This is a genomic window from Acetobacter papayae (genome assembly GCF_047721125.1).
Taxonomy (GTDB): Bacteria; Pseudomonadota; Alphaproteobacteria; order Acetobacterales; family Acetobacteraceae; genus Acetobacter; species Acetobacter papayae.
Genome location: NZ_JBDNWF010000002.1, coordinates 1 through 52,086, shown reverse-complemented (window position 1 = coordinate 52,086; position 52,086 = coordinate 1). Strand labels below are relative to the sequence as shown.

The following is a 52,086-nucleotide window of genomic DNA, read 5'->3' as shown; positions in this document are numbered from 1 at the left end:
GGGCGCCCCCCCGTGCGGGGGCCCCGCCCCCCGCATATCGGGGGGGGGGGGTTTTGGGCGCTCCCGCTGGCCGGGGTGCGCCGCGTGCCCCCACGGCGGGCCGGCGCGCGCCGCCCCGGCTGGAGAGCGCCATACTGGAAGCGGCACGACAGACGGAACAATGTGGGCTGGATGATGTGGGCACGGCGTGTTTCCGCTCGGATCTGGCGGCCATGCACCACGAAACACAGGGAACGAGGCTTTTCAGAACATGACAAAAGCAAAATACGGCCCGCTACGGGTCGGCATTGGTGGGCCAGTAGGCACGGGCAAGACTGCGCTGATGGATGCGCTGTGCCGCCATTTCCGGGCAGACTACAATATCGCGGCCATAACCAATGACATCTATACCCGCGAAGATGCCGAATTCCTGACCCGTGCTGGCTCCCTGCCGTCAGAGCGCATTATGGGTATTGAAACCGGTGGCTGCCCCCATACGGCTATCCGGGAGGATGCGAGCATCAATCTGGCCGGTGTTGCCGAAATGACGGCGCGCTTTGAAGGGCTGGAGCTTATTCTGGTCGAAAGCGGGGGCGATAACCTAGCCGCTACCTTCAGCCCGGAACTGGCGGACCTGACCATTTACGTCATCGATGTTTCGGCTGGTGACAAAATTCCGCGCAAAGGCGGGCCGGGCATTACTCGCAGCGACCTACTGGTGATCAACAAGATCGATCTGGCCCCACACGTGGGGGCTGATCTGGCTGTTATGGACCGCGACAGCCGCCGCATGCGCGGCGAACGCCCCTTTGTGTTCACCAATATCCGCGCCGGTGAAGGCGTTGAGGCCATCGCCCGGTTTATTATCGAACAGGGTGGGCTGTAGCCACAGGACAGCCAGCTTTGCGACGGCCCTCTATGTACTCCGCGCAGAGCTGGCGGAAACGCACCGCCCCAAAACTGGGGAAATGCCCCCCATGCACGATACTCACTGGCATTGTCTCAAGCTTTTCCAGCGTCGAGACATAGTCGGGCACAGAAGAATGATAGGTATCATCCAGTAGGGGGCCATCATACACCACATCGCCCGAAAGCAGGGTGCCGGTTGCCTTCTCCCACAAGGCTATCCCACCCGGTGAGTGGCCGGGTGTGTGCAGAACTTCAAAAGCCCTGTTGCCCAGATCGATAACATCACCCTGTCCAAGCAGGCGCGAGGGCGTGACACCGGTAACCCTGTATTGCTGCGTGTTCCAACCCTGCGGGCAGGCGTCAAACATTTCCTCGTTTGCATAGAACGCTGCCAAGGTATGCTCGCCATCAGGATTTTGCAGAATAGACGCTTCTGCCCCATGGATTGCGCAATGTTCAAACTCGTGGTGGCAGCCGATATGATCAAAATGGGCGTGACTTGCGACACAGAGCACAGGCCGTTCCGCCAGTAGGCTGACATGCCTGCGCAAAGGCACCGCACCCAGCCCGCTATCGAACAGCAGATCATAATCCCGCCCGCGTACATGCCACATATTGCAGCGGAAAAAGGGCTTTATCCATGGCTCATGGATAAGCGTTATTCCATCGGCATAGGAAATGGTCTCATACCATCTGTCATGGGCAATGAAGCCTGCCATGGCATCCTCTTTCTGCGTTGCGGTTGAGCGGGAAGAACCTAGTCTTCCTGCGCGGGTACGATAGTAATATCTTCCATCAGGGCGTACGGGGTAATGATTTCGCCGCTGGCGGGCACCTGCCGTGCCGGGCTATGCAGGACAAAGCTCTGCCCAGTTTCAGAACGGGCGAAAACCCTGACATAATTACCCTGAAAAACGGTTTCGCATACAAGTGCCTGTCCCATGGCCTGTCCGTTTTGCGCAACAGTTCTGATGTTCTCAGGCCGGATAATCGCCACGGCCTTGTCGCCCGTGCGCCATATGCGCCCCTGTGTGTCGGCAGGGCTGTCGGTCAGGGCACCACTCATGGGGGCAGCCATGCCGCGCAGCAGGCCAATATCGGTTTCAAGCGTGATAACCTGACCATCCTGCGCGTGAATACGGCCTTCGATCTGGGTGCTTTCGCCCATGAACGTAGCCGCAAAGCGCGTTGCCGGGCGCATATACACGCGGCGTGGTGGCCCCATGTCCTCAATGCGACCATGGCTCATGACAACAATCAGGTCTGCCAGCGCCATGGCTTCTTCCTGATCATGGGTTACATGCACGAATGTACGGTTCATCTGGCGCTGGATACGGTGTAGTTCGTCCTGCATCTGGCGGCGCAGGGCCAGATCAAGCGCACCAAGTGGCTCATCCAGCAGCAGGATTTCGGGTTCCACCGCCAAAGCCCGTGCCAGAGCCACGCGCTGGCGTTGCCCGCCAGACAGGGCCTGAATGCTGCGCTCACCATGCTGGCCGAGCCCTACAAGCTCAAGCATTTCCGCCACGCGGGTTTTCCGCGCATCTGCTTTCAACCCGCGCAGTTTCAGGCCGAATTCGATATTGGCCGCAACCGTCATATGCGGAAACAGCGCGTAATCCTGAAAGACGGTTGTTGTAGGCCTTTTCGCAGGCGGCAGGTCTGTCACGTCCTGCCCACCAATGCGGATAATGCCCGAACTGGGCAGCGTAAAACCGCCAATAAGGGAAAGCAGAGTAGTTTTGCCGCTACCCGAAGGGCCAAGCAGCACAACATAACGGCCACGCTCCACATGCAGCGAGACGGTCTCCAGCGCGGTCTGCCCCGGATAATGCTTGGAAACAGCCTCCACCGCCAGATGGGCCGTGGAGGAGGGAGAGGAATGCGAAACCGTCATTCAGGAACTCTTTTTTCGGAACATGAGATATTCCGCGCCCAGTGCAAGGGCGGCGGCACCGAAGAAAACCATGGAACCAATGGCATTGGTCTGCGGGTTCAGCCCACCACGCAGCAGCCCCCAGATGGCAACCGGCAGAGTGATGTCAAAGCGGCTGAGCAGGAACGCCGTCAGAAACTCGTCCCAAGAAAGGGTAAAACAGAGGATGAAGGCGGCAATCAGGGCAGGGGCCATCATTGGCACGGTAATTTGCAACAACACACGCGGCAGGGATGCCCCAAGGTCGCCTGCTGCCATTTCCATACGCACCTGCGCGGGGTTGAACTGGGCCGAGCAGATGGCAAAAGCCAGCGGCATGTTGATGACAACATGCGAAATGCAAACCAGCCAGAGCGAGGGGGCAATATTCAGCCATGAGGCCATGACCAACAGCCCCATACCCACGATCAGGTAGGAAACCGCCATGGGTAGCACCAGAATGCCCCGCACCAATGCTTGCCCACGGAAGCGATAACGCGCCAGACCATAGGCCGCGAGAAACCCCAGCAGAACGGACAGAAAAGCAGAACCCGCGCCGACAAGAAAGGAATGCCCCATAGCGGAAAGCAGGCGGCCATTGGCCAAGGCCTGCCCATACCAATACAGCGTCGGCCCATGGAACGGAGGCACCGGCAGGCGGCCATCCTGAAAGGAAAACAGCACCAGAACCGCAACCGGTGCAAAAATAAAGCAGAAACAGGCCGCCATATAGGAAACCGTCAGTCCCTTGCAGGCCAGATTTTGCCACCCGCCAAAACTGCGTTTTTGCACAGCACTCATCGTCCGGGCTCCTCGGTTCTGAGAAAGCGGTACAATGCCAGATAAGCCAGCGCCATAACGACCGTCAGAACCAGAGACATGGCAGAGGCCATTGGCAGATCAAGGTGTTTTTGTATCTGCATCATTACGGTCTGGGGTAGGACAATAGCACGCATGCCGCCCAGTATCTGCGGGGTAACATAATCCCCAATACACAGAACAATAGTCAGAAAGGCCCCCACGGCAATACCGGGTATGCTCAGCGGGAGCGTGACACTCAGGAATGTGCGCAAGGCAGACGCCCCCAGATCACGCGCGGCCAGTGCCAGACGCGGATTGATCTGCACAAGAGAGGCATAAATCGTGAGCGTATCAAGCATAATGAAAAAATGCACAAACCCGATTTCGGTGGCGACAGTGCTATATGCGAGCCTGAGCGGCGTGTGGATAAGCCCTGTTGCCAGCAGCACAGCATTGAGTGGCCCGGTAGGCGCCAGCACCAGCAACCATGCGTAGGATCGCACGACATAGGATGTCCAGAACGGCAGCACCGCAAAAGTGAGTGCCAGGCGCTGCAAACGTGCCGAACGCAGCGAGGCAATGGAATACGCCAGCGGGTAGGCCAGCGCGAGACTGGCCAGCGTGACAATAGCTGTCAGGGTCAGGGAATTGAAAAGAGCATCGGTATAGGCTTTTTCAGTAAAAACCTGAACGAAATTGCCAATCCCGTATTGTCCTGTTGTACTATCTCGCAGGCTCACCGCGACCATGGCCAGCAGAGGAGCTGCAAAAAATGCCACCAGCCACAACAGGGCAGGGGAGGCAAACAGGAGGCCCGGAAGGCTCTCCCGTCGTGACAGGCTGCGCATTTTATTCATTCTGCATAACTTCGGTCCAGAGTTTCTGGAGCGTCTTGTCAAAGGCGGACGTAAGCTGCGGATATGTTGCCGTGCGCGCTATATAGGCGGGCTGCTGTGCCCATTGCAGAATGGTTTTATCCGCTTCACTCAGCACGGCTTTGCGGTTGGCTGGCATCCCCCAGTAGCAGCTTGACGTTGCCAGCTTGGCCTGCGCTTCAGGAGTGAGAATGTATTTGGCAAAAGCCGTTGCCAGATCCTTATGGCCAGAAGAGGCAAAAACGGCGATGCCCTGCTGCCAGCGAATGCCGCCCTGTTTGGGCACAAGATAGGCCAGATCGGGCCGGTCCTTATGCATGCCGGCTGTCACCCATTCGCCACCACCAACCAGAATATCAACCTGCCCGGTAGCAAGCGCCTGCTGGGTGGTGGTGATATCACCGACAAGGGCAGCATTATGCCGCAGAGCCGCCAATTTATCGCGCAGGGCAGGCAGGTCTGCATCGGTCAGATGTTCGGGGTCCTTGCCCAGTGCCTGTGCTGCATAGGCGATAATGGGCACGTAGTAGTCGTAAATGGCGATGCGGTCTTTATATTCGGCACTCCATGGCACCTGAATATCGGCAAGAGCCTGCGCCTTGATATGCGCAGAATCATAGGCCACCGCGTTGTAGCCGAATTTTTCCGGCACGGAATACATCTTGCCTTTGACAACATTCAACGCGGGGCTGCTGACCCCTTCAAACAGGTCCGCCATGGGGAAGTCAGCCGGATCCAGCGCTGACAGCAGCCCCATATCGGCCAATCGGCCGGTATCGGTTTCATCAAGCACCAGCACGTCCCAGTCTCCGGGGTGAGACTGCTGGATAACGGCCAGTGCTGCTCCGGTGCTGTCGATATCCTTGTAATGAACCTTGACGTTATGGGCTTTTTCAAACGGCTCAAGCAGGGCCGGGTCTTCATGGTCGCACCATGTCAGAACATTCAGGGCACCTGTTTCAGCCCGTGCGGAGGCTCCCCAGCCGGAGAGAAACGTACAGGCAACAAGAAGGGGCAGGCCGATACGGTAACGGGTCATGATGCAGGCTCTCCGTTCGGAATGATATCGATACAATGGCGGGCGTTTGACACGGTGTTTCAGCCTTGGCAGGAGGTGGCCCGGTCGAAGCTGATACAACGATAAGCGCGGAACGGCGTTTTTTTGAATGCTCTTCTTGCGATCTTTGCATCGAGCTTTATGAATGTTTTATCAGCACAGGGCATTACGGCAACATCAGCATTCCTGATCACGCCTGTTTTCGATGGAATAACAAGAAAAAATCCTGTGATACCATAGGTTTTGTTTCCACTCCTTCATCACTTTCTCACAGCAAGAACACCATGCTATAGGAGGGCATAGGCCAGATCGTTTCGGGGGTGCCAGATTATGCGGATATTTACATTGATTTCTATCAAAGCGGCCTGAACCATGCTCGGCACATTGAGTGACCTCGATCTGAGGCTGATCCGGGTTTTTCTGGCGATTGTGGATGCAGGGGGCATTTCCGTAGCGCAAGGCAGCCTGAATGTCGGGCAGTCTACCATCAGCACACAGCTTGCCACCCTCGAAACCCGGCTGGGGTTCCGGCTGTGTGATAGAGGCCGCGGTGGTTTCAGGCTCACAGCCAAGGGCCTACGTTTTGCGGAGCTTGCTCGCACCCTTGTCGGGGCGGTGGAAGATTTCAGCATGCAGGCCCGCAATATGGACCGCAAGCTGGTGGGCGCGCTCAGGATTGGCATGATCGGGCATACGCCATTCAGTGAAAACAGCCGGATAAGCCATGCCATTGCGCGCTTTCGCCAGCGTGATGAAGCGGTACGCCTGTTTATCAAAGTCTGTTCTCCCAGCGCCATGGAAGAGCAGCTCCTGAGCGGTGAGCTTGATATTGCCATCGGGTATTTCTGGCACAGAACCGCCAGCCTGCACTTTACCCCGCTGTTTCTGGAGCGGCAGGTAGCCTATTGCGGCCAGCAGCACCCCCTGTTCGCGCAGGCGGGAGAAATCTCAACACCGCAGGCCTGGGATTACGACTGGGCATGGCGTAGCTACCCCTTGCCAGAAACCGTTTTTCCCACCCAGCCACGCCATATCACGGCCGTTGCCGACAACATGGAGGCTCTGGCCATGCTGGTGCTGTCCGGGCACCATCTGGCCTTTCTGCCCCAGCATTTTGCCTTGCCTTATTGCCGACAGGGCCTGATGGCCGCCCTGAACATGCAGGCATTGCAATACGAAGTCACATTCCACGTGGTGACACGTCAACGCCAGCATGTCAGCGAAATCGCGCGGGCTTTTCTTGCTGATTTGGCGGCAGTCCATCTCGATATGCCCGAAGGCTACAGGGCTGAAGGTCTGGGCTGAAACGTATCGTGCCTGCCTGAGCGACAGGCCGATATGTCAATGAACATCAAACTGAACGTTCTGACTGACCGATTTTTCCAATCCGGCATCTATGGTCTATTCGGCCATCCCCTTCTGGAACGCGCCATGCTCCGGCCTGACAAGGAAAAATCCCATGAGCACCGAAAAACTTGATGCCCTACGTAAAAAATATGGTGGTGCCGCTGGCGAGACGGTGCATACGCCTGAATTCCGTGCTGTAGCGGAAGGTCAGTTTTCCGCCGGGGCCAGCCGTGCCAAACCCTACTCCGGCGTACCAACCTTTATGGGCCTGCCTTACCAGCCTACTGTAACCCCCGATACGCTGGCAGAACTGGATGTAGCCGTCGTGGGCGTACCCATGGATCTGGGGGTGACCAACCGCTCAGGCGCGCGCTTTGGCCCACGGGCGGTGCGCGAAATGGAGCGCATTGGCCCGTATAACCATGTACTGCACCGCCAGCCTGCGGCCTTGTGCCGGGCTGCGGATATCGGGGATGTGCCGTTCCGGAGCCGTTTCAGTCTTGAGCAGTCTCATGAAGACATTCAGGCCTTTTATCATGTGTTGGCCAAAGCCGGTGTGATCCCGCTTTCTGTCGGGGGCGATCACTCCATCAGCTACTCCATTCTGAAAGCGCTGGGAGCAGAGCGGCCCGTGGGCATGGTGCATTTTGATGCCCATTGCGATACCGGCGGCAATTACGAAGGGGCGAAATTCCATCATGGTGGGCCGTTCCGCCATGCGGTGCTTGAAGGCGTGCTGGACCCCACGCGCTGCGTGCAGATCGGTATCCGTGGAGCTTCGGAGTATCTTTGGGAGTTCTCCAAGGATTCAGGCATGACCGTTATCCATGGCGAGGAGGTGCCGCATCTGGGCGCGCCCGCCATTATCGAGACAGTCAGGCGCGTGGTGAGCGATGGGCCCGTTTACGTCACATTCGACGTGGATTGTCTGGACCCGGCATTTGCTCCGGGCACTGGCACACCCGAAATTGGCGGGCTGACCACGCGCGAGGCCCTCGAAATCCTGCGCGGGCTGGATGGGCTGAATGTAGTGGGTGGTGATGTTGTGGAGGTTGCTCCTCAATACGATTCAACCACCAACACCGCCCATGCCGCAGCCCAGATCCTGTTTGAGGTTTTCTGCCTGACCGCAGGGCGGATCGCCGCAGGGCAGACAGGCAAAGCATAACAGGAGCAGCCCAACCTGTTGGAGGCAAGACCACAAAACCATAATATTTTGTTGGAAATCATGGTGCCGCTACAAGCTTTTTGTTAGAATTTGCCCGGATTTGCATAAAACTGCGAAAAAAGGCCCGGCACCATGTCTCTCAAACGCCAGAACGCGATCATGCAGGCCGTACGGGCCAGAGGCAGTTGCAGCATTACCGATCTGGCAACCGAGCTTGATGTGTCCACAGAAACCATCCGGCGCAATATTCCCCCTTTGCTGGCCATGGGGGTGCTGACACGCTTTCATGGTGGGGTCATGGTGCCTGAAGGGCGGGAGGAGCCTCCTTTCCAGCGGCGCATGCATATCAACTATCTGGCCAAAAAAGCCGTAGCCGAAAGTGTGCGTGCCCATATTCGCGATGGTGACAGCCTCATTCTTGATAACGGCACAACATCAGCCTACGTGGCCGAGGCCCTTCTGAACCATTCCAGCCTGACTGTCATTACGCATTCCGTGCAGATCGCCTACCGGCTGGCGGCCCGCAATGGTAACCGCGTTTTCATGGCAGGGGGCGAATTATCGGGGGAAGACGGAACAGCCACAGGCCCGTCGGTTATCAGCTTTATCCAGCAGTTTCAGGTCCGCTACGCCATTCTATCCGTTGCAGGGATTAGCCTTGATGGAGAGTTTGGCAATTTCCACCTGTTTGAGGCGGATTTTGCTCAAGCAGCACTACAGCAGGCGCAGGAAACATGGATTATCGCGGATGAAAGCAAATTCCGGCGCGAGGCTCCAGTCAAAGTCTGCCAGCTTGGCGCGGTAGACGCCATTGTAACCAGCGCACCCCCGCCCGAACCCTTCACGGCGCGTTGCGCGGAGGAAGGGGTGAAGATCATCCTACCCGAAAAAGCAGGGGCTACAGCCCCCCGCTAAGAAAACTGACCCCTTTGGGACAGCCAAAGTTATTCAGGCGTTCAGAGCATCCAATGCGCGGGCATGCAGCGCAGGGGTTGCCGCAGCAACGACTTGCCCGGTCGAATGCAGCCCCAGAGGCTGCCCCTGCCAGTCTGTAATGATACCGCCCGCATTCTGCACCACAGGCACCAGAGCCAGATAATCATACGGCTGAAGAGAAGCCTCAACCACCAGATCACAAAAGCCAGAAGCCAGAAGACCGTAAATATAGCAGTCTCCGCCATAACGCCTGACCGCAGCTTGCCGGCTCAGGCTATTATAGCGCTCCAGATCGGCCCCGGAAAAACAGTCGGGAGAGGTCGTATAAACCCGCGCATCTTCAAGGGACTGACAGGCACTGACAGAAACCCTGTGTTCCTGTCCATCCTGAGCAAAGAACGTCTGCCCTGAATATGCGCTCCACCGCTCTCCCGTGGCGGGAATTTCTATCACGCCCAGAGTGGGAAGCCTGTCACGGGTAAACGCAATCAAAGCCCCGAAAAGCGGAAATCCGGTCATGAAACTCTTGGTGCCGTCAATAGGGTCGAGCGCCCACAGATTACGGCTATCCCCGCTCAGGCCTTCTTCCTCACCCAAAATGGCATGTTCAGGAAAACGCTCCAGCAGTATGGCGCGCAGTGCGGCTTCTATCGCCCTGTCCGCGACCGTAACCGGGCTATCATCCGCCTTGCGGTCATAGGCTGTGACCTGACGGAAATGCGTGCGCGCCAGCGCACGGGCAGTATTCGCCAGTTCCATGGCGCAGGATGCAATGCTGGCAATATCCGGCTGGGTCATGTCTGGGGTCCGCCTGCTGTTTTGTGTGCGATATCCGCCGAGTAAAGCCACATAAAAACAATAAATACAACAAAAAACGAGGCTATATGTTGTTTTGCGTGCATTGAGCTTTAAGCGCCATAATGGAGCAGGAAAAGAATTGCCGTTTTCTCCGCTTCCTGCCATGCAGACGCCATGACGACGCATACACCCACTACAGAAACAAAACCCGAGGACTTTGAAATCTTTCTGGCGACCGCGCCGGGTTTTGAAGACACACTCTGTGATGAGGTTCGGCTCAAGGGCTTCAAACGCCCCAGACCCGTGCCGGGGGGTGTTGTATTGCGCGGTGGCTGGCCGGAAGTCTGGCGGGCCAATCTGTGGGTGCGGGGCGCAAGCCGCGTTCTGGCGCGTATCGATACGTTCCGGGTTGTGCATCTTGCCCAGCTTGACCATCTGGCCCGGCGCACCCCATGGGCATCCCTGCTGCGGCCAGAGATACCCTTTCGTGTTGAGGCCCATTGCGCTGCATCACGCATCTACCATGCGGGCGCTGCCGCCGAGCGGATCAGTCGCGCCATAACCGACACACTGGGCGCCCCCTGCCAGCCAGATGCCACACTGGTTATCCGTGCCCGCATTGAGCGGGACGAATGCACCCTGAGCATCGACACATCGGGGGAGTTGCTCCACCGGCGCGGTTACAAGCAGGCCGTGAACCGCGCGCCCCTGCGCGAAACTATGGCAGCCCTTTTCCTGCGCCAGTGCGGTTATGATGGAACAGAACCGGTCGTCGATCCCATGTGCGGTTCAGGCACGTTTATCATTGAGGCCGCTGAAATCGCTGCCCGGCTTAATCCGGGCCGTGGGCGGCATTTCGCGTTTGAAGAGCTTGCCACGTTCGATGTACAGGCATGGGAACGCATGCGCAGCGTTAACAGCCAGCGCGTGCCGTCCGTCCGGTTTTATGGCAGCGACCGCGATGCCGGGGCCGCTGCCATGAGCATGGCCAATGCCACGCGGGCAGGGGTGGAGCCTTATGTCACGTTTGAAACCGCGCCAATCAGCGCACTCTCGCCCCCCGAAGGGCCCAAAGGGCTGGTGATCTGCAACCCACCCTATGGCACCAGACTGGGAGACCCACGCAGCCTTGTGCCACTTTATCGGGCTTTCGGACAGGTTTTGCGCGAACGGTTCAGCGGCTGGCGTGCAGCTTTTGTTACCGCAGCACCTGACCTTGCACGGGAAACCGGGCTGCCATTTCTGCCCATGCGTGCGCCAGTGCCCCATGGTGGACTGCGCGTATCGCTGTTTCAGACAGGGCCGCTGCCGTAACGTCTTGCTGGCGCGTTCAGTCTACCAGACAAGATCCGGCAAGGGGCTTTTGGCTCCGGCAAGATAGCAGTTATCCTGCCCCTGATTATCTGCCGCATACAAGCGCGCGGGGCGACCGGGACCAGAAAAATCCATCTGTTCGGTTTCTTCCAGCAATCCCTGCTGGAGAACCAGACGCCTGAAGTTCTGTTTGTGCATGGGGCGGCCTGCCAGCGCCTCCATGGCCTGTTGCAAATGCAGCAACGTAAAATACCGCGGCAGAAGATCAAACACGATCGATGTATAGCGGATTTTGGCGCGGATGCGTGAGAGGGCGGTTGCCAAAACATGCCGGTAGTCATGCTGCATGGAAAGCCCGGTATCCTGTGCTGGCTCAGCCTGCGTGCAGGATTCTGGTATCAGGCCAACCTCCCACAAGAGTTCGTAGCGAGAGAGGGCCAGTTCATCATTCCATGCGTAGCCCGCAAGCCCGAATGTTATGGCGCAGCGCTGCTGCCGGGCAGGGTCCTGAGCAGCCCAGCGCTTCAGCCCCTCCAGAAGGGGAGCAATCAGCGCGGCATGAGCTGGGTTTCTGCGGTCTTCCCACGGGAAATAGGTATAAAATGACACCAGTGGGTCCGCTGGTTGAGCCTCTATATCAAGCAGCACGGCTGTGTGTGGGAGGTGATCCCCCTCCAGCCTTTCAGCCGTAGGGGGCAGGCAGGTCATATAGGAAATCCGCACCCGGCGGCGCCCATCGCCCAAATGGGTGTCAGCAAAAGTGTATAGCTGCTCCGTATGACCGGGCTGGATACCGGTTTGCTGGCGTACCCATTCTCGCAAACTTTTCTGGAGCGATAACTGACCCGGCATGAGCGGGCCAGAGGGCAGAATAGCGCCATTATTGAGCGTAAAGACATGGGGGGCACCCCGTTCCAGACACACCAGAACGGCCACCAGTTCCGTCTCGCAAAGGGCCGGAGCCTGCATATGAATGCGTTTTCCCCTCACCGATACCGATCAAAGGTTCGTGTAGCAGCCAGCGGAGCATATGCAAGCGCAAAAACAGGAAAAGTTCAGTCTATATCCAGACCGATATCGAGCGCCTTCACACTATGCGTCAGCCACCCCAGAGACAGGATATCAACGCCTGTATCCGCAATTTCCGGCGCATTGGCGGGCGTAATTCCGCCCGAGGCTTCAGCAATGGCACGCCCCCCAATCATGCTGACAGCCGTGCGGAGTGTCTCTGGCGGCATATTGTCCAGTAGATAGGCATCGGCCACATTGCAAGTCAGTGCCGCTTCAAGCTGCTCCAGTGTATCCACTTCCAGCTCTATACTGACCAGATGCCCCGCATGCGCGCGAGCGGCCCGCAAGGCATGGACGACATCCCCACCGGCGAGCGCCAGATGATTGTCCTTGATAAGGATGGCGTCATCCAGCCTGAAACGGTGGTTGGAACCACCCCCAGCCCGCACGGCATATTTCTGCACGGCCCGTAACCCCGGCAGGGTTTTACGTGTGCAGCACACCCGTGCTTTCGTTGCGGCGATAGCGGTCACGACCTGACTGGTAATGCTGGCAATGCCACTCAGATGCGAAAGCAGGTTAAGGGCAGTACGCTCGCCAGCCAGCACGGTTTCGGCCCCGGCATTCACTGTCGCCAACACATCGCCCGGTTTTATGGCCGCGCCATCCTGCATGTGAGGAATAAAGCTGCTGTGCGGGTCCAGCAGGGCAAAAGCCAGCCTCGCTCCTTCCAGCCCTGCCAGCACACCATGCTCGCGCGCCCGGAATGTTGCTTTCAGCTTTTGACCCGGTTGCAGTAAGGCCTGCGTGGTGACATCACCCGCCGTGCCCAGATCTTCCAGCAAGGCCGTGCGGATCACACCCTCCCATAATGGCAAGGGAAGCGGAGGAAGAAACATGGCAGGTTATCCGTTTCAGTGAACGTGTCAGACTGCGAGCATCCGCTCCACAGCCCGCCGGGCATTCGCCGCGATGTCCTGTGGAATGTTCACCTGTGTCTGCATGGTTTCAAGGGCACGGCGGATGGTGGGCAGGGTGATGCGCTTCATGTGAGCGCATAGATTGCACGGCCGCACAAATTCGGTTTCAGGAAACTCGACCGAAAGATTGTCACTCATGGAGCATTCCGTCACCAGCAGGATTTTTTCGGGACTATGCTCCCTGATGTATTGTGACATCTGGGCGGTGGACCCTGCGCAATCCGCCTCAGCCAGCACCGGGGGCGGGCACTCCGGGTGCGCCATGACCGTAACACCGGGATGCAGCCTGCGGTACTGCCGGATTTCCTGCGGGGTAAAGCGCTCATGTACCTCGCAATGGGCTGGCCATGTAATCATCTCAATCCCTGTTTCAGCCTCGATATTCCGGGCCAGAAACTCGTCAGGGATCATGATCACGCGCGGCACACCGAGGCTTTCCACCACCTTACGGGCATTGCCGGATGTGCAGCAGACATCACTCTGCGCTTTAACGGCAGCGGAACTGTTTACATAGGTAACAACCGGCACACCGGGGTTTGCCTGTTTGAGTGCCAGCACATCGGCTTCCGTAATACCTTCCGCAAGAGAGCACCCGGCGGCGGCATCAGGAATCAGCACGGTTTTATCCGGGTTCAGCAGCTTGGCGGTTTCCGCCATGAAATGCACCCCGGCAATGACAATGATATCCGCCTGAACATCCTGCGCGGCACGAGCCAGCGCCAGACTGTCGCCACGAATATCAGCAACGCAATGGAAGATTTCCGGGGTCTGGTAATTATGCGCGAGAATGACGGCGTTATGCTGCTTTTTGAGGCGCTGAATGACCTCAATATCCTCAGCATAAAGCTGCTCCCACTGATCCCGTCGCATAATACGCGAAACCGGCCTGTACAGAGCATCGCGGCTGTCGGAAAGGAGTGTTGTCACCACGGTGATCCTTGTCTGACCATATTGCTCAGTTTGAGTATAACAGGGTCAGGCGTACCGCAACAGCTTTATGCACACATTCTCGTGCCTGCCGTATCCGCGGGGGCTTAGCTAAATCGTGACATCGTGCAGTTCATGGCGTTCGGAGGCGCGTTTGAGCATGGCTGGCAAGATCTGACGCAGTTTTCTGATACTGGGCTGGCGCTGGTATTTTTCATAAGCAGCTGCATCATGCCAGCGCCCCAGAAGAATGAAATTATCCGGTCGACCACCAACATGGAAAAGGTCGTACGCTTCGGTGTGCCGATCAGCCCGCACGATGGGAATGACATCATGGAAAGCGGCAATAAAAGCCGCGCGCTCCTGCGGGCGGACCTGAAACCTGACCACAAGGGTCTGGGCATCCTCGGTCGTTTCAAGCGGGCTGCCATTATACGCTGGGGTGTCAGGTACATCTGACAGGTGGAGGCTGAGCGCTTCGCCTGAGAGCGTGCTTTGCTCAAGGGTTGCCAGCGCCTGCTGGGTATCGGTTTTCATGAAATCAGCCAGGTCGGGCAGACTGTCCCAGCTTTCGAATAGATACAGCGTGGCGGGGCTTTCGGTATCCATAAAAACGCTGAAAGCCTGATTGCCGGGATGCGCGCGTGCAACACGTGCATTTTCCTTCATGACCGGCAGGAACTCCGTCAGCTCTGGCGGTTTAACAGGCAGAACAGTGACGATTCTGACAGGCGTTTCTCTAGCTGCGGCATGCCCGATGGCGGGTATTGCGGCGCATGCGGCCATGGTCGCCAAAGCCTGACGACGTGTCATTGCGGCAACAGGTCTGGGCATTAAGCGGCCTTTCAACAAACGGACATGAAAAATTAAGGCGCAGCATAGCCTGATGCCGGGATGCGGGGGAGAGGGTTCGGTCTGCTCTGGGCTGAATTTTGCTTGACCCCCGAATGTTTTAACACTTAAGTTAATTCCGTAAATTAACACTTACATTAGAAATGTAACTATGAATACCGCAGCAAACACACACGAGGGCAGGGGGCAGATAGCGACGCTGGCACGCACAGCGCGCGGCTGGCTGGCTTTGTCCGTGGCGTGTGGCGCTGTGTCGGCGGCCTGTCTGGTGGGGCAGTTTGTAGTGCTGGCCCATGTAGTGGATGATACGGTTTTCCACGCCCGGACTCTTTGGGCCGAGCGCGGCCTACTGGGGCTGTTCATCGCGTGTCTGTTCGGGTGTGTGAGCGCCCGGTTTGCATCCGACATGGCGGGTACTGAAGCCGGGTTGCAGGTTGTGGCGTCCATGCGCACCACATTACTGCAGCATCTGACCAAGGCCGGGCCTGTAGCCAGTTTGCGCTTGCCTGCGGGACAAATTCTAACCGTAATGGATGACGGCGTGGAGGCGCTTGAGCCCTTTTTTGCCCGTTATGTGCCCAGCGCCGCCATGATGGTCGTTCTGCCGCTGCTCATTCTGGCGGTCGTATGCGGTGTGGATGGCTGGAGCTTTGTCATTCTGGCCTGCACGGGGCCTCTGGTGCCGGTATGCATGGTCTTTGTCGGTTACAGCGCTCAAAAAGCCATGGATCGGCAGTGGGGCCACCTGAGCACGCTGGCAGGCAGTTTTCTTGATGCGCTGCGGGGCCTTAAAGCCCTACGACTGTTCGGGCGGACTGCGGGAAGCCTTGAGAGAATAGGCGAACTGGCGGATGCCCACCGGCGCGCCACGTTGTCGGTCATGAAAATCGCTTTTCTGACATCGGCCTCGCTGGAATTTTTTGCCTCTCTGTCCATTGCGCTGGTTGCGGTTGTGTTCGGTAGCCGCCTGCTGGCGGGCACGGTGGAGTTTCGCAGTGCCTTTCTTGTGCTGTTGCTGGCACCGGAATATTTCGCACCGCTGCGTAATTTCTCTGCCAGCTATCATGCCCGGCAGAACGCCATGGCAGCCCTTGAGCAGATTGCCCGTGTGCAGGCTTTGCCTGAACTGGCTCAAAGGGTGGAATGCCCCACAAACCATGAACCCGACAGTCAGGTTGCAACCCTTGTGTGTGCGCATGTCAGCGCCGCATATGACACGACCGACATCGTCCTGCGGGATGTAAGCTGCACGTTCAGCCATGGCCAGTTGAGTGTTCTGTCCGGTGCCAGCGGGGCCGGCAAAAGCACGCTGCTCTCCGTCATTCTCGGTCTGCTCCCACCCATGGCAGGGAATATGCGTGCGCTGGATGCTCATGGCCAGAGCATGCCACGCGGCAGCATACGCATGGCTTATGTGCCGCAAAGGCCGCAGCTTGTTTATGGTTCCGTGGCGGACAACCTACGGATAGGGCAGGCGGATGCCTCACCCGAGGCCCTGCGTGCTGCCGCACTTATGGCAGATGCTCTGGAGTTTATCGAAGCCATGCCACAAGGGTTTGCAACCCTTGTAGGCGAGCGCGGCTGCCGTTTGTCCAAGGGGCAGGCACGACGTCTGGCGCTGGCCCGCGCCCTGTTGTGCCAACCCGATGTGCTGGTGCTTGATGAGCCTACGGCCGATCTGGACCCGCTCAGTGCCCGGCGCATTACACGCGCCATACAGCAATGCGTGCCCGGGCGGATCGTGATTGCCGCCACCCATAAGGCAGAACTCGTGGCCTGTGCCAGTCAGGTGCTGGATATCGCACACGGACAGGTCACACAGCGCACCATGCCAGAACGCCACCATGTTCTGTCGTCCTGCGCACAGGAGGCCTGTCCGGTATGAAAAACGCCAACACTATCGGTAGAGTGTCCCGCGCCGGTTCGGGAATACTGGCACTGCTTATGCCCGGCGGCATGGGGTTGCCAGTGTTCAGGCCAGTACGGTGGCATATGCGGCTTGGTGTCGTGCTGGCCTGCACCGGAGCCGTGGCCAATTTCGGGCTACTGACCCTGTCTGGCTGGCTTCTGGCCGGTGCAGCCACTGCCGGGTTGGCTGGAGCTATTGCTGCGCAGAGTTTCAATATTCTGCTCCCAGCAACCGCTGTGCGGTTTTTTGCGACCATCCGCATTCTGGCCCGCTATCTGGAGAAAGTCAGCACACACGATACCGCCCTGCGGCTGACAGGCGGGCTGCGTAGCTGGCTTTATGCCCGTCTGGCACCTATGGCTCCAGCCGGGCTCGTCTCTGTGCGCGGTGGGGATGTGCTGAACCGCTTTGTCAGCGATACGGACAAAGTGGCAGGCTGGTATACGGATGTCGCAGTCCCCTGCTGGCGGGCGCTGTTATGTGGCATGTTTTTTACGGGTATTTTCCTGTGCCTCCTGCCCAAAGCCGCAACAGCCTTGGGTATTGGCCTCATTCTGGCAGCCATGGCCGTGTGGGCTTTGCTCGCCCGCCCCGTGTATGGGTTGATGCAGCGCTCGGTTGAAAGCAACAGCGCGTTGCAGGCCGAACTGGCCGATACCCTGCATGGGCTGGGCGAGTGGCTGGTGCTCGGCGCAATGCCTCGTCAGGTTGCAAAACTGACCACATGCCAGACAGCCCTGACACGCGCCCACCGGCATATTGCCGCGCGGGAAGGGATGGCGGGCAGTCTGGTAACGCTCGTGATGTTCTGCACGGTTGTAGCTGTTCTGGGTATTGCCGTGCAGGCTTTTCAGGCCGGGCAGCTTGCCGGGCCTGAAGTGCCCATGCTGGTTCTGGGAACACTGGCGGCCTTCGATGTTGTCTCGGCACTGCCGGGTGCCTGTGTGGCCTCTGCCCGCACCCAGTTGGGAGCAACCCGCCTCACAGCTTGCGGCGGGGAAAGCAATACCACACACAGCCTCTCTCCCGCAGTGCCAGCCGCTCCGTATGATCTGGAAATACGCGACCTATGCTTCAGTTATCCGCATACGGGCGCTTATGTTCTCGATCACGCTTCCCTTACGGTCAGACAGGGAGAAAAACTCGCAATTATCGGCCCGTCAGGGGCTGGCAAGAGCAGTCTTGTTTCCCTGTTGTTCAATTTCTGGCCGGTGCAGAGCGGCAGTATCGTGTTCGGTGGTGTGGATATCAGCACAACCGATGCAGAAACCCTGTCCGCACTGATAAGTGTCGCCTCGCAGGATTTCCACCTATTTACAGCCACACTGCGGGACAACCTGCTGCTGGCCGCACCGCAGGCAAGCGAAGCGGATATCAACGAGGCCCTGAACGTGGCGCAGCTTACGGCTTTTGTCGCCGCATTACCGCAGGGGCTGGACACGCTCGTGGGCAATGAAGGGCTGAGGCTGTCTGGCGGACAGGCGCGCAGGCTCTGTGTTGCGCAAGCCGTACTGCGCCGCACACCCTGGCTGGTTCTGGATGAACCGACCGAAGGGCTGGATGAAGCCACGGAGCAGGCCCTGATGCAGGCCCTACTGGCCGCGTGCCCCCGGACAACCATCCTGTGTATCAGCCACAGGGCTGGCGTACTGCCTTTCATGGACAGGGTCGTGCGCCTTGAAGGAGGGCGATTGTGGCCAGAAGGGGAAAAGACATGAAAAACTGAAAGAAAGAAAAACAGGTTTTCTCGTATTACAAGGTCTTGAAAAATGGATTTGATAAACCCCTCCGTGGTTGACCTTTCGCGCTTCCAGTTTGCGCTTACGGCTCTCTACCACTTCATGTTTGTACCTCTGACACTGGGGCTGACCTTCATGCTAGCCGCGATGGAGACGGTCTATGTCGTCACCGGCAAGCAGATTTACAAAGACATGGTCATGTTCTGGGGCAAACTATTTGGTATCAACTTTGCTCTGGGTGTGGCCACTGGCCTAACCATGGAGTTCGAGTTCGGCACCAACTGGTCTATGTATTCGCGCTTTTTTGGTGACATGTTCGGCACCCCTCTGGCAATCGAAGGCCTGATGGCTTTCTTCATGGAATCCACCTTCGTGGGGATCATGTTCTTCGGGTGGGACAGGCTGAGCCGTCAGGCGCATCTGGCTGTGACCTATCTTGTGGCACTGGGTTCCAACCTGTCGGCCTTGTGGATCCTGGTGGCCAATGCCAGCATGAATGTGCCAGACGGCGCGCATTTTGACCCCGAAACCATGCGGATGACTTTCGACAGTTTCGTGCGGGTCGTGTTCAACCCGGACTCTCAGGCCAAGTTCGTGCACACATCGGTTGCGGGCTATGTCACGGCGTCGCTTTTTGTCATGGGAATCAGCGCCTTTTACCTGCTGCGGCGTGAGCACAGGCAGTTTGCCGCGCGCTCTTTCCGCATGGCGGCCATTTTCGGCATTATCTCCACGGTAGCAGTCATTACCCTTGGCGATGTTCTGGGCCGGATGGATTATGAACATCAGCCCACGAAAATCGCGGCTATCGAAGGGCTATGGCACACTAGCAAGCCGCCATATGAGCCTTGGATACTTGCTGCCCTGCCGGATGACGCCAAGCAGGAAAGCTATTTCGAAATTGGGGTGCCTTACGTTCTTACTCCGCTGATCACCCATAGTTTCAACACGCCCATTACCGGCATGCGTGAACTGCAAGAGCAGGCAGGCCCCCGCATTGAATCCGGGATTACAGCCGTTGCTGCCCTCAAACGCTATGGTGAAAGCCATCTGGCCGAGGATCTGGCTGAATTTCAGGCGCATGAAAGCGACATGGGTTATGGTTTTCTGGCAACCCGCCATGCACCCAATCAGGATGTTTCGGGCATGTCAGCCGAAGAGCTGCACCGCGTGGTGGAACAGACTAAGCCCGATATCCTGCCCAACGTTTTCGTAACGTTCTGGGCCTTCCGGATCATGGTATTCCTGTCGCTGTATTTCTTTGTGATCTTTGCAGTGGCGGCCTATCTGAGCCTGAAGAAACAACTCGAACGCTACCCCCTGTTTCTCAAGCTGTGCCTGTGGTCCATTCCCCTACCGGTGCTTGCAACCGAATTCGGCTGGATTACGGCTGAAGCAGGCCGCCAGCCATGGACCGTGTTTGAAAAACTGCCGACCTTCATGTCCGCTTCGTCGCATGGCGTGGGCTACATGCTGTTCTCTCTGGCCGGTTTTACCGTGCTCTACAGCATTTTCATCGCGGCGGAACTTTACCTGATGTTCAAGTTCGCACGGCTTGGCCCGGAAAGTCATGGCGCGCATGACCCGGAAAGCAGCACACCCTCGCTCTCGGTTATCGCGCATTAAGCGGGAGCAGCAACACGCGCGGCGGAACCTTCAATCCGCCGCATGGTTGGGGAAAGAAGAAGTATCATGGATATTTATACAGTTCTCAAACTCATCTGGGCTGGCCTGCTGTGCATCCTGCTGATCGGGCTTGGGCTTATGGTCGGCATGGATATGGGGGTTGGAACGCTCCTGCGTTTTGTCGGGCGTAATGATGCCGAACGCCGCACCGCGCTCAACATCATCGGTCCGCATTGGGACGGCAATCAGGTGTGGTTCATTCTGGGTGGTGGCGCGATTTTTGCTGCCTTTCCAACGCTCTACGCCACATCCTTTTCCGTGTTTTATGTGGTAATGATCCTGCTGTTGTTCAGCATGATCCTGCGCCCTGTGGCTTTCGAATACCGCTCCAAGGTTGATGCGCGGCTATGGCGCGCGAGCTGGGACTGGGCTTTTCTGGTTTCCGGTTTTCTGCCCATGTTCGTATATGGCGCGGCGTTCGGTAACATCCTTCAAGGTGTCGGCTATCACTTTGCATGGAGCGGGCAGTATTTTCAGGACAGCTCCTTTTTCAGCTACCTGCTTAACCCCTTTGCCATTCTATGCGGCCTGATGGCGGTAAGCCTGAGCGTTTTTCAGGGCGGTGTCATGCTGATGATGCGCTCTGAAAACCCGATCTATGCCCGTGCCCGGCGTTATGCCCAGACAGGCGCATTAATAGCGGTGGCACTGTTTGTAGTCGGTGGCGTATGGGTGCGGAGCCTGCGGGGGTTTGTTCTGCTGGAAGGCCAGCCCGGCATGCCCTCCAACCCGATGCGTGGGCAGCATGTGAGTATGGAAGCCGGAGCGTGGTTGCATAACTATGCGGCCCACCCTGTGCTGTGGCTGCTGCCTGTGCTGGGGATTTTCTCCATGCTGGCGGGGGCTGCCTGCGTGCGGGCCAACCGGCCGTATCTGGCATGGTGGACGGGCCTTGGTTCATGGATTGGCACAATCGGCACCGTGGCTGGAGCCATGTTTCCGTTCTTTATGCCGTCCACCACCAACCCAGACCAGAGCCTGACAATCTGGAACAGTTCGGCCAGCCAGTACGGGCTTACCTGCATGCTGGTTGTAGCGCTGATCTTCGTGCCTCTTATCCTGTCCTATACCGCGTGGTGTTACTACATCATGGGGGGCAAGGTACGCACGGAAACCATTGTCAATGACACGCATAGTTACTGAAGGAGGAACCGCAATGACGACGCTTTTACGGATTGCAGGTCTGGGTCTGGTTCTTGTCGTGGCACTGCTGTTTGCGGTTTTCGTCGGAGATCAGGGGCCGTGGTATTTTGCGTGGGTTGTCGGAACGGTCATGATCGTTCTGATAGCCGGGGCAGGAGCCATCCTGTTTGATTCCCAGACTGACAATACTCCAGAAGGGGAGGTGTGACATGTTGGGAGATCTTGAAGGTATTATCCTTTTTATTCCATTTCTTTACCTGACATTCTACCTTACCGCATGGGCGGTTTGCAGGAAACTTTTTCCATAACGCTATGCCGGTAACTTTATACTGATAACCTTAAAGTTTTTATTTGAATAATATTTACTTTGTGGTATCAATTTTTTGTAGAAGGTTTCTGGCTGACATCAGACTTTTACATAGCTCATGCAAAATGCCCCGGCCGAAAGACCGGGGCATTTTGTCGTTGAACCGCTCAGAAATGGTTTGGGAAAAAGGTTATTCCTGAACCTGTAGCGCCACCTGAGTGACCGCGGTTGGGACACTGGGCCAGAAGGTATCAGCAATGGCGTTTTGCGTACTGGCCAGCCGGGTCTGAATCCAGCTCATGTAATCATGCAGGCCTCGCAGGATGATATCTCCGGCTGTCTGGTCGCTCAGCGTGGTGCGCAGTTCGTCCAAGCATTCCTGCAACGGAGCGCATAACCCATACAGTCCGGCATGATTAGCCAGCAAGCTCAACACATCATCAATCTGCCGCAGGTTGGAAGACAGGGACCGGGGAAAGCCCTCGTTCTTGAGCAGAAAGCCAACGATATTCGCCGGCGTAACCGTTACTGGCCGCAGGCGTCGGAAGGAGTGATGCGCTGCGGCAGAGCGCAACACGGATGTCCACTGCGTAATATCAATGGCTGAACCCGGCACTTCACCCTGTGGCAGCAGCATGTGGTAGCGGATGTCCACCAAACGTGTAATCTGGTCACAACCTTCCAGATGCTTACCAAGCCGGTAGAATAGCCACGCCTGATCGCGGTAAAGCGTGCCTTCCGCAATGCCGTAATGGGTCTGGCATTCCTGCCGTATGCGCCCACACAGACCCGAAAGGCTGCTGGTTTGCACGGATGTTTCGTCCAGTTCCAGCAGCCAGCGGGTAAAGACGTTGAGGTGCGTCCATAACTCAGTGGAAACCAGAGGGCGAACAGCGCGGGCATTTTCACGGATGGCATGTGCCATGGAACGGATTGAGCCGGGGTTTCCGATTTCCGTCACGTAAAAGGGCACGGCATCCGCACTGGTACCATCCGGGTGAAGACGGCTGAACAGGTTTTCATCCGAATTGATGCTGACGATGGAATCCCACGCTGTCTGCCCCTCGGCATCCCGCACGAAGGTTTCAGTCACCTCCAGCAGTCGGGCCAGATTTTCCATCCGCTCCATGTAGCGGGCGAGCCACATCATGCATTCCGCATAACGCGACAGAAGGGGAAAATGCGCCAGTTCCATCATGATGCCATGACCCATGTATCTTTTGACCCACCACCCTGAGAAGAGTTGACGACAAGCGAGCCCTTGCGCAGGGCCACGCGTGACAACCCACCGGGCAGAACCCAGACCGATCGCCCTGTCAGGGCGAAGGGTCGCAGGTCGACATGGCGGGCTTCCACACCATCAGGGCAGAGGGTGGGGGTTACGGACAGGCCGATAACCGGCTGGCTGATATAATTAGATGGGTCCTTCTGCAGTTTCTGGCGGAATTCATCCAGTTCTGCCTTGCTGGCCTGCGGGCCGATCAACAGACCATACCCACCTGATTCCCCAACCGGTTTGACAACCAGCTTGTCGAGATTGGTCAGCGTATAGGCCAGACCTTCCTCTTCCGCACAGATATGGGTTTCAACACTGTCCAAAATAGGCTCTTCGCCCAGATAATAACGGATGATGCGCGGCATGTAGGCATAAACCGCCTTGTCGTCCGCAACGCCGGTGCCAAGGGCATTAGCTAGTGTCACGTTGCCACGCCGGTAGGCATCGATCAGCCCCGGCACCCCCAGCAGGCTGTCCGGGTTAAAGGCAAGGGGATCAAGAAATTCATCATTGAGGCGACGGTAAATGGAATGAACCGGTTTGGGCCCCATAGTGGTTCGCATGTACACCCTGTGGTTTTCCACAAACAGGTCTCGCCCTTCAACAAGGGGCACGCCCATCTCGCGCGAAAGGAAAACATGTTCGAAATAGGCGGAATTGTAGATACCGGGGGAAAGCAGCACTACCTGCGGGTTCATCACCCCTTCGGGTGCGACTTCACACAGGGTCTGGTGCAGGCGGGGGCCGTATTCCTCAACCGAGCGGACAGGCAGGCCGGATGCCAGGTCCGGCATGAGCCGAAGCATCATGTGGCGGTTTTCAATAACATAGGAAACGCCGGAGGGCGTGCGGGCATTGTCTTCAAGAATAAGAAAGCGCCCGTCCATATCCCTAATGAGATCGGTTCCGTTGACATGAACATAAACACCGCCAGGTACCTTGAAGCCCACCATGGCCTCGCAGTAATTCGGGTTGTTCAGCACCAGTTCGGCGGGGATAATGCCATCCTGAATGACTTTCCGGTCATGATAGATGTCATGCAGGAAGAGATTAAGTGCCTGAATGCGCTGCTGGACGCCACGTTCGATATGTGACCATTCCTGCGCTGTCATGATACGCGGGATGGCATCAAACGGCAGGATACGGTCTATGGCCTCGCGGTTGGAATAAACGGTAAAGGTTATGCCCATGCTGTAAAGCTGAGCCTCGGCCGAGGCCGTACGTTTGCGCAGTTCCGCCACGTCCATGGCTGCAAGCCTGCTACGCACACGGTTAAGAGCCTCTGGCATGGGGCCTTTACGGTTCATGAGTTCGCAGAAGAACTCGGGAACCTGATATCCATCCAGCAGGCCGGCTGGGGTTGTTTCGGACAGAGTATGCGGCTTGGCACTACTCATGAGGCCTCCCGTGTGAACGGTCTGGCGTCGGGTGCCCGGATCAGGAAAAGGGCCACGCCAGATTGTTGCGATCTGTTACTGACGGGAGCAGGAATTCCCGCCTTTGCCAAGAGGAAAAAACAAAAGACTTTTTTTATTTGTCCGACGTTCAGTAACGCTTGCGCGCGCTTTTGATGCTGATATGGTTTTGTGCTTGAAATCAATGGTTCATGACCGGCGGGCCCTAGGGCCGGGCCGCCATACGAGGCGAAAGAATAGGCCGCTTTCTGATGAGTTCCCAGATTACGCTGGTACACCGGACGTGTTACCGTTACGACAGGCCGGTTACCATGGGGCCGCAGACCGTCCGCTTGCGCCCGATGAAGGACTGCCGCACCCCTGTGCTTTCTTATACGCTCAAGGTCGAGCCTGCCGGGGGGATACTCGGCTGGGGGCAGGATAACAACGGCAACGAAACAGCGAGTATCCACTTCAAAGAAAAAGTAACCCATTTCAATGTCGAGGTCAGCCTCGTGGCTGACATGACAGCCTATGACCCCTTACGCCTGACCAGCGAAGAAGTTCCCGCCCAACAGGGTGATGACCCGGCCTGCAGACACCAGCCAGAGCTGGGTGAGGAAGCGACAAGCTTCATCAACGGATTGCTCGCCGGGTTACCTGATGATCCTGCCCAGAAGTTTATCCGCCTCAATGAAGCGATTGCCCGGCGCGTGCGTTATGAACGCCGTATGGAGCCGGGCGTGCTTTCAGCAGAGGATGTTCTGGCCAGAAACTGCGGCTCCTGCCGCGATAGTGCGTGGCTTATGGTGCTGCTGGCGCGACATATGGGATACACGGCCCGCTTTGTTTCGGGGTATCTGGTGCAAAGCCTGTATGGGCCGGGAGAGGAGGAAGTCCTGAACGGAGACCTGCATGCCTGGGCACAAATTCTTTTACCGGGCCATGGATGGCTTGGGTTTGATACGACTTCCGGCAGGCTGGCAGGGGAAGGGCATATCCCCCTTGCCGTAGCCGCTGAGCCTGAAGGAGCCGCCCCTATTTCTGGCCTGCTGGATCGATGTGAATCCTGTTTTGATGTCTCCATGCAGGTGCAGCGTCTGTTTTCATGAAAAAATTTTCCTGCCAGTCCTGCGGGCAGTTGCTGTTTTTTGAAAATACAGCCTGCGAACGTTGTGGTGCCACACTTGGCTTTGTGCAGGAAACTGCCCGGCTCTCTGCACTGCAACCCGGCCCGAATGGTGGGTGGCTTCCGCTAGATAGGCAGGCCGCTGCCGTGGATGGCCAACCCATTGAGCGGCATTTCTGCATCAATCACGCCCCTAATGTCTGTAACTGGCTGTTACCCGCAAACGTATCCGATACGGTTTTCTGTTTTGCCTGCCAGTTCAACAGGATCATCCCCAATCTGGACAGACCGGGCAATCTGGAGCGCTGGCACAGGCTGGAAGTCGCAAAGCACAGGCTGTTTTACACAATCCTGCGCCTGAACCTACCTGTGCATACGCGCAAGGAAAGGCCAGAGACAGGACTTGCCTTCGATTTTCTGGATGACCCGCCGGATAATTCCACCTCAATCATGACCGGCCATGCAAACGGCGTCATTACCATTGCCACCAAGGAGGCGGATGACGCCTACCGCGAGGGCATGCGGGTTGAACTGGGCGAATATTACCGCACCCTGCTAGGGCATTTCAGGCACGAAATCGGGCATTACTACTGGGGGCTGCTGATCCGCGATGGGGACTGGCTGGAAGAATGCCGCGCGATATTCGGGGATGACCGTCAGGATTATCAGGCCGCGCTTGCCGCCTATTATCACCGGGTAGAGCCCGATAACTGGCGAAAATCCTTCGTCAGCCTGTACGCCACCTCGCATCCGTGGGAAGATTTCGCCGAGACATGGGCGCATTACTTCCACATTGTCTCAACACTGGAAACGGCGCTGTCTTACGATGTGTCGGTCAGTGCCGATATAGGCGGGGCAGCACTGTCAGTCCATGCGGGCGATCCTTACACACAGATGTCGTTTGACGAGATCATCAACGCATGGGTGCCACTGACTTCTGTGGTCAATGCACTCAACCGCTCCATGGGCCTGCCGGATTTTTATCCCTTCGTGCTGACACAGGGTGTCAGGGCAAAACTGGCCTTTATTCATACGGTTATCCGCGCCACACAGGAAAAGCAGGCTCATGGCGCTGTGTATTAAGCGCAGACTTTACCGCGTCGGAGTAGGTCGCTAACGACTTGGGCGGATACGCGGGTCAAGCACCATGTGCAGAATATCCACCAGCGCATTGGCAATAACCACGAAAGCTGCCGAATACATAACGGTCGCCATAATCAACGGCAGATCCATATTGCTGAGCGCCTGATAGGTCAGATGGCCGACACCCGGCAGGCCGAACACTACCTCGGTCATGAGCGCACCACCACCGACAAGCTGGGCAAAATCCATACCGAACAATGCCGTATAGCCAATCAGCGCCATACGCAGACTATGCCGCAGCATGATACGGGCGGGTGAGAGGCCCTTGGCCCGGGCGGTTCGGATAAAATCCTCATGCGAAAGGGTAATCAGGTCCGCCCGCAGAACGCGGCTATATATGCCCGTGAAGGCCAATGCCAGCACGCACCACGGAATGACAAGGGATAAAAACCACCCCGAAGGGCTCTGAACAAGAGGGACGTAGCCGGGTGGGGGCACCCACGCAAACCACCACCTGTCATGGTAGCGGCTTTGTGTGAGCATGTTCATGACTTCCCCCAACCAGAAAACCGGAATGGAAATCCCGACCATACCGAGTGCCATAATCACCCGATCAACCGCGCGCCCCTTCATGGCAGCAGCCAGCGTGCCAGCCAGAAGCGAGGTCAAAACCCAGATTAATGCAGCACCACAGACCAGAGAAGCCGTGACCGGAGCCGCCTGAAGAATTTCCGGCACCACCCGTTCCCCACGATTGGCATAGGAGGCCAAATCACGGGTGATGAAGAGCTTCTTCATCATGATCCCATACTGAACGGGCAGGGAGCGGTCGAAACCATATTCCTTGCGGATTGTCTCCATAACCTGAGGAGAAGCCCCCCGCCCGGCGATACGGGCCGTTGGGTCCATGCCCGGTGTGGCGAAAAAAACGCCAAACACCATGGCCGAAATACCGAACAGAACAAGCAGGGTCTGCGCCAGCCGGGAGATGAGTGCACGGAGCATGGTCTGGCTTATGGCTCCCCTCGCGTGCCACGGGGGTCAAGACAGTCCCGAAAGGAATCCCCCAGAATATTCAGGCACAACACCACAGAGGCTATAGCCACCCCCGGTGCCATAGCGACCATCGGGCGCGTATAGATCAAGCCCTCACCATCCTGAATCATGGTACCCCATGAGGAAGCCGGAGCCTGCACACCGATAGACAGAAACGACAAGGCACTTTCCGTCAAAAGGGCCATGGCCATCACAAGTGGGGCGAGCACCACCAGTGTGTCGCTGATATTGGGTAAGATATCCACCAGCACAATCCGCCAGCGCGGCACACCAAGGCAGCGTGCGGCGGTAACAAATTCAGCGGTTTTCAGGCTCATGACCCGCGCACGTACGGGGCGCGCGGCATACGGCACATAAACCAGCGCAATAATCATGACAGGCACAAGAAGGCTGTTCCCTTCAAGTGTAAACGGCCCCAGATGCAGCCCCGTGGTGATGGTGACGATGGAAAGGCATATGGCAAAAAGATAAACGGGCACAGCCCACATAATATCCATCAGCCGGGAGAGCACGGCATCTGTCACGCCCCCCAGAAACCCGGCAGCAATACCGATAACCGTAGCCAGCGCTAGACAGAGCACCGCAGAGGCCGAGGCAATCAGCAGAGAATTGCGCCCGCCATAGAGCAGGCGCGCTGCAATATCCCGGCCCTGACTATCCGCACCCAGCAGGTAACGCGCCTGCCATGTGGGGCCTATGGGACTGAGCCCCAGATGCAGCGGGTTGTCATTGGGTTGCATGAGATCAACCTCACGCCCATCCAGCATGATACTACCTGCGACATTGGCACGAAACGGGTCCGTATGTGCGATGTGCGATGCGTAAAGCGGCGCCATAAGGCAAGCCAGAATAATCAGGAATAGGCCAAGCCCTGCAAGCCGGGCCGCATGGTCACGGGCCAGCCCCTTCAGGGCCGTTTTCCATGGCCCTGTTGCAGCAAGGCGTTCGGACTGGGTGGAGGACGTATTCATCAATCCCGACGTTAAAGGCTGTCATTGCAAAGAGCAGGATGGAGGTAGCCGCCTGTTTTGACAACTCCGCAGACAAAAACGTTCCATAGGGCTTTTCATAAAACTATCACCCCGGATCGGGCTGGCAGTAGGTAAAGTGCGCTTGCTTGCAACAAGATAATAGAAAGGCAAGGCCATGAAAGCGCAGCAGGCTTCAGGACAGACCGTTTCAGTATCTCAGGAATGCTGGAGAGAAGCCGTGCGCGAGCGGTGGCGCTCCACCCTGCTGCGCGTATGGGACGGACAGGCGGAAAAACCCCTGATGGTAACAGGCCGCAGAAAAGCGCTGGCTCGGCCGGTCGTGATTCGTCATGCTGAGTGCCGCACGGTTCGGGTGGAGCTTTCCTGAGCCAGCTTCCGGACTGAAAACCCCTCAAAAATACTGGTCAGTCTGCCGATCTTCTTTATAAGAACAGGCTTTGACAGTTTTTTGGGTTGGTCATGTCTGTTCCTGCCATTGATCCGTTTCATGCCATTGCCATCAGCGCACTGGCGCATCAGCTCGAATCACAGGGGCGCAGCGTTATCCACCTTGAATTCGGCCAGCCTTCCACGCCTGCGCCGAAGGCCGCCATTGAGCGTGCGCATCATGTGCTAGACACCGACCCCATGGGGTATTGGGAAAGCGAGGCGCTCAGGCAGCGTATCGCCGCCCATTACGCCCAGCATTATCGCGTCACGGTTGCGCCAGAACGAATCATTCTGACCTGCGGAGCATCGGCCGCGCTGGTGCTGGCCATTTCCAGCAGTTTTGTGCCGGGTCAGTCCGTGGCTCTAGCGCGCCCCGGCTATGTGGCCTATCGCAACACCCTGCGCGCCCTGCATGTCGGGGTGCAGGAAATCCCCTGTGGGCCAGAAACACGCTTTGGGCTGACAGCGCAGGCCATCAAAGCGCTTGACCCTGCACCGGCCGGTGTAATCGTGGCCAGCCCTGCCAACCCTACGGGCACCATTCTGGAGCCTCACACGCTACGCGACATTGCTGAACTCTGTAACCAGCGCGGTATGGTGCTGATTTCCGATGAAATCTACCACGGACTCAGTTACGACAAACCAGCCAAGAGCATGCTGGAGTTTGCGCCAGAGGCTCTGGTGGTCAACAGTTTTTCAAAATATTTCTCTATGGCTCCGTGGCGTCTGGGCTGGCTGGTTGTGCCTGAGCATATGGTGGACGCAGCACGGGCCCGCATGGGCAACCTGTTTCTGCCGCCCTCAGCCCTGAGCCAGCATGCCGCGCTGGCCGCCTTTGACTGCGATGCCGAGCTACAGTCTCATGTCGCAACCTATCGGCGCAACCGTGACCTGTTTCTTGAAGCTTTACCCGCTCTGGGCCTCAACCGTATCGCTCCACCCGATGGCGCGTTTTATATTTACGCCGACATCCGACACCTGACGGATGACAGTCTGGCTTTCTGCCGCCAGCTTCTGCTTGATACCGGGGTAGCCTGTGCCCCCGGTATCGATTTCGATCCGGTAGAGGGCAGGCACTTCATCCGTTTCAGTTTCGCGGCCTCTACCGCACTGGTGCAGGAGGCGCTGGCCCGCATGATTCCGTGGTTTGCAGCCTGTTCTGCGGATACTGGTGTAAAAACCTGAGTTAATACTGCGCACAACGCTTGCGTTTATGCGGCCAAAGTCATAAGAGGAAGCGCCAATGGTCGGGTGACCTGCGGCGCTGTTTCGTCAGCGGGTTGGCCTGCCTCGTTGTTTTTCAGCAAGGGTGCCCGTTGCATGACTTCTTCCCCCTACAGCCGTGTTCTAGAAGCTCTGGCGTTTGACGATGTGCTCGTCGTACCCGACGCTTCCGATGTCGTGCCCGGACAGACCGAGGTGCGCACGCGCCTGACACGCTCCATCGAACTCAATATCCCCCTGATTTCCTCCGCCATGGACACCGTGACGGAAGACCAGATGGCCATCGCCATGGCCCAGCAGGGCGGCCTTGGGGTTATTCACAAAAACCTGACCTCTGAAGAACAGGCGGAGCAGGTTCGCCGGGTCAAGCGTTTTGAATCCGGCATGGTGGTCAACCCCGTGACTGTCGGCCCTGACCAGACACTGGCCGAAGTCCGTGCGATCATGCAGCACCATGGCATTAGCGGCCTGCCGGTTGTGGAACCGGGCTCGCAGCGACTGGTTGGCATTCTGACCAACCGTGACGTGCGTTTTGCGGTAGACCTCAACCAGCGCGTGTCTGAACTGATGACGCGCGATAATCTGGTAACCGTGCGCAACAGTGTCGATGCCGACACCGCCCGCCAGATCCTGCACAAACACAGAATTGAAAAACTGCTGGTTGTTGATGATGCAGGCCGCTGCATTGGCCTGATGACAGTCAAGGACATGGACAAGGCCGTAGCCCACCCGCTGGCCATCAAGGACGCCATGGGTCGCCTGCGCTGCGCTGCGGCAACGGGTGTTGGCGATGACGGGTTCAATCGTGCCCGCCTGCTGGTTGAGGCCGGGGTGGATGTGCTTGTTGTCGATACGGCGCATGGTCATTCGGCAGGTGTGCTCAAGGCTGTGGAACGCCTCAAGGCGTTCGATTCCTCTGTGCAGATCGTGGCCGGTAATGTCGCAACGCCAGAAGCCGCTCAGGCACTGATTGCAGCCGGCGCGGATTGTGTGAAAATCGGCATCGGACCGGGCTCCATCTGCACCACACGCATTGTGGCCGGTGTAGGTGTGCCGCAGTTCTCCGCCGTTCTGGAAACGTCTCAGGCCTGCCGCGAACTCGATGTGCCGTGCATTGCAGATGGCGGTGTCCGCACATCGGGCGATCTGGTCAAGGCCATTGGGGCCGGGGCCGATGTGGTGATGATCGGCTCTCTTCTGGCTGGCACGGATGAAGCGCCGGGCGAAGTGTTCCTGTATCAGGGCCGCTCCTACAAGTCTTACCGTGGCATGGGCAGTCTGGGCGCCATGGCCCGTGGTTCGGCGGACCGCTACTTCCAGCAGGAAGTCAAGGATGCCCTCAAGCTCGTGCCCGAAGGTATTGAAGGGCGCGTGCCTTACAAGGGCAGCATGGCGGCGGTCATTCACCAGCTCGTTGGCGGCCTCAAGGCAGGCATGGGCTATACGGGTTCGCGACAGATCACCGACCTGCAAACCCGTGCACGTTTCCGCCGCATTACCGGAGCGGGCCTGCGTGAAAGCCATGTGCACGACGTGTCCATCACGCGTGAAGCCCCCAACTACCGTCAGGACTGACAGCCTAACATGACACCTTCCGCCAGGCTCGCCGCCAGCATTGACCTGCTGGCGGCCATGGAAGCCGCCCCGCGTAAACCAGCGGATGCCGTAGCCAACAGTTTTTTTCGGGAACGACGCTATATTGGCGGAGGGGACAGGCGAGCCATATCCGGGCTTGTCTGGGATGTCATGCGCGGCTGGCGCAGGCTGGGCTGGTGGCTGCAAAAGCAGAACCTGCCGGTTTCGGCCCGTCTGCTGTGCGGGGCACGTCTGGTGCTCGACGGCATGGCCGTATCAGCCGTAGCCAACCTGTATGCCGAGGGCCGTTACGCCACCGGCGTGCTGGAACGGCACGAGTGGGATGGCTTTATTGCCATGCAGGACAAGCCACTGGACAACCCGGACATGGCACGCGCGGTGCGTCTGGAACTGCCTGACTGGCTGCTACCCCGGTTGGAGGAAACCTTTGGCCCGGCTCTTGAGACCGAAGTCAAAGCTCTTTCAGGGGAAGCACCGCTGGACCTGCGGGTGAACACATTGCTCGCAGATCGTGCCGAAGCCCGCAAGGCGCTCGCACGGGAAGGCCTGCATGCGGAACTGACACCGCATTCCCCCTGGGGACTGCGCCTTGAAGGGCGTCTGCCGGTTACGGCCAGTGCGCCGTTTCGTGATGGCCGGGTGGAAATACAGGACGAAGGCAGCCAGCTTGTTGCGGCCATGACAGCCGCCGGACCGGAAATGCGGGTGCTGGATTACTGTGCCGGAGCTGGTGGTAAAACACTAGCCATGGCGATGATGATGAATAATCGCGGGCATATCGTGGCGTGCGATGTGTCCGAGCCCCGGCTTGACGGAGCTGTGCGCCGCCTGCGCCGCGCAGGCGTGCATAATGTGGAACGGCACCTGCTGGGTGCGGGGGACAAATGGGCCAAGCGCCGAGCCAAGTCGTTTGACCGGGTTCTGGTTGATGCGCCGTGCAGCGGCACAGGCACATGGCGGCGTAACCCCGATGCACGTTTCCGCACCACGGAAACCGATCTGGCCGAGTTGCTGGTCAAGCAGGCTGGCATCATGGACAGGGCAGCAGCGCTTGTGCGGCCAGGCGGGCGCATGATTTACGCGACCTGCTCGCTGCTGAAAGCCGAAAATGCGGATCAGGTCAGTGCGTTTCTGGCCCGGCATCCTGATTTCAGGCTTGTGCCATCAGAGGCTCCAGACCTCCCCGAAGCCCTGCGGCATGAAAGCATGATCAGCCTGACACCCGCGCGCGATGAAACCGATGGTTTCTTTGGGGCTGTTATGGAACGCATTCCCGAGCAGGACACAGCGGCCACCCCGCAGGCTTAAACGCCTCGGGGGTGAATGGTGATAGCCTGCGCTTTTGCCGCCAGAACAATGCGCAGGTCACTTTCACTCAGCGCCACGCAGCCTTCCGTCGGTGCCCGGTCAGGGCGCTGCAGGTGCATGAAAATGGCTGAGCCCGCACCGGGGTGCGCGGGTTCATCATTATACCCGATAACGACCAGCAGATCATAAACATGGTCATCCCGCCACAGACGTTCATGCCGGGCAGGGTGGGGCAAGGTAACAAGCCTGTTATAATCGGCGGAGGTAGGGTCATCGCACCAGCCATCCGTTGGCGCTATGGGTGAGAGGGGCAGGGTGGTAACGGGCCGGGCAATGCGGTCTGCGCGGTAAAAAACCCTGCGCAGGGGGTAAACGCCGGTTGGGGTGCACAGGTCGCCTTCGTGCTTACGTTCGCTTATGCCGTTTTGTCCAATGCAGGCCTTCATGATATTGTTTCCGCAATGCAGTCGTGCATCGCTCAGGCTATCTGCTCCGGCATAGATATGTATCATCATTACCAATCTTGCCCCCGTTTATGGCTTTCTGGGGGTATTGACGTATCATGCGGACTAACAGAAACCGAAGCGATTCGGATATTGAACGTAGAATATGTCAGACAGCCGCGATGTAGGCTTGAGACAAGGAGATGGACCCCATGACGGGTGCGCGCCCCATTTTGGTTGTTGATGATGATCAGGTTATCCGCAAAACATTGTCGGAACAGTTGCAGCTTGACGGTGAATTTCAGGTTATTGAAGCCGCAACACTGGCGGAAGCGCGCGAAAAAATAAAAGGCCCTGATGCACGGTGCGATGCGCTGCTGCTCGATGTCAGCCTGCCTGACGGAGATGGCCGAGATTTCTGCGCAGAAATCCGCAAGGAAGGCCTGCGTATGCCGGTGATCATGCTGACCGGCTCTGACGATGAGGCAGATATTGTCCGTGGTCTGGATGCTGGCGCGAATGATTACGTGGCCAAGCCTTTCCGTATTGCCGAACTGCTGGCACGCCTGCGCGCCCAGCTCAGGCTGTTCGAAAACAGTGAAGACGCAGTTTTCTCGATCGGGCCTTATACGTTCAGGCCCTCCGCCAAGCTTTTGCAGGATACGGTCAAGAACCGTCGTATCCGCCTGACGGAAAAAGAAACCGCCATTCTCAAGTTTCTGTACCGTGCGGGCACACGTCCCGTGCCGCGTCAGGTTCTACTGAACGAGGTTTGGGGCTACAACGCCGCCGTAACCACCCATACGCTTGAGACGCATATCTACCGTCTGCGCCAGAAAATCGAACCCGATCCGGCTCATGCCTCGCTGCTGGTGACGGAAGGCGGCGGTTATCGCCTCAACCCTGAACTGGAAACGCAGAGCTGAAAAAAAACAGCCTGCATGAATAGATATGGGCCGCAGACGCACTGAACGTCTGCGGCCCATGTTTTTTGCGCTAGTGTTCTATGACATCCAGAATTTCGTATTTTGCAAATTCTTCCATGATTTCGGAATAACGCTTCCAGTTTTCAGGAGATGTCGTGGGCGTCGTGCAGTCCGCGTAAAAGAAATACACATGATGTTCCGAGTTGGATCGAACCAGCCCCATGGAAATCAGGTTGTTTTCCGTCAGACCTTCTATCTTGTATTTACTGACATGCCCGCGCTTCTGTAACCCAATCGGCGCATAATACCTGTTTAGGATATGGAACGTGCCATCATCATTAATTTCTATGCAATAAGGTAGAAATACTGTTCTTACGGTGGGCATGATAATCCTTTCATAAAAATACCTCACCAGAGCTTAGCATTTTTCTGCGAAAGGTATTTTGCTTTTTAAATTTCTACTGCTTTTTCATAAAAAGGAAACAAAACTAGGCACCGTTCCCGTTTTATGGAGCAGCCTTTCCACCATGCGGCATAATAGTCCGGCGCAGAAGATAAATATCCATGATCCAGCCATGCTGTTTACGAGCTTTGGCACGAGTGTGTATAATTTCATCAGCCATGTCTGATAATGCACCGGCACGGAGAATCTGCTCGGGCATACCAACATACGCCCCCCAGTAAATCTGCACGCCTTCAGGGTCGATATGGGTAAAAGAACATTCCCCATCGAGCAGAATAACGAGTGTATCAACGCCGTCCGGCCAGCCCTTTTCACGCAGATGCCGCCCCGTCGTCACCATGAAAGCGGCCCCGATTTCATTCAGGGCAATTGTATGAGCCGCCGTAAGGGCATTAATCGACATAATGCCGGGAATACTGCGGATACGCTCAGGCGGCAGCAGACGAGCCGCAATTCTGAGCGTGCTGTCATACAGAGCCGGGTCGCCCCAGACCAGTAGCGCAACCCGGCCACCTTTTGGCAGATGCTCAGCAATCTCACGCGTCCAGACAGCGGCTATGGCGTCATGCCAGTCCTCAACACCCCTCAGATAATCGGGGTCGGCAGCATCCCGCACCGGCATATCAAACGACACGATACGCGTTTTCGGGTTAGTCAGCACATCCCTGCACAGCGTTTCGCGTAAGATGGCCAAATCAGCCTTTGCTTTTCCTTTTCGGGGAATAAGGATCAGATCAGCGGCATTGATTTCACGTATGGCGGCCAGAGTCAGGTGCTCCGGATTGCCCGTACCAATGCCGATCAGTGAGAGCGTGAGCATCTCATGCCCTTCGTGGTCCGTAAGGGGTGGTAATACGCCGTTCATGTGGCATCCGCGATAAAGTGGAAAAACGTGCCGGTGGCGTTTTCTCTGCGCGAACCTGTTTCTGGCACAGCAGCACCATTCGCATCCACCACATGGGCCAGAGGCTCATCCGGCTGTGCCGTTATGGTGGCATAGTGGAACTCATGCCCCCGCAAGCGCTGGCCAGCCTCACGGCCCGCCATTGGGCTGCTTAGTGTCGCCAGCCTATAGCCCAGATGCATGCGCCGCTTGGCAAAGGAGGTCTGTAACCCCAGAAGGCCCGCCATGCGATGCGTAACCCCATCCGCATCGGTCAGCGTTTCCCCCATGACCATATAACCACCACACTCGCCATGCACGGGACGCGTGCGGGCGAAGTGTCGCAACCCTTGCTGGAAGTGCCCGGCATTAGCCAGCACACCCGCATGCAACTCGGGATAACCGCCGGGGAGCCAGCACAGATCAGCCGAAGGAGACGGAGCCTCATCCGCCAGAGGGGAGAAAGGCAGAATTTCGGCCCCAGCCTGTCGCCATTGTTCGAGAAGATGAGGGTACATGAAGGAAAACGCCCGATCCTGCGCCAATGCTATGCGCTGTCCCGGTGGGGCAATAAAAGGTAATGGCCCGCAAGACACTGCGCCTGAAGCAAGCTGGCGCAAACGCTCCAGCCTAACATGGCTACCGATAAAGGCCGCAAGGGCTGACAATGTCGCCTGCAGATGTTCGTGCTCTCCCGCCTGCACCAGCCCGAGGTGCCGCTCCGGCAGGGTTACATCGGTCTGGCGGGGTAGGGAACCCAGCACCTCAATACCCGCCTGTTCCATACCAACACGGGCCAGAGCTTCATGCCGGGGGCTGGCAACCCGGTTCAGAATCACACCTGCAAGCCGCACATCAGGCCTGAAAGTAGCAAAGCCCTTGGCCACGGCGGCGGCGGACTGCGCCTGACCGGAAACATCAAGCACCAGCACCACCGGCCAGCCCATCATGGCCGCCATATCGGCACTGGCACCATTGCTGCACGCACCGGGAGAGGCCACGCCATCAAACAGCCCCATGGAGCCTTCAGCAATAATCAACTCTGCATCGCGGGCTGTGCTGACCAGTCCAGCCATATGCCGCGCATCCATCGCCCAGCTATCCAGATTGAAGGATGGCCGCCCTGATGCCGCGGCGTGGAAAGCGGGGTCGATATAATCCGGGCCGTTTTTAAAGGCACGGACATCCAGCCCCTGTGCGCGATATGCTTCCAGCAGGCCGAGGGTCAGGGTGGTTTTGCCCGAACCTGAAGCCGGAGCCGCAATAACAAGTCCCCCGGGCATGCCTGATGCGTTTCTCATGGAGTTTGCGGAAAGCGCGGCTGCGTGCCAACCGGGCGGTAACGCCTGTCGTAATCAGCGGCATACAGGCGGCTTTCCTCAAAATCACCGGCTGCCAGAGGGGCACCGACAAGAATAAGGGCCGTACGCTCCATCTGCTCGGCAATATCCGTATCAAGCGTGCCCAGTGTCGCGCGGACAATTTTCTCATCCGGCCAACTTGCCCGCCATACCACGGCTATGGGGCAGTCGGCTCCATAATGCGGCAATAGTTCGCTGATAACGCGAGGCAGAACATGCACGGACAGGTGGATGGCCAGTGTTGCACCGGTCTGGGCGAAAGCACTCAGGGTTTCGCGCTCCGGCATGGCACTGGCGCGGCCCGAGGTGCGGGTCAACACCACGGATTGCGCGACACCGGGGCGGGTCAGTTCCACATCCAGTGCAGCGGCCGCCGCCGCGAAGGACGGTACGCCGGGCGTGACATCGTAGGGAATATCGAGCGCCTGCAAGCGGCGGATCTGTTCCCCCATCGCGGACCAGACCGACAGATCACCCGAATGCAGCCGGGCGATATCCTGACCCTGATCATGAGCCGAGACGATTTCCGTCATGATCTCATCCAGCGACAGAGGTGCGGTGTTAATGATCTTTGTACCCGCAGCGCAGTGCTCCAGCACCCCTGCGGGGATAAGTGAACCCGCATAAAGGCAGACAGGGCTTTGTGCGATCAGCTTGGCACCCCGCAGGGTCAGAAGATCAGGTGCGCCGGGACCCGCGCCAATGAAATGAACGGTCATGCCCTGATAAATCCTTCTGTCTCGGCCATGGCGGCGCTGGCTGTACCATCAGGCGATACGATACGTGATACGATAATGCGCGCACCTTCTCCCGCGGCCAGCAGGGCCGTAGCCTCCGCTATGCTACCGGTGGCAAAAAGGGCTTCAATCCGCGCCGAGCGGGTAGGGGTAGCAACCCCCACCACTCTGGTTTCATCCACCGCAATGACAGGCAGCGCATAAGCCTGCGCCAGACACCGCAAGGCCGGGTGTTCCGCCCTACGTGCAAGAGTGGCCATGGCGTACAGAACAGGCGGCTTACCATCATGAGCACGGGCTGCATCCAGCACACGGGCCAGCACTTCCTCCAACGCATTGCGTGGAGCATGGGGGCGCAGGCCAAACCCTACAACCCTCATCGGATCACGCTCCACTGCACAACCGGACGCGAGGGAGACCAGCCGCGCATGCGCCCCAGAGGTTGGGAGTGCGCCAGTTCTATCCGCAGCAAGCTTCCTCCAGCACGGGCATGCCATGTGGCCAGCAGCGTTTCGGTTTCCAGCGTTACGGCATTGATAACAAAGCGTGTGCCCGCTGGCACCTGCTCCCACACACGCGCCAGCAGCGCCTCGCTCGCGCCGCCGCCAATAAAAACAGCACTGGGAAGCATTTGGGGCAGGGTGCTGTTTGTATCCGCCTGTAACACGCTCAGCCTATGCTCCACGCCAAACCGGGCTGCATTAGCGCGTATGCGTGCACAGCGTTCAGGATCACGCTCAACAGCGCAGGCCCGCCCGCCAGACAGACACCACTCCACACTGATGGAGCCCGAACCAGCCCCCAGATCCCACAGCACTTCCCCCCGACGCGGGGCCAGAGCGGACAGGGTGAGGGCACGTATGGGGCTTTTGGTAATCTGCCCGTCATGCGCGAATAGATCATCCGACAGACCGAATCCTGCGGGCAGCCCGGCAGTATGAGGTCCGCTCCCGGTCATGGACAGGGCAACAGCCACCGGGGCCTGAATATCCGTCAGGTCAAAGCTGTTAGCCCGTGTGGTTCTTATACGCTCATACGCCCCACCCAGCGCTTCCATGACATGCAGCGTGCTAAGCCCGAACCCGCGCTGTTCCAGCCAGTGGGCAAGTTCTTCGGGCGCCTTACTGTCACGCAGGAGGCATATTGCCTGCCCGCCGTGGTACAGGCTTGGCACCAACCGCTCAAAAGGTGCTGCATGCAGACCCAGACAGGGTGTTTCTTCCAGACGCCACCCCATACGGGCTGCAACCCATGAAAATGTTGAAGGCGCAGGGTAAGCCCGCCATTCTCCGGGCGTGAGATGTGTGCACAGACTACCCCCCGCGCCGTGCCAGAATGGATCGCCTGAAGCCAGAACCACCACCTTGCGCCCACGCAGGGCCAGAACCGGCTCTACGCTAAAGGGCACCGGCCACAACCGCGCACGGGAAGACGCCTCAAGCCCGGCCAGAGCCAGATGACGGGGGGCCCCAAAAACCACCTCAGCCTCATCCAGCGCGGCACGGCTTGCCGGTGGCAGCGCTTCAAGCCTATCTTCCCCCATGCCAATGACAGATAGCCAGGGAAATGCCGTGCCGGGAAGAGGCTCAGACATGCCACGTATCCTTCTGCTGGGTGGCACAAGTGAAGCCTCGCAGATGGCACGCGCTCTGGCGGATAGCGGAGCTAATGCCGTTTTTTCCTATGCCGGACGCACGACGGCACCCGTAAGCCAGCCCCTGCCAACGCGGATTGGCGGTTTTGGCGGCGTGACAGGACTGGCCACCTATCTGCGGGCCGAAAACATTACCCATGTTATCGACGCGACCCATCCCTTTGCCGCGCAAATGAGCGCCAATGCGGTTGCTGCCTGCGGCATGACCAATGTGGCGCTGTGTGCGCTGGAACGTCCGGCATGGCGGGCGGGGCCGGACGATACATGGCTGTCCGTGCCCAATACTGAAGCGGCGGTGCAGGCTTTGCCAGACAGCCCAGCCCGCGTGTTTCTGGCTATCGGCAAACAGACACTCAGCGCGTTCAGCCATAAAAACCAGCATTTCTATCTGCTGCGGCTGGTTGATGCCCCCGACACGCCGCTGCCGTTGCCACGAGCTCAAGCCGTAATTGCACGCGGGCCGTTTACTGAGGCCGAAGACCTCGCCCTGCTGCGCACGCACGCCATCACGCATATCGTCGCCAAAAATGCTGGAGGCACAGGTGCCCGCGCCAAGCTGGATGCCGCGCGGGTTCTGGGGTTGCCCGTAATCCTGATCGACCGACCTGCTGTGCCACCCCGGGCGGTCAGGTATAGTATAGAGGCTGTCATGAACTGGCTGGCTCATGGCGCGGAGGCAGGCACCACCACAGAGCGTGGTGTATAGACCCAGCGACCAACCTGCCGGGTCAGGCTGTTGCCAACAATAACGACCGTGCGCATATCCGCCATATCGGGGGTAGCCTGCGCCAGCGTGACTGTCCGCACGGTTTCATCGGGTGTGCTGACTGCACGGGCAAAAATAACAAGGCGCTGGCTTTCGCATTCTTCGCGCAGGATTTCCAGCACATGAGCGAACTGGTGCGGGCGGCTTTTGCTGCGCGGATTATAAAAAGCCATGGCAAAATCACCACGCGCCGCCATGCGTAGCCGCTGCTCGACCACGCTCCATGGTTTGAGATTGTCAGACAGGTTGATGGCGCAGAAATCATGCCCCAAGGGGGCTCCTGCCCGGGCCGCTGCTGCCAGCATAGCGGTAATGCCCGGCAGAATACGGATATCCGTATTTGTGTCGTAGTTTCCGGATTCAAGCGCTTCGAACAGGGCGGACGCCATGGCGAATACGCCGGGATCGCCTGATGACACAATAACCGCGTGCCGACCCTGCCGGGCCAGTTCCAGCGCATGACGGGCGCGGTGCAGTTCCTCACGGTTGTCACTGGGGTGCAGGGTTAAACCGGGACGGGCCGCAATACGGGCGACATAGGGAATATACCCCAGAATATCGGTGGCATTATTGAGCGCCCTCTGCACTTCCGGGGTAACCTGTTGTGGATCCCCCGGCCCCAGACCCGCGACAACAACACTCCCGCTCATGGCTGTGTTCCATCTGTGTCAGTAGCACCTGCCATAGCCTCAACCTGTTGACGCCGTTCCGGGCGACGACCATTGCCATGCACCAGCACGATTGCAAAATAGGGGCAATCCTGCTCGGCGGCTTCCTCCAGCCGGATAACCCGCTGGTTGGGCATGGTGCCGCGTTCGATCAGCCATGCCCGTTCAAGCAACCCGGTCTGGGCCAGCGCCCGGCGGATTTTTGGCAGGTTACGGCCTGTTTTCATGATCACCAGCGCATCAGCCTGACTCATGTGGTGCACAAGCGCTGTTTCAGACAATGTACCCGGTAAGACCGCCAGAACATCATCCCCGCATGTAATGGGCTGCCCCGTTGCGTGCCAGCAGCCAGTCATGCCGGGAATACCGGGTACAACCTCTACCGGGCAGCGCCCCTGCAAGCGGGCATGCAGGTGAATGAAGGAACCGTAAAGGAACGGGTCTCCTTCGCAAAGGACAATGACATCGTGCTTTTGCGCCATCTGGCAAAGCCGGTCGGCCCAGTCATCATAAAAACTGGCCAGCAGGTCGTTATAGTCAACGCAGGCAAAGGCAATTTCTGTCGTAACCGGATATTCCATAGGATATTCCGTTACATCCGGGTGGAGCATCCCTTCCACAATCCGGCGCGCCTGCCCCAACTGTCCCGCCTTGCGAAAATAGGCCACATGCTGGCCACCTTCGATCAGCCGGGCCGCCTTGCGGCTCATCAGATCCGGGTCTCCGGGGCCAAGTCCCACGCATATGATCGTGCCCATGCGGCTACTCCCTGTCGCAGGCCAGCGCATTGACGGCGGCAACCGTCATGGCCGATCCACCCAGCCGACCCCTTACAATCAGAGCGGGACAGGGAGCATCTTCCAGCAGCGCTTCTTTTGATTCCGCCGCCCCCACAAAACCCACCGGGCAGCCGATAATGGCGGCCGGTCGTGGGCAGGCGAGATCTTCAAGCATGTTCAGCAGGTGGAAAAGGGCTGTCGGCGCGTTGCCAATGGCAACAATGCTCCCTGCAAGAAAGGGCCGCCACAGTTCAATGGCAGCCGCGGACCGGGTTGTACCCATGCTTTGCGCAAGGTCTGGCACCGTGGGTTCATGCAGGGTGCAGACCACCCGGTTCTGTGCGGGCAGGCGTGAGCGGGTAATTCCTTCGGAAACCATACGAGCATCACACAGAATAGGTGCGCCACCCTGCAATGCTGACCGCGCTGTTTCCGCCATACCGGGTGTAAAAACGATATTTTTTTCCAACCCAACCATACCGGCCGCATGGATCATGCGCACGGCAACCTGTTCTTCAGTCGGGCTCAGGCCGTCCAGCGTGGCCTCTGCCCGGATGATGGAAAAAGACTGGCGGTAGATGGCGGCGCCATCGGTTTCAAAGCAGTGGGGCATCAGTCCTTGGTCATCAGCTCGGGGTGGGCGCGCAACCTTTCGGGTGAAAGGTTTCTGGCTATGGGCTGGTCTGTTGTAGTGCCATGATGGATGAGAGCAAACCCCCCGCTTTGCGCAACCAGTGTCAGTGTGGTCGCCTGCGGATGCGCACACCCCTTGGCACAGCCCGAAACATGCAAAAATGCGTGGGCAGGCACATGGGCCGCAAGATCAGATGCCAGTGCACGCACGGGTGCGAGCGCCTGCGGGCAGGCAGGTGCCCCTGTGCAGGCCGCCACACGCAGGCGGGCATCCCCGGCCTGTAGAAGCTCCGCAAGATCAGGAGCCTGTGTCACACCCTCCAGAACGATCATGCGCCATGGCGTCAGGCGCAGGGGAGCCATGGTGGACAGTGCGCACAGCGTTGAGGCATGGCATTGCCCGAAAGCCACTCCCGCCATCCACCCGGCTGAAGTCATCCCGGGTTCAGGTATGAAAGGCGGGGCGAGCGGCACAGGCGTATTATATTCCGGCGGCAAAGGCATATGCCGCACATGGCTGGCCATCCGCCCCCGGCCATTGCACACACCACCACTGCGCACAAACCAGTTTGCCAGCGCCATGGCCTGTTCAACCACATTATGCGGCTCTACCATCCTGCCTGTTTGCGCACCATCAGGATAGAGAAGCAGGGAGCCCGCCTCTGTGCGTTCGATACGGATATCCGCCGAGGCCTGCCGCAGAACCGGAGGGCCCGCACAATCAATAGCAAAACCGAATTTACCCGGCAGGCGTAGCCCGCCATGCACTATGGCGTGTCGGAGACTATTCTCCAGCGCCTGCGCCAGTGCGATTGTCCCATCATCTGCCTTCCAGAACGGCGTGACCATGATGTTGCGCGCTGACTCTGTCTCGGGGTCAGTATCAAGCAGGTCCAGAGCGTTAAGCCCCTCCAGCACGGCGGTATGCCCCTCCGGCTTTATGCCCCGCAGTTGCAGGTTGGCGCGGGCCGAAAAATCAACCAGCCCATTCCCATAAGCCTGCGCCAGTTCCGCCAGTCCACCAACCTGCGCGCGCGACAGGCAGCCACCATGTGGGCGCACCCGTACCACCAGCCCGTCTCCTGACAGCATGGGGCGAAGAGCGCCGGGGCACCATCCTTTGATTAGGGGGGCGGATGAACCTGACATCAGCCGGGGGCATCCAGTCTGGCAATAATGGAGTTACTACGGCTCCGCCACAGCCCTGCGGTAGCCAGAGCTTGAAAACGCGTGCGCAGCGCCTCCAAAGCCATAGGGTTTTCCCGCTCCATGAAAGCGGACACATCGTCCCGCCCCAATGTTGCTTCAAAATACAGGTCGAACAGATGTGCTGGCACCTGCCGCGTCAGATGGGCGAAGGCGGCCAAGTTGTCCAGTGTAGCCGCTATTTCTGCTGCCCCACGAAAACCGTGGCGCATCATACCCGCCGCCCAGACCGGGCTGGTCGCCCGTACGCGCACAATGCGGGCCAGTTCCTCGCCCAGAATACGGGCCTGTGGTGCTCCGGCACGGGTTGTATCAAGGTGGTACAGTGCAGGCTGAGCATGCCCCAGAGCCGCCATAGCCGCCGAAAATCCACCTTCATGGGCAGCATAATCGCGGGCCAGCAACAGATCCATTTCGGGCAGGTCCTGAATATGGGTGAAGGTATCAGCCGTCCGCAGCCGCTCTTCCAGCGCTGCGCGGTCACGCTTTATGGCGCCTGTGGCGTCCATGCTCCATTCAGAGGCTTTCAGCCACGCTTCACCCGTAGCCTGTCGGCTCTGCTCATCAAACCGTTCTGCCGGGTCCTCCATGGCCAGACCATAGGTGCCGGGGCGCGGGCCAAAAACACGAGGCGCGCTCTGACGGTAAGGATTATTGAGCATATCCTCGCCCGTACGCTCGGCCAGCGCGCGGGTTGCGACATCGAACAACCGCGCCAGATCAGGAAAAACATCCCTGAAAAGGCCCGATACGCGCAGTGTGACATCAATCCGGGGCCGCTCCAGCAGCACGGGCGGCAGGATTTCAAACCCCGATACCCGTTCCGAACCCGGCTCCCACATGGGGGCAAGCCCGGCAAGATGCAGCGCCATGGAGAATTCTTCCCCCGCCGTGCGCATGGTCGCGGAACCCCACAGATCGATAACCAGCCCTTTTGGCCAGTCTCCATGGTCCTGCAAATGACGGCGGAGCAGTTCCTCCGCCAGCTTTACCCCCTGCGCATGCGCCGCGCGGCTGGGCACGGCGCGGGGGTCCACAGCATACAGGTTGCGCCCTGTGGGTAGAACATCCGTCCGCCCCCGTGCGGGCGAGCCTGATGGCCCGGCTTCAACCCGCAAGCCCGCCAGTGCGCGCACAAGGCCATGGTTTTCGCCTTCGCCCTGTCCGTAAACATGCAGGCCATCGCCAAACTGGCTTTCTTTCAGGTCGCAGACAAAGCGGTCGATCCGCACCATGGCTTCTGCCGGGCTTGCCGCAGTATCCAGCCCCAGATCAGCCTCCACGCCAGTAGCACGGGCTTCTGCCCGGATAAGGGGGATAAGACGGTTGCGGCGAGCCGGGTCCAGACCATCGGCTGTGGCGTATTCGTCCAGCAACCGTTCAAGATGCAACAGACTTTCTGGCACATTGGCCTGCACCATAGCGGGAGGCAGATGTCCGAGGGTAAGAGCCCCGATCCGCCGTCGGGCCTGTGCAGCCTCGCCGGGATCGTTGACGATAAACGGATAAATGACAGGCATGGCCCCGCAGAGCACTTCCGGCCAGCAAGTTTGCGACAGGGCAACAGCCTTGCCCGGCAACCACTCCAACGTGCCATGCGCGCCAACATGCACCAGAGCATGCAGGCCATGCTCATGCAGCCAGAGATAAAACGCCACATACGCATGGCAAGGCACACGGGCGGTGTCGTGATAATCCGCATCGCGCTCGGCATGACGACCGCGTTCGGGCTGAAGAGCCACCAACATGCGGCCCCTGCGCGTGAGCGCGAAGTGAAACATGCCATCGCGCACGACAGGGTCGTGCTCCGGCGCGCCCCAGACCTGCTCAAGCTGCTCCCGCAGGAGAGCGGGCAAGCGTTTAAGTGCTGCCTTGTATGCAGAGACTGACCATGTGGCTTCCTGCCTTGACAGGGCCGTGGCCAGAGGCTCGCCCGCCTGTGCAAGTGTATAGCCTTCCGCCGCCAGCGTTTCCAGCATGGCCTCGGTTGAGGCAAGGGCATCCAGCCCCACGGCATGGGCCATCTGGTCTGTTCGGCCCGGGTAGGTGGAAAGCACGAACGCCACGGCGCGCTGGTGGGCAGGCGTTACGGCGAGCCTGTGCCAAGCTGCCACCTTGTCCGCAATGGCCGCGATCCGGTCAGGAACAGGCTGATGTATGGCCCGGGCGAACTGGAGCGCCTCGTCCGGTGTTTCCAGCGCCTTGAAGCTGGCAACACCAGCCATGATCCGCCCGTCCACTTCCGGCAGAACAACGTGCATGGCCAGATCTGCTGGGGAAAGCCCACGCTCGGCGTCTTGCCAATCCTGCTGGCTGCTGGTGGCAAGAGCGATCTGAAAAACCGGGCAACCCGGCGCATCCAGTGGAGAAGAGCCCCCTGCATCCTGCCCGGAAAAAGCCGTGGCGTTGACAATAACGGCCGGGCTGGCCTGCCTAAGTGCCGCACGGAGCCATGGAGCTGCGGCTCCCTTAAGAGAGGGGGCAAACAGACCCGCGACACGAAACCCACGCACTTGCAGGGCCTCTATCAGCGCATCAATGGGTGCCGTGTCAGCACTGGTCAGATACGCTCGATAGAATACGACAACCGCAAGCGGGCGGTCTCCCTCGGGCGGGGCAGGCATAACGCCCATACCGGGCTGGTACCAACCATAATCCGGGATAACAGGCACTGGGGCCACAGGCGGCGCGGGCATGCCTGCAGTTTGCGCCAACAAGCAGAGTGCGGCATGGGCTGCCTCTGCCCCACCTGTGTCACACAGCCGGGCAAGATTACGCAGGCTTTCGGCAGGAACGGTCGAAAACTCATCCAGTGTCGGGTCAGCCCTGCCATCAGCAGGGATAACAGCCAGCGCCATGCCGGTAGAGCGGGCCAGAGCGTTGAGCTGTTCCAGCCCGTAGCGCCAGTATCCCGCGCCGCCAATCAGCCGCACCAGCACCGCCCTGCTGTTGGCGAGAGTACGCTCGATATAGGTATCGACACTCAGGGGATGTTTAAGGGCGGCAAGGTTGGCAAGGCGCAACGCGGGCAGGGAGCCCTGTCCAACCTGCCAGCCTGCCGCAAAGGCACTCAGGTCACTGTCTGAAAAGGACAGGACAACAAGCGGGGCAGGGCTCTGGCCGAGATCCGTGGCATTCTCCAGCCCGTCAAGGCCACGGTTTTCCCGGAAGATAACATGCATTACCCTTAGCCCCGCCTGTGCTTCAGCCCGCCTGTATCTGCGCGGTCGCGCCGAGCAGAACAGCCTGCACGGCCTGCGGGTTCAGATGGTCATGCTCGGCAATAACCACAAGGCGCCCCTCACGCGGGCGATTGCCCCATGGCTGGTCAAACTGGTGGCGCACTCTGGCCCCTACAGCCTGAACCAGAAGCCGCATGGGTTTACCCCGAACCGCGACATACCCCTTGACGCGCAGAATATCCTGTTCGCGTGCAAGGCGGATAATCGCCTGAGCCAATGCCTCGGGGTCATCAATCTCGGGCAGGGTTACGACCGTGCTGTCGAAATCCTCATGTTCGTGTTCATCCTCACCATCATGGTGCGAGGGACGGGCGGCCAGATCATCTTCCGCCGCTGCGTTCAGGCCCAGAATAACGGTGGGGTCAATCGCACCATCACGGACGGGCAGAACGGGCAGGGGGCGCGGCGCTTCGGCCAGAATAACCGCACGCGCGGCTTCCAGCGTTGCCTCATCCACAAGGTCGGCCTTGGTCAACAGCACGAGGTCAGCACAGGCAATCTGGTCTTCAAACACTTCGGCCAGAGGGGTTTCGTGGTCGAGACTGTCATCCTGCGCACGCTGGGCGTCCACTGCGGCGGGGTCGGGAGCAAAACGCCCGACTGCCACCGCTTCCGCATCGGCCAGAGCAATCACGCCATCGACGGTAATGCGCGAGCGGATGGAGGGCCAGTCAAATGCCTTGAGCAACGGCTTGGGTAGCGCCAGACCCGAGGTTTCAATCAGGATATGGTCAGGCTTCTGAGGCAGGGCCATGAGCTGTTCAACCGTAGGGATGAAATCATCTGCAACAGTGCAGCAGATACAGCCATTGGCCAGTTCCACAATCGCGCTTTCGGGGCAGTTTTCATCCGCACAGGCCCGCAGGATTTCGCCATCCACACCCACCGTGCCGAATTCGTTCACCAGCACGGCCAGCCTGCGTCCGCCGGGGTTTTGCAGCAGATGGCGGATAAGGGTGGTTTTTCCTGCCCCCAGAAAGCCGGTGACAACCGTAACGGGAATTTTGGCAAGAGTGTTCATGGTGCAATCTCCTGTGGAGGAATACGGGCAACGCATTGCTTGCGGAAAATGACAGGGCGTTCACGCCACGGTGGAATGCCATCGGCACTGGCTATGTAGCCCTGAGCGCCCAGCAGAATATCCGCCACATCGGCCTCGCTCAGATTGCCATAGATATAGGTCCATGAACCGGGTCGGGCGAGGGCTATGGCGCAGCCCCGTGAACAGGCAGAAAGACATTCTACCGCACGAATAACCGGACGGGGCTTATCTTCGGCGTCGACCGAAGAAGCCTCCTGGGCATCCTGCAGGGCGGCGAGCAGGCGGGCACCCGCCACAGGCTGCCCCTCTATTGGAGCCACGCCAGCCCGGCAGGTTGAACAGACATAAAGGATTGTCTGAGCGGAGGGTGTTTCTGCGGCCATCTGTGCTGCGCCCTTGTCTGTCATGGGGCAGGGCGTGGGTATGGCAAGACCCAGCCCGCATGACATGCGCACAGGGCTGAATATCCGGCCACAGCGCACCCCGGCTGTCCGTTCAATCCGTGCTGGCAGGTCTCCCGGCTGACAGATCCGGGCGCGAACCCCCATGGCCTCCCCGCCTTCCCGAACCTGCGCTCAGTGGCTCTGGGGGAAACCTGATCTGCTGACGGTCGCGGGGGCGGCTGCGTTATGGAGAGCGGGCAGGCCCACTTTCTTTCTGCATTCCCTCTTCGCCCATGTCCGCCATGGTGGCAGACGCAGGAACCAGCCTGAGTGGATTGAGCTAGCAGGCCGCATCTGTCAAGCTGGAGCCTATTCTCAGACAGGACCGGAAGCTTCCGTACTCATGCCAACATCTTCTACCCAGCCTCAAAACGAACCCACCACCACGGATGATGCCGCCCAGCACGCACAGAAAATGGCGCGCATCAAAGCCGCACGGGATCGGATGATGGCCACAAAGGAAGGGGAGAAAGGCCTCGTGATCGTCCATACCGGGGCGGGCAAAGGCAAATCCTCATCCGGTTTTGGTATGATCCTGCGCTGTATCGCCCATGAAATGCCCTGCGCTGTCGTGCAGTTTATCAAGGGCGGATGGGATACTGGCGAACGGCGGCTGATCGAGACGCATTTTGGTGGACTCTGCCAGTTTTACGCTATGGGCGAGGGGTTCACATGGGAAACTCAGGACAAGGCGCGCGATATCGCCGCAGCCCGCCGTGGTTGGGAAAAAGCCAAGGAGCTGATCCGCAACCCAGAAATCCGTATGGTTTTGCTGGACGAGATCAATATCGCCCTGCGGTATGACTACCTGCCCATTGAAGACGTACTGGCCTTCCTGCGTGAAGAAAAGCCGCCTTTGACCCATGTCGTGCTGACTGGCCGCAACGCAAAGCCGGAACTAATTGAACTGGCCGATCTGGTTACCGAAATGACACTGCTCAAGCATCCGTTCCGCGCCGGGATCAAGGCGCAGCCCGGCGTCGAGTTTTAAGGACGCCTACCCATGCCCGCACTGATGATTCAGGGCACCGGCTCGAATGTGGGCAAATCCCTGTTCGTTGCCGGGCTTGCACGCGCCGCCCTGCGGAGGGGGCTGCGTGTTGCCCCTTTCAAACCCCAGAATATGTCCAATAATGCTGCCGTTACTGCCAATGGGGGCGAAATAGGCCGCGCGCAGGCCCTTCAGGCACTGGCCTGCGGGCTTGAACCCCATACGGACATGAACCCCGTGCTGCTCAAGCCTGAATCCGACCGGGGTAGTCAGGTTGTGGTACAGGGGCAGGTGCGCGCAACCGTTCAGGCGCGCGACTACGCCTTACTCAAACCAGCACTCATGCCAGCCGTTCTGGAAAGCTTTCATCGCCTGCATGAAGCCTATGATCTGGTGCTGGTTGAAGGAGCTGGAAGCCCGGCCGAGGTCAACCTGCGGCAGAATGATATTGCCAATATGGGGTTTGCCTGTGCGGCGAATGTGCCGGTCATTCTTGTAGGGGATATCGACCGAGGCGGTGTTATTGCCCAGATCATAGGCACACAGGCTGTTCTGCCTGAAACTGACGCTGCCATGGTAAAAGGCTTTATCGTCAATAAATTTCGTGGGGACCCAAGCCTGTTTGATGACGGTTATGCCCTGATCCGTCAAAAAACCGGCTGGCCGGGTTTTGGTGTTCTGCCATGGTTTGCGGCCGCTAGCACCCTTCCGGCGGAAGACGCGCTCGATCTGCGCAGAACCTCTTCTGGTGGGCGTATAAAAGTGGCTGTGCCCATGCTCTCACGCATTGCCAATTTTGATGATCTGGACCCTCTGGCACAGGAGCCCGCCATTGACCTGACCATGATAGCGCCGGGGCAGGCGATCGCAGGAGATTGTGACCTGATTATTCTGCCCGGCACGAAAAATACCCGCCTTGATCTGGATTTTATACGCAGTCAGGGTTGGGATATCGATATTACTGCCCATGTGCGACGGGGCGGGCATGTTCTAGGTATCTGCGGCGGTTACCAGATTCTGGGTAATAGTGTAAGCGACCCCCTTGGGCTGGAAGGGCCTGCTGGCAATATGCCCGGTCTGGGCCTACTCAATGTCGAAACCACCATGCTGGCGGAAAAACATGTCAGACGGGTAGAGGCCGTTCACGCTGCCAGCGGTCAACCGGTATGCGGTTATGAAATTCACCTCGGCACGACGGAGGGGCCAGACCGACTTCGCCCGTTTGCTACCGTGCAGGGCAGGGCGGAGGGCGCTCAGTCGGCGGATGGGCTTATCTGCGGCACCTATCTCCACGGCCTGTTTACGGATGATCGCTTCCGCGCCGCTTTTATCGCAGGGCTAGGCGGACAGCCCTCCACATTGCGCTACTCGGAAAAAATGGAACAAACACTCGATGCGCTAGCCGTGCATATTGAGCGCCATGTCGATGTTACCGGCCTGCTCCGTATAGCGGGCTGCCGGTAAAAAACAGTATCAGCAGAAACAACGTCGCCAGCAACACAACCCGCCGGTAAAGAACCAGTCCGGCAGCCAGATCAGTTGGTGTGGGGTCAGGGGCTCCATCATTCAGCCATGGGTCGCGGCTGGGACCTTCCGCATACAGGCGTGGACCGGAGAGACGAATACCCAACCCACCAGCCATGGCGGCTTCCGGCCAGCCTGCATTGGGGGAACGATGCCGCCGGGCATCACGCAGCATGACCCTGAATGCCCGTAAAGGAGCGGCGCTGGCGAGCGCGTATAAAACGCCAGACAACCGCGCAGGCGCAATATTCACCACATCATCCACCCGCGCCGCGGCCCACCCGAACAGCCTGTAGCGGGGCGTACGGTTGGCAATCATGGAATCCATGGTGTTGATGGCTTTGTAGGCATAAAGGCCGGGCAAACCGAGCAGCACACCCCAGAATAACGGTGCCACCACGCCGTCGGACGTATTTTCAGCCAGACTTTCCGCCGCAGCGCGGGCAATGCCCGCACTGTCCAGCACATTCGGGTCTCGCCCCACAATCATGGACACAGCCTTGCGCGCACCGGGCATATCTCCCGCACTCAAAGGCTGAACAACCGCCAGAACATGCACATAAAGCGAGCGAGCGGCTAGAAGAGGCCATGCCAGCCCCCCTCCTGCCAGAACCCCCAGGCCGTTATGAGGCAGCAAGAAGCACAAACCCAGACCAACGCCCCCGGCAAGACCGGTAACAACCAGCACAACTGCCACACCAGCAAGCCTGCGCAATACAGGGGAGAGCGCGTCACGGTTCCAGTTCCGGTCTAACCCTGACACCACATGCCCGATCCAGCTTACCGGATGCCCAATGCGAGCAAAAACCAGCGCCGGCCAACCGAGCAGGGCATCAAGCAGCAATGCCACCACCATCTGCCCTGCATGAAAAGCAAAACTATCCAGCACGTTCCCACCCGCTATCCGCCACAGGGCATGCCACTTTCGGGCATTTAATGTGTTCTAATGCCGCGTTCGGACAGGGAAAGGAAGAAGAAGCCCGGAAAGACAGAGCCAGTCCCAGGAGAAAGCACAGCCCACAGAAAGCGGATTGGGGCCATGGGACAGAAATAAAAGAAAAAATTCACATTCCACAATTATCCCTCTTGCCAGTCAGCAACGCTCAGGCTAAGAACAGCCTCACAAACCGGGGTGCGTAGCTCAGCGGTAGAGCATCGCCTTCACACGGCGGGGGTCACAGGTTC

General features: G+C 58.5%; 49 protein-coding genes, 1 pseudogene and 1 riboswitch. Of the genes and pseudogenes, 21 read left to right on the top strand and 29 right to left on the bottom strand.

Features of this window, described 5'->3' with window-relative positions; all coding sequences use genetic code 11:
• Together ABF757_RS01100 and ureG are read left to right on the top strand one after the other, a co-directional pair.
• Positions 1 to 254, top strand: a pseudogene (locus ABF757_RS01100) (hypothetical protein); the annotation flags it as partial.
• Positions 251 to 865, top strand: a complete 615-nt coding sequence (ureG, locus tag ABF757_RS01095; protein ID WP_415480565.1) for an urease accessory protein UreG — start codon at positions 251 to 253, stop codon at positions 863 to 865. The pseudogene ABF757_RS01100 and the gene ureG, both read left to right, overlap by 4 nt.
• Here ureG and ABF757_RS01090 read toward each other — a convergent pair.
• Genes ABF757_RS01090 through ABF757_RS01070 form a run of 5 tightly spaced genes read right to left on the bottom strand, consistent with a single transcriptional unit; the run spans position 843 to position 5,518 of the window.
• On the bottom strand, positions 843 to 1,607 hold the full coding sequence (locus ABF757_RS01090; protein WP_025859987.1) for an MBL fold metallo-hydrolase: 765 nt from the start codon (positions 1,605 to 1,607) through the stop codon (positions 843 to 845). The genes ureG and ABF757_RS01090 overlap by 23 nt on opposite strands.
• Positions 1,608 to 1,645: 38 nt before the next feature.
• On the bottom strand, positions 1,646 to 2,785 hold the full coding sequence (locus tag ABF757_RS01085) for an ABC transporter ATP-binding protein (RefSeq protein ID WP_415480564.1): 1,140 nt from the start codon (positions 2,783 to 2,785) through the stop codon (positions 1,646 to 1,648).
• Positions 2,786 to 3,604 carry an ABC transporter permease gene (locus tag ABF757_RS01080; RefSeq protein WP_415480563.1) on the bottom strand — a complete coding sequence of 273 codons (819 nt, stop codon included), beginning with the start codon at positions 3,602 to 3,604 and terminating at the stop codon, positions 2,786 to 2,788. It abuts the gene before it with no gap.
• Positions 3,601 to 4,461, bottom strand: coding sequence for an ABC transporter permease (locus ABF757_RS01075; protein ID WP_415480562.1), 861 nt, complete (start codon positions 4,459 to 4,461; stop codon positions 3,601 to 3,603). The genes ABF757_RS01080 and ABF757_RS01075 overlap by 4 nt, the downstream gene beginning before the upstream one ends.
• Positions 4,454 to 5,518, bottom strand: a complete 1,065-nt coding sequence (locus tag ABF757_RS01070) for an ABC transporter substrate-binding protein (RefSeq protein ID WP_415480561.1) — start codon at positions 5,516 to 5,518, stop codon at positions 4,454 to 4,456. Before ABF757_RS01070 ends, ABF757_RS01075 begins: the two co-directional genes overlap by 8 nt.
• Before the next feature lie 390 nt (positions 5,519 to 5,908).
• On the opposite strand from ABF757_RS01070, the gene ABF757_RS01065 reads away from it, so the two are divergent.
• The 3 genes from ABF757_RS01065 to ABF757_RS01055 all read left to right on the top strand — a co-directional run bounded on the left by ABF757_RS01065 (position 5,909) and on the right by ABF757_RS01055 (position 8,966).
• Positions 5,909 to 6,841 carry a LysR family transcriptional regulator gene (locus tag ABF757_RS01065; RefSeq protein ID WP_415480560.1) on the top strand — a complete coding sequence of 311 codons (933 nt, stop codon included), beginning with the start codon at positions 5,909 to 5,911 and terminating at the stop codon, positions 6,839 to 6,841.
• 154 nt (positions 6,842 to 6,995) lie between these two features.
• Positions 6,996 to 8,051: an agmatinase gene (speB, locus tag ABF757_RS01060; RefSeq protein ID WP_415480559.1), complete on the top strand. Its 1,056-nt coding sequence runs from the start codon at positions 6,996 to 6,998 to the stop codon at positions 8,049 to 8,051.
• A gap of 132 nt (positions 8,052 to 8,183) precedes the next feature.
• Positions 8,184 to 8,966 carry a DeoR/GlpR family DNA-binding transcription regulator gene (locus tag ABF757_RS01055; RefSeq protein ID WP_415480558.1) on the top strand — a complete coding sequence of 261 codons (783 nt, stop codon included), beginning with the start codon at positions 8,184 to 8,186 and terminating at the stop codon, positions 8,964 to 8,966.
• A 33-nt stretch (positions 8,967 to 8,999) separates the two neighbouring features.
• Here the strand turns inward: ABF757_RS01055 and hisN are convergent, their stop codons facing one another.
• Positions 9,000 to 9,785, bottom strand: a complete 786-nt coding sequence (gene hisN, locus ABF757_RS01050; RefSeq protein WP_415480557.1) for a histidinol-phosphatase — start codon at positions 9,783 to 9,785, stop codon at positions 9,000 to 9,002.
• A gap of 174 nt (positions 9,786 to 9,959) precedes the next feature.
• Between hisN and ABF757_RS01045 the strand changes: the two genes are divergently transcribed.
• The gene (locus tag ABF757_RS01045; protein WP_415480556.1) at positions 9,960 to 11,099 is read left to right on the top strand and encodes a THUMP domain-containing class I SAM-dependent RNA methyltransferase; all 1,140 of its coding nucleotides are present in this window, start codon (positions 9,960 to 9,962) and stop codon (positions 11,097 to 11,099) included.
• 21 nt (positions 11,100 to 11,120) lie between these two features.
• Here ABF757_RS01045 and ABF757_RS01040 read toward each other — a convergent pair whose 3' ends face one another.
• The 4 genes from ABF757_RS01040 to ABF757_RS01025 form a co-directional block, all read right to left on the bottom strand.
• Entirely contained in the window at positions 11,121 to 12,068 is a 948-nt protein-coding gene (locus tag ABF757_RS01040) for an NUDIX hydrolase (RefSeq protein ID WP_415480555.1), read from the bottom strand.
• A gap of 86 nt (positions 12,069 to 12,154) precedes the next feature.
• Positions 12,155 to 13,009, bottom strand: a complete 855-nt coding sequence (gene nadC / locus ABF757_RS01035) for a carboxylating nicotinate-nucleotide diphosphorylase (protein WP_415480554.1) — start codon at positions 13,007 to 13,009, stop codon at positions 12,155 to 12,157.
• A 27-nt stretch (positions 13,010 to 13,036) separates the two neighbouring features.
• The gene (nadA, locus tag ABF757_RS01030; RefSeq protein WP_415480553.1) at positions 13,037 to 14,017 is read right to left on the bottom strand and encodes a quinolinate synthase NadA; all 981 of its coding nucleotides are present in this window, start codon (positions 14,015 to 14,017) and stop codon (positions 13,037 to 13,039) included.
• A gap of 111 nt (positions 14,018 to 14,128) precedes the next feature.
• Positions 14,129 to 14,830: a putative quinol monooxygenase gene (locus ABF757_RS01025; protein WP_415480552.1), complete on the bottom strand. Its 702-nt coding sequence runs from the start codon at positions 14,828 to 14,830 to the stop codon at positions 14,129 to 14,131.
• Between the two features lie 190 nt (positions 14,831 to 15,020).
• Here ABF757_RS01025 and cydD point away from each other — a divergent pair, with 190 nt between their 5' ends.
• The 5 genes from cydD to ABF757_RS01000 all read left to right on the top strand — a co-directional run bounded on the left by cydD (position 15,021) and on the right by ABF757_RS01000 (position 21,554).
• Positions 15,021 to 16,754 (top strand): thiol reductant ABC exporter subunit CydD, encoded by a 1,734-nt coding sequence (gene cydD / locus ABF757_RS01020; RefSeq protein ID WP_415480551.1) that lies wholly within the window; start codon positions 15,021 to 15,023, stop codon positions 16,752 to 16,754.
• Positions 16,751 to 18,496 (top strand): thiol reductant ABC exporter subunit CydC, encoded by a 1,746-nt coding sequence (gene cydC / locus ABF757_RS01015; protein WP_415480550.1) that lies wholly within the window; start codon positions 16,751 to 16,753, stop codon positions 18,494 to 18,496. Before cydD ends, cydC begins: the two co-directional genes overlap by 4 nt.
• 51 nt (positions 18,497 to 18,547) lie before the next feature.
• The gene (locus tag ABF757_RS01010) at positions 18,548 to 20,143 is read left to right on the top strand and encodes a cytochrome ubiquinol oxidase subunit I (protein ID WP_025859976.1); all 1,596 of its coding nucleotides are present in this window, start codon (positions 18,548 to 18,550) and stop codon (positions 20,141 to 20,143) included.
• A 66-nt stretch (positions 20,144 to 20,209) separates the two neighbouring features.
• The gene (gene cydB, locus ABF757_RS01005; RefSeq protein ID WP_415480549.1) at positions 20,210 to 21,346 is read left to right on the top strand and encodes a cytochrome d ubiquinol oxidase subunit II; all 1,137 of its coding nucleotides are present in this window, start codon (positions 20,210 to 20,212) and stop codon (positions 21,344 to 21,346) included.
• A 13-nt stretch (positions 21,347 to 21,359) separates the two neighbouring features.
• Positions 21,360 to 21,554, top strand: coding sequence for a hypothetical protein (locus ABF757_RS01000; protein WP_415480548.1), 195 nt, complete (start codon positions 21,360 to 21,362; stop codon positions 21,552 to 21,554).
• Between the two features lie 289 nt (positions 21,555 to 21,843).
• On the opposite strand, the gene ABF757_RS00995 is transcribed toward ABF757_RS01000, so the two are convergent.
• Both ABF757_RS00995 and ABF757_RS00990 read right to left on the bottom strand, forming a co-directional pair.
• A complete protein-coding gene (locus ABF757_RS00995; RefSeq protein WP_415480547.1) occupies positions 21,844 to 22,866 on the bottom strand; it encodes an alpha-E domain-containing protein in 1,023 nt (340 codons plus the stop codon).
• On the bottom strand, positions 22,848 to 24,326 hold the full coding sequence (locus tag ABF757_RS00990) for a circularly permuted type 2 ATP-grasp protein (protein WP_415480546.1): 1,479 nt from the start codon (positions 24,324 to 24,326) through the stop codon (positions 22,848 to 22,850). The genes ABF757_RS00995 and ABF757_RS00990 overlap by 19 nt, the downstream gene beginning before the upstream one ends.
• Positions 24,327 to 24,595: 269 nt before the next feature.
• On the opposite strand from ABF757_RS00990, the gene ABF757_RS00985 reads away from it, so the two are divergent.
• Together ABF757_RS00985 and ABF757_RS00980 are read left to right on the top strand one after the other, a co-directional pair.
• A complete protein-coding gene (locus ABF757_RS00985) occupies positions 24,596 to 25,435 on the top strand; it encodes a transglutaminase family protein (protein ID WP_415480545.1) in 840 nt (279 codons plus the stop codon).
• Positions 25,432 to 26,535, top strand: coding sequence for a zinc-binding metallopeptidase family protein (locus tag ABF757_RS00980; protein ID WP_415480544.1), 1,104 nt, complete (start codon positions 25,432 to 25,434; stop codon positions 26,533 to 26,535). The genes ABF757_RS00985 and ABF757_RS00980 overlap by 4 nt, the downstream gene beginning before the upstream one ends.
• 30 nt (positions 26,536 to 26,565) lie before the next feature.
• Here ABF757_RS00980 and ABF757_RS00975 read toward each other — a convergent pair whose 3' ends face one another.
• Together ABF757_RS00975 and ABF757_RS00970 are read right to left on the bottom strand one after the other, a co-directional pair.
• Positions 26,566 to 27,540, bottom strand: a complete 975-nt coding sequence (locus ABF757_RS00975; protein ID WP_415480543.1) for an ABC transporter permease — start codon at positions 27,538 to 27,540, stop codon at positions 26,566 to 26,568.
• An 8-nt stretch (positions 27,541 to 27,548) separates the two neighbouring features.
• Entirely contained in the window at positions 27,549 to 28,562 is a 1,014-nt protein-coding gene (locus ABF757_RS00970) for an ABC transporter permease (RefSeq protein WP_415480542.1), read from the bottom strand.
• 175 nt (positions 28,563 to 28,737) lie between these two features.
• On the opposite strand from ABF757_RS00970, the gene ABF757_RS00965 reads away from it, so the two are divergent.
• From ABF757_RS00965 to ABF757_RS00950, 4 genes are all read left to right on the top strand, one after another.
• A complete protein-coding gene (locus ABF757_RS00965; RefSeq protein WP_025859970.1) occupies positions 28,738 to 28,950 on the top strand; it encodes a hypothetical protein in 213 nt (70 codons plus the stop codon).
• A gap of 92 nt (positions 28,951 to 29,042) precedes the next feature.
• A complete protein-coding gene (locus ABF757_RS00960; protein ID WP_415480541.1) occupies positions 29,043 to 30,197 on the top strand; it encodes a pyridoxal phosphate-dependent aminotransferase in 1,155 nt (384 codons plus the stop codon).
• A gap of 135 nt (positions 30,198 to 30,332) precedes the next feature.
• Positions 30,333 to 31,811, top strand: coding sequence for an IMP dehydrogenase (guaB, locus tag ABF757_RS00955; protein WP_415480540.1), 1,479 nt, complete (start codon positions 30,333 to 30,335; stop codon positions 31,809 to 31,811).
• A 9-nt stretch (positions 31,812 to 31,820) separates the two neighbouring features.
• Positions 31,821 to 33,140, top strand: a complete 1,320-nt coding sequence (locus ABF757_RS00950; RefSeq protein ID WP_415480539.1) for an RsmB/NOP family class I SAM-dependent RNA methyltransferase — start codon at positions 31,821 to 31,823, stop codon at positions 33,138 to 33,140.
• Here the strand turns inward: ABF757_RS00950 and ABF757_RS00945 are convergent.
• Complete coding sequence (locus tag ABF757_RS00945; RefSeq protein ID WP_415480538.1) at positions 33,137 to 33,655, bottom strand: L,D-transpeptidase family protein; 519 nt, start codon at positions 33,653 to 33,655, stop codon at positions 33,137 to 33,139. The two genes, ABF757_RS00950 and ABF757_RS00945, sit on opposite strands and share 4 nt — an antisense overlap.
• 140 nt (positions 33,656 to 33,795) lie before the next feature.
• Here ABF757_RS00945 and ABF757_RS00940 point away from each other — a divergent pair, with 140 nt between their 5' ends.
• On the top strand, positions 33,796 to 34,509 hold the full coding sequence (locus ABF757_RS00940; RefSeq protein WP_025859969.1) for a response regulator transcription factor: 714 nt from the start codon (positions 33,796 to 33,798) through the stop codon (positions 34,507 to 34,509).
• Between the two features lie 70 nt (positions 34,510 to 34,579).
• On the opposite strand, the gene ABF757_RS00935 is transcribed toward ABF757_RS00940, so the two are convergent.
• The 6 genes from ABF757_RS00935 to cbiE all read right to left on the bottom strand — a co-directional run bounded on the left by ABF757_RS00935 (position 34,580) and on the right by cbiE (position 39,547).
• On the bottom strand, positions 34,580 to 34,732 hold the full coding sequence (locus ABF757_RS00935; RefSeq protein WP_415480537.1) for a hypothetical protein: 153 nt from the start codon (positions 34,730 to 34,732) through the stop codon (positions 34,580 to 34,582).
• Positions 34,733 to 35,015: 283 nt separating this feature from the next.
• Positions 35,016 to 35,837 carry a precorrin-6A synthase (deacetylating) gene (cobF, locus tag ABF757_RS00930; protein ID WP_415480536.1) on the bottom strand — a complete coding sequence of 274 codons (822 nt, stop codon included), beginning with the start codon at positions 35,835 to 35,837 and terminating at the stop codon, positions 35,016 to 35,018.
• A complete protein-coding gene (locus ABF757_RS00925) occupies positions 35,834 to 37,138 on the bottom strand; it encodes a cobyrinate a,c-diamide synthase (protein ID WP_415480535.1) in 1,305 nt (434 codons plus the stop codon). The genes cobF and ABF757_RS00925 overlap by 4 nt, the downstream gene beginning before the upstream one ends.
• 14 nt (positions 37,139 to 37,152) lie before the next feature.
• Complete coding sequence (gene cobM / locus ABF757_RS00920; RefSeq protein ID WP_415480534.1) at positions 37,153 to 37,935, bottom strand: precorrin-4 C(11)-methyltransferase; 783 nt, start codon at positions 37,933 to 37,935, stop codon at positions 37,153 to 37,155.
• Positions 37,932 to 38,333 carry a cobalamin biosynthesis protein gene (locus ABF757_RS00915; protein ID WP_415480533.1) on the bottom strand — a complete coding sequence of 134 codons (402 nt, stop codon included), beginning with the start codon at positions 38,331 to 38,333 and terminating at the stop codon, positions 37,932 to 37,934. Before ABF757_RS00915 ends, cobM begins: the two co-directional genes overlap by 4 nt.
• Positions 38,330 to 39,547: a precorrin-6y C5,15-methyltransferase (decarboxylating) subunit CbiE gene (gene cbiE, locus ABF757_RS00910; RefSeq protein ID WP_415480532.1), complete on the bottom strand. Its 1,218-nt coding sequence runs from the start codon at positions 39,545 to 39,547 to the stop codon at positions 38,330 to 38,332. The genes ABF757_RS00915 and cbiE overlap by 4 nt, the downstream gene beginning before the upstream one ends.
• On the opposite strand from cbiE, the gene ABF757_RS00905 reads away from it, so the two are divergent.
• A complete protein-coding gene (locus tag ABF757_RS00905; RefSeq protein ID WP_415480531.1) occupies positions 39,546 to 40,313 on the top strand; it encodes a cobalt-precorrin-6A reductase in 768 nt (255 codons plus the stop codon). The genes cbiE and ABF757_RS00905 overlap by 2 nt on opposite strands.
• Here the strand turns inward: ABF757_RS00905 and cobJ are convergent.
• Genes cobJ through ABF757_RS00870 form a run of 7 tightly spaced genes read right to left on the bottom strand, consistent with a single transcriptional unit; the run spans position 40,271 to position 48,392 of the window.
• A complete protein-coding gene (gene cobJ, locus ABF757_RS00900; protein WP_415480530.1) occupies positions 40,271 to 41,023 on the bottom strand; it encodes a precorrin-3B C(17)-methyltransferase in 753 nt (250 codons plus the stop codon). The two genes, ABF757_RS00905 and cobJ, sit on opposite strands and share 43 nt — an antisense overlap.
• Positions 41,020 to 41,799 carry a precorrin-2 C(20)-methyltransferase gene (locus tag ABF757_RS00895; RefSeq protein WP_415480529.1) on the bottom strand — a complete coding sequence of 260 codons (780 nt, stop codon included), beginning with the start codon at positions 41,797 to 41,799 and terminating at the stop codon, positions 41,020 to 41,022. Before ABF757_RS00895 ends, cobJ begins: the two co-directional genes overlap by 4 nt.
• Positions 41,800 to 41,803: 4 nt before the next feature.
• Complete coding sequence (locus tag ABF757_RS00890; RefSeq protein WP_415480528.1) at positions 41,804 to 42,433, bottom strand: precorrin-8X methylmutase; 630 nt, start codon at positions 42,431 to 42,433, stop codon at positions 41,804 to 41,806.
• Positions 42,433 to 43,602, bottom strand: a complete 1,170-nt coding sequence (gene cobG, locus ABF757_RS00885; protein ID WP_415480527.1) for a precorrin-3B synthase — start codon at positions 43,600 to 43,602, stop codon at positions 42,433 to 42,435. The genes ABF757_RS00890 and cobG overlap by 1 nt, the downstream gene beginning before the upstream one ends.
• On the bottom strand, positions 43,602 to 46,841 hold the full coding sequence (cobN, locus tag ABF757_RS00880) for a cobaltochelatase subunit CobN (protein ID WP_415480526.1): 3,240 nt from the start codon (positions 46,839 to 46,841) through the stop codon (positions 43,602 to 43,604). Before cobN ends, cobG begins: the two co-directional genes overlap by 1 nt.
• 22 nt (positions 46,842 to 46,863) lie before the next feature.
• Positions 46,864 to 47,922, bottom strand: coding sequence for a cobalamin biosynthesis protein CobW (gene cobW, locus ABF757_RS00875; protein WP_415480525.1), 1,059 nt, complete (start codon positions 47,920 to 47,922; stop codon positions 46,864 to 46,866).
• Positions 47,919 to 48,392: a DUF1636 family protein gene (locus ABF757_RS00870; RefSeq protein WP_415480657.1), complete on the bottom strand. Its 474-nt coding sequence runs from the start codon at positions 48,390 to 48,392 to the stop codon at positions 47,919 to 47,921. Before ABF757_RS00870 ends, cobW begins: the two co-directional genes overlap by 4 nt.
• Before the next feature lie 41 nt (positions 48,393 to 48,433).
• A riboswitch (cobalamin riboswitch) is annotated at positions 48,434 to 48,666 on the bottom strand.
• 63 nt (positions 48,667 to 48,729) lie between these two features.
• On the opposite strand from ABF757_RS00870, the gene cobO reads away from it, so the two are divergent.
• Both cobO and ABF757_RS00860 read left to right on the top strand, forming a co-directional pair.
• On the top strand, positions 48,730 to 49,377 hold the full coding sequence (cobO, locus tag ABF757_RS00865) for a cob(I)yrinic acid a,c-diamide adenosyltransferase (RefSeq protein WP_025859961.1): 648 nt from the start codon (positions 48,730 to 48,732) through the stop codon (positions 49,375 to 49,377).
• A 12-nt stretch (positions 49,378 to 49,389) separates the two neighbouring features.
• Entirely contained in the window at positions 49,390 to 50,841 is a 1,452-nt protein-coding gene (locus tag ABF757_RS00860) for a cobyric acid synthase (RefSeq protein ID WP_415480524.1), read from the top strand.
• Here the strand turns inward: ABF757_RS00860 and cbiB are convergent.
• Entirely contained in the window at positions 50,807 to 51,790 is a 984-nt protein-coding gene (gene cbiB / locus ABF757_RS00855; RefSeq protein WP_415480523.1) for an adenosylcobinamide-phosphate synthase CbiB, read from the bottom strand. The two genes, ABF757_RS00860 and cbiB, sit on opposite strands and share 35 nt — an antisense overlap.
• Positions 51,791 to 52,086 lie beyond the last annotated feature (296 nt).

Bases quoted from the DNA above. Each gene is read 5' to 3' on its own strand.
- cobF (WP_415480536.1), bottom strand. From the start codon at position 35,837: ATGAACGGCGTATTACCACCCCTTACGGACCACGAAGGGCATGAGATG.
- cobN (WP_415480526.1), bottom strand. From the start codon at position 46,841: ATGCATGTTATCTTCCGGGAAAACCGTGGCCTTGACGGGCTGGAGAAT.
- ABF757_RS00860 (WP_415480524.1), top strand. From the start codon at position 49,390: ATGCCCGCACTGATGATTCAGGGCACCGGCTCGAATGTGGGCAAATCC.
- ABF757_RS01010 (WP_025859976.1), top strand. From the start codon at position 18,548: ATGGATTTGATAAACCCCTCCGTGGTTGACCTTTCGCGCTTCCAGTTT.
- nadC (WP_415480554.1), bottom strand. From the start codon at position 13,009: ATGTTTCTTCCTCCGCTTCCCTTGCCATTATGGGAGGGTGTGATCCGC.
- ABF757_RS01045 (WP_415480556.1), top strand. From the start codon at position 9,960: ATGACGACGCATACACCCACTACAGAAACAAAACCCGAGGACTTTGAA.
- ABF757_RS00915 (WP_415480533.1), bottom strand. From the start codon at position 38,333: ATGAGGGTTGTAGGGTTTGGCCTGCGCCCCCATGCTCCACGCAATGCG.
- ureG (WP_415480565.1), top strand. From the start codon at position 251: ATGACAAAAGCAAAATACGGCCCGCTACGGGTCGGCATTGGTGGGCCA.
- cbiE (WP_415480532.1), bottom strand. From the start codon at position 39,547: ATGTCTGAGCCTCTTCCCGGCACGGCATTTCCCTGGCTATCTGTCATT.
- ABF757_RS01090 (WP_025859987.1), bottom strand. From the start codon at position 1,607: ATGGCAGGCTTCATTGCCCATGACAGATGGTATGAGACCATTTCCTAT.
- ABF757_RS01055 (WP_415480558.1), top strand. From the start codon at position 8,184: ATGTCTCTCAAACGCCAGAACGCGATCATGCAGGCCGTACGGGCCAGA.
- ABF757_RS01000 (WP_415480548.1), top strand. From the start codon at position 21,360: ATGACGACGCTTTTACGGATTGCAGGTCTGGGTCTGGTTCTTGTCGTG.
- ABF757_RS00965 (WP_025859970.1), top strand. From the start codon at position 28,738: ATGAAAGCGCAGCAGGCTTCAGGACAGACCGTTTCAGTATCTCAGGAA.
- ABF757_RS00890 (WP_415480528.1), bottom strand. From the start codon at position 42,433: ATGCCCCACTGCTTTGAAACCGATGGCGCCGCCATCTACCGCCAGTCT.
- ABF757_RS00980 (WP_415480544.1), top strand. From the start codon at position 25,432: ATGAAAAAATTTTCCTGCCAGTCCTGCGGGCAGTTGCTGTTTTTTGAA.
- ABF757_RS00870 (WP_415480657.1), bottom strand. From the start codon at position 48,392: ATGTCATGCGGGCTGGGTCTTGCCATACCCACGCCCTGCCCCATGACA.
- ABF757_RS00935 (WP_415480537.1), bottom strand. From the start codon at position 34,732: ATGGGGCTGGTTCGATCCAACTCGGAACATCATGTGTATTTCTTTTAC.
- ABF757_RS00925 (WP_415480535.1), bottom strand. From the start codon at position 37,138: ATGCCCGGGGGACTTGTTATTGCGGCTCCGGCTTCAGGTTCGGGCAAA.
- cydB (WP_415480549.1), top strand. From the start codon at position 20,210: ATGGATATTTATACAGTTCTCAAACTCATCTGGGCTGGCCTGCTGTGC.
- ABF757_RS00970 (WP_415480542.1), bottom strand. From the start codon at position 28,562: ATGAATACGTCCTCCACCCAGTCCGAACGCCTTGCTGCAACAGGGCCA.
- guaB (WP_415480540.1), top strand. From the start codon at position 30,333: ATGACTTCTTCCCCCTACAGCCGTGTTCTAGAAGCTCTGGCGTTTGAC.
- ABF757_RS00975 (WP_415480543.1), bottom strand. From the start codon at position 27,540: ATGCTCCGTGCACTCATCTCCCGGCTGGCGCAGACCCTGCTTGTTCTG.
- ABF757_RS01085 (WP_415480564.1), bottom strand. From the start codon at position 2,785: ATGACGGTTTCGCATTCCTCTCCCTCCTCCACGGCCCATCTGGCGGTG.
- ABF757_RS00950 (WP_415480539.1), top strand. From the start codon at position 31,821: ATGACACCTTCCGCCAGGCTCGCCGCCAGCATTGACCTGCTGGCGGCC.
- cobJ (WP_415480530.1), bottom strand. From the start codon at position 41,023: ATGAGCGGGAGTGTTGTTGTCGCGGGTCTGGGGCCGGGGGATCCACAA.
- ABF757_RS01040 (WP_415480555.1), bottom strand. From the start codon at position 12,068: ATGCAGGCTCCGGCCCTTTGCGAGACGGAACTGGTGGCCGTTCTGGTG.
- cobM (WP_415480534.1), bottom strand. From the start codon at position 37,935: ATGACCGTTCATTTCATTGGCGCGGGTCCCGGCGCACCTGATCTTCTG.
- ABF757_RS00995 (WP_415480547.1), bottom strand. From the start codon at position 22,866: ATGGGTCATGGCATCATGATGGAACTGGCGCATTTTCCCCTTCTGTCG.
- ABF757_RS00960 (WP_415480541.1), top strand. From the start codon at position 29,043: ATGTCTGTTCCTGCCATTGATCCGTTTCATGCCATTGCCATCAGCGCA.
- ABF757_RS00985 (WP_415480545.1), top strand. From the start codon at position 24,596: ATGAGTTCCCAGATTACGCTGGTACACCGGACGTGTTACCGTTACGAC.
- ABF757_RS01025 (WP_415480552.1), bottom strand. From the start codon at position 14,830: ATGACACGTCGTCAGGCTTTGGCGACCATGGCCGCATGCGCCGCAATA.
- ABF757_RS00990 (WP_415480546.1), bottom strand. From the start codon at position 24,326: ATGAGTAGTGCCAAGCCGCATACTCTGTCCGAAACAACCCCAGCCGGC.
- cydD (WP_415480551.1), top strand. From the start codon at position 15,021: ATGAATACCGCAGCAAACACACACGAGGGCAGGGGGCAGATAGCGACG.
- cobW (WP_415480525.1), bottom strand. From the start codon at position 47,922: ATGAACACTCTTGCCAAAATTCCCGTTACGGTTGTCACCGGCTTTCTG.
- hisN (WP_415480557.1), bottom strand. From the start codon at position 9,785: ATGACCCAGCCGGATATTGCCAGCATTGCATCCTGCGCCATGGAACTG.
- ABF757_RS00905 (WP_415480531.1), top strand. From the start codon at position 39,546: ATGCCACGTATCCTTCTGCTGGGTGGCACAAGTGAAGCCTCGCAGATG.
- cydC (WP_415480550.1), top strand. From the start codon at position 16,751: ATGAAAAACGCCAACACTATCGGTAGAGTGTCCCGCGCCGGTTCGGGA.
- ABF757_RS00895 (WP_415480529.1), bottom strand. From the start codon at position 41,799: ATGGGCACGATCATATGCGTGGGACTTGGCCCCGGAGACCCGGATCTG.
- ABF757_RS00940 (WP_025859969.1), top strand. From the start codon at position 33,796: ATGACGGGTGCGCGCCCCATTTTGGTTGTTGATGATGATCAGGTTATC.
- cobG (WP_415480527.1), bottom strand. From the start codon at position 43,602: ATGTCAGGTTCATCCGCCCCCCTAATCAAAGGATGGTGCCCCGGCGCT.
- ABF757_RS01070 (WP_415480561.1), bottom strand. From the start codon at position 5,518: ATGACCCGTTACCGTATCGGCCTGCCCCTTCTTGTTGCCTGTACGTTT.
- speB (WP_415480559.1), top strand. From the start codon at position 6,996: ATGAGCACCGAAAAACTTGATGCCCTACGTAAAAAATATGGTGGTGCC.
- cobO (WP_025859961.1), top strand. From the start codon at position 48,730: ATGCCAACATCTTCTACCCAGCCTCAAAACGAACCCACCACCACGGAT.
- ABF757_RS00945 (WP_415480538.1), bottom strand. From the start codon at position 33,655: ATGATGATACATATCTATGCCGGAGCAGATAGCCTGAGCGATGCACGA.
- ABF757_RS01075 (WP_415480562.1), bottom strand. From the start codon at position 4,461: ATGAATAAAATGCGCAGCCTGTCACGACGGGAGAGCCTTCCGGGCCTC.
- ABF757_RS01065 (WP_415480560.1), top strand. From the start codon at position 5,909: ATGCTCGGCACATTGAGTGACCTCGATCTGAGGCTGATCCGGGTTTTT.
- ABF757_RS01080 (WP_415480563.1), bottom strand. From the start codon at position 3,604: ATGAGTGCTGTGCAAAAACGCAGTTTTGGCGGGTGGCAAAATCTGGCC.